General features: G+C 52.1%; 59 protein-coding genes, 1 other RNA gene and 1 pseudogene (2 of these 61 cut by a window edge). 26 read left to right on the top strand and 35 right to left on the bottom strand.

Going from position 1 to position 56,824, the window contains the following annotated elements; genetic code table 11:
* From aroL to GW579_RS12040, 3 genes are all read right to left on the bottom strand, one after another.
* Positions 1-438, bottom strand: the 5' portion of a protein-coding gene (aroL, locus tag GW579_RS12050; protein WP_165059270.1) for a shikimate kinase AroL. 87 nt of this gene lie to the left of the window's left edge; 438 of the gene's 525 nt are visible here — the first part of the coding sequence; the start codon lies at positions 436-438; its stop codon lies beyond the left edge, outside the window.
* Positions 439-714: 276 nt separating this feature from the next.
* Positions 715-1,293 (bottom strand): class I SAM-dependent methyltransferase, encoded by a 579-nt coding sequence (locus GW579_RS12045; RefSeq protein ID WP_152327839.1) that lies wholly within the window; start codon positions 1,291-1,293, stop codon positions 715-717.
* Positions 1,294-1,543: 250 nt separating this feature from the next.
* The gene (locus GW579_RS12040) at positions 1,544-1,819 is read right to left on the bottom strand and encodes a YdgH/BhsA/McbA family protein (protein WP_152327838.1); all 276 of its coding nucleotides are present in this window, start codon (positions 1,817-1,819) and stop codon (positions 1,544-1,546) included.
* Positions 1,820-2,246: 427 nt separating this feature from the next.
* Between GW579_RS12040 and GW579_RS12035 the strand changes: the two genes are divergently transcribed.
* On the top strand, positions 2,247-3,161 hold the full coding sequence (locus GW579_RS12035) for a DUF808 domain-containing protein (protein WP_165059269.1): 915 nt from the start codon (positions 2,247-2,249) through the stop codon (positions 3,159-3,161).
* A 55-nt stretch (positions 3,162-3,216) separates the two neighbouring features.
* Here the strand turns inward: GW579_RS12035 and GW579_RS12030 are convergent, their stop codons facing one another.
* Entirely contained in the window at positions 3,217-3,984 is a 768-nt protein-coding gene (locus GW579_RS12030) for a class I SAM-dependent methyltransferase (protein ID WP_165059268.1), read from the bottom strand.
* A gap of 140 nt (positions 3,985-4,124) precedes the next feature.
* Between GW579_RS12030 and GW579_RS12025 the strand changes: the two genes are divergently transcribed.
* From GW579_RS12025 to sseA, 3 genes are all read left to right on the top strand, one after another.
* Positions 4,125-4,916, top strand: coding sequence for a helix-turn-helix transcriptional regulator (locus GW579_RS12025; protein WP_165059267.1), 792 nt, complete (start codon positions 4,125-4,127; stop codon positions 4,914-4,916).
* A gap of 132 nt (positions 4,917-5,048) precedes the next feature.
* Positions 5,049-5,597: a GNAT family N-acetyltransferase gene (locus GW579_RS12020; protein ID WP_165059266.1), complete on the top strand. Its 549-nt coding sequence runs from the start codon at positions 5,049-5,051 to the stop codon at positions 5,595-5,597.
* Between the two features lie 34 nt (positions 5,598-5,631).
* On the top strand, positions 5,632-6,477 hold the full coding sequence (gene sseA, locus GW579_RS12015; RefSeq protein ID WP_165059265.1) for a 3-mercaptopyruvate sulfurtransferase: 846 nt from the start codon (positions 5,632-5,634) through the stop codon (positions 6,475-6,477).
* Positions 6,478-6,526: 49 nt separating this feature from the next.
* Here the strand turns inward: sseA and GW579_RS12010 are convergent, their stop codons facing one another.
* The 6 genes from GW579_RS12010 to purL form a co-directional block, all read right to left on the bottom strand.
* Positions 6,527-7,324, bottom strand: a complete 798-nt coding sequence (locus GW579_RS12010) for a phosphate/phosphite/phosphonate ABC transporter substrate-binding protein (protein ID WP_193333207.1) — start codon at positions 7,322-7,324, stop codon at positions 6,527-6,529.
* A 15-nt stretch (positions 7,325-7,339) separates the two neighbouring features.
* Positions 7,340-8,347 (bottom strand): fatty acid desaturase, encoded by a 1,008-nt coding sequence (locus GW579_RS12005; RefSeq protein WP_165059264.1) that lies wholly within the window; start codon positions 8,345-8,347, stop codon positions 7,340-7,342.
* 103 nt (positions 8,348-8,450) lie between these two features.
* Positions 8,451-9,752, bottom strand: a complete 1,302-nt coding sequence (gene agp / locus GW579_RS12000; RefSeq protein ID WP_165059263.1) for a bifunctional glucose-1-phosphatase/inositol phosphatase — start codon at positions 9,750-9,752, stop codon at positions 8,451-8,453.
* 174 nt (positions 9,753-9,926) lie between these two features.
* Positions 9,927-10,499 carry a lipid IV(A) palmitoyltransferase PagP gene (gene pagP, locus GW579_RS11995; RefSeq protein WP_165059262.1) on the bottom strand — a complete coding sequence of 191 codons (573 nt, stop codon included), beginning with the start codon at positions 10,497-10,499 and terminating at the stop codon, positions 9,927-9,929.
* Between the two features lie 236 nt (positions 10,500-10,735).
* Entirely contained in the window at positions 10,736-11,290 is a 555-nt protein-coding gene (pagP, locus tag GW579_RS11990; protein ID WP_374101263.1) for a lipid IV(A) palmitoyltransferase PagP, read from the bottom strand.
* A 345-nt stretch (positions 11,291-11,635) separates the two neighbouring features.
* Positions 11,636-15,529: a phosphoribosylformylglycinamidine synthase gene (gene purL / locus GW579_RS11985; RefSeq protein WP_338105845.1), complete on the bottom strand. Its 3,894-nt coding sequence runs from the start codon at positions 15,527-15,529 to the stop codon at positions 11,636-11,638.
* 275 nt (positions 15,530-15,804) lie between these two features.
* Here purL and mltF point away from each other — a divergent pair, with 275 nt between their 5' ends.
* Positions 15,805-17,265 carry a membrane-bound lytic murein transglycosylase MltF gene (mltF, locus tag GW579_RS11980; RefSeq protein WP_165059259.1) on the top strand — a complete coding sequence of 487 codons (1,461 nt, stop codon included), beginning with the start codon at positions 15,805-15,807 and terminating at the stop codon, positions 17,263-17,265.
* A 21-nt stretch (positions 17,266-17,286) separates the two neighbouring features.
* Here mltF and tadA read toward each other — a convergent pair whose 3' ends face one another.
* The 4 genes from tadA to murQ all read right to left on the bottom strand — a co-directional run bounded on the left by tadA (position 17,287) and on the right by murQ (position 20,882).
* The gene (gene tadA, locus GW579_RS11975; RefSeq protein WP_165059258.1) at positions 17,287-17,799 is read right to left on the bottom strand and encodes a tRNA adenosine(34) deaminase TadA; all 513 of its coding nucleotides are present in this window, start codon (positions 17,797-17,799) and stop codon (positions 17,287-17,289) included.
* Positions 17,800-17,950: 151 nt separating this feature from the next.
* Positions 17,951-18,589, bottom strand: coding sequence for a phosphatidylglycerophosphatase C (yfhb, locus tag GW579_RS11970; protein ID WP_152327824.1), 639 nt, complete (start codon positions 18,587-18,589; stop codon positions 17,951-17,953).
* Between the two features lie 4 nt (positions 18,590-18,593).
* Complete coding sequence (locus tag GW579_RS11965) at positions 18,594-19,955, bottom strand: PTS transporter subunit EIIC (protein ID WP_152328027.1); 1,362 nt, start codon at positions 19,953-19,955, stop codon at positions 18,594-18,596.
* Positions 19,956-19,976: 21 nt separating this feature from the next.
* Positions 19,977-20,882: an N-acetylmuramic acid 6-phosphate etherase gene (gene murQ, locus GW579_RS11960; RefSeq protein ID WP_165059257.1), complete on the bottom strand. Its 906-nt coding sequence runs from the start codon at positions 20,880-20,882 to the stop codon at positions 19,977-19,979.
* Positions 20,883-21,024: 142 nt separating this feature from the next.
* On the opposite strand from murQ, the gene GW579_RS11955 reads away from it, so the two are divergent.
* Complete coding sequence (locus tag GW579_RS11955) at positions 21,025-21,873, top strand: MurR/RpiR family transcriptional regulator (protein WP_152327822.1); 849 nt, start codon at positions 21,025-21,027, stop codon at positions 21,871-21,873.
* Positions 21,874-21,904: 31 nt separating this feature from the next.
* A complete protein-coding gene (locus tag GW579_RS11950; protein WP_476705503.1) occupies positions 21,905-22,228 on the top strand; it encodes a YfhL family 4Fe-4S dicluster ferredoxin in 324 nt (107 codons plus the stop codon).
* A 21-nt stretch (positions 22,229-22,249) separates the two neighbouring features.
* Here GW579_RS11950 and acpS read toward each other — a convergent pair whose 3' ends face one another.
* From acpS to lepA, 7 genes are all read right to left on the bottom strand, one after another.
* On the bottom strand, positions 22,250-22,630 hold the full coding sequence (gene acpS / locus GW579_RS11945; protein ID WP_152327820.1) for a holo-ACP synthase: 381 nt from the start codon (positions 22,628-22,630) through the stop codon (positions 22,250-22,252).
* Positions 22,630-23,361, bottom strand: a complete 732-nt coding sequence (gene pdxJ / locus GW579_RS11940) for a pyridoxine 5'-phosphate synthase (protein ID WP_165059255.1) — start codon at positions 23,359-23,361, stop codon at positions 22,630-22,632. Before pdxJ ends, acpS begins: the two co-directional genes overlap by 1 nt.
* A gap of 101 nt (positions 23,362-23,462) precedes the next feature.
* Complete coding sequence (gene recO, locus GW579_RS11935) at positions 23,463-24,197, bottom strand: DNA repair protein RecO (protein ID WP_152327818.1); 735 nt, start codon at positions 24,195-24,197, stop codon at positions 23,463-23,465.
* 11 nt (positions 24,198-24,208) lie between these two features.
* Positions 24,209-25,114, bottom strand: a complete 906-nt coding sequence (era, locus tag GW579_RS11930; protein WP_152327817.1) for a GTPase Era — start codon at positions 25,112-25,114, stop codon at positions 24,209-24,211.
* Complete coding sequence (rnc, locus tag GW579_RS11925) at positions 25,111-25,791, bottom strand: ribonuclease III (RefSeq protein ID WP_013576719.1); 681 nt, start codon at positions 25,789-25,791, stop codon at positions 25,111-25,113. Before rnc ends, era begins: the two co-directional genes overlap by 4 nt.
* Positions 25,792-26,079: 288 nt before the next feature.
* Positions 26,080-27,057: a signal peptidase I gene (lepB, locus tag GW579_RS11920; RefSeq protein ID WP_165059253.1), complete on the bottom strand. Its 978-nt coding sequence runs from the start codon at positions 27,055-27,057 to the stop codon at positions 26,080-26,082.
* A 28-nt stretch (positions 27,058-27,085) separates the two neighbouring features.
* A complete protein-coding gene (gene lepA, locus GW579_RS11915) occupies positions 27,086-28,885 on the bottom strand; it encodes a translation elongation factor 4 (protein ID WP_165059251.1) in 1,800 nt (599 codons plus the stop codon).
* 422 nt (positions 28,886-29,307) lie between these two features.
* On the opposite strand from lepA, the gene GW579_RS11910 reads away from it, so the two are divergent.
* Positions 29,308-30,126: a hypothetical protein gene (locus tag GW579_RS11910; RefSeq protein WP_165059249.1), complete on the top strand. Its 819-nt coding sequence runs from the start codon at positions 29,308-29,310 to the stop codon at positions 30,124-30,126.
* A 58-nt stretch (positions 30,127-30,184) separates the two neighbouring features.
* Here the strand turns inward: GW579_RS11910 and rseC are convergent, their stop codons facing one another.
* From rseC to rpoE, 4 genes are read right to left on the bottom strand one after another with little or no spacing between them, the layout of a single operon-like run.
* On the bottom strand, positions 30,185-30,649 hold the full coding sequence (gene rseC, locus GW579_RS11905) for a SoxR-reducing system protein RseC (protein ID WP_152327813.1): 465 nt from the start codon (positions 30,647-30,649) through the stop codon (positions 30,185-30,187).
* A gap of 27 nt (positions 30,650-30,676) precedes the next feature.
* Positions 30,677-31,627 carry a sigma-E factor regulatory protein RseB gene (gene rseB, locus GW579_RS11900; RefSeq protein WP_165059247.1) on the bottom strand — a complete coding sequence of 317 codons (951 nt, stop codon included), beginning with the start codon at positions 31,625-31,627 and terminating at the stop codon, positions 30,677-30,679.
* On the bottom strand, positions 31,627-32,274 hold the full coding sequence (gene rseA, locus GW579_RS11895; protein WP_152327811.1) for an anti-sigma-E factor RseA: 648 nt from the start codon (positions 32,272-32,274) through the stop codon (positions 31,627-31,629). The genes rseB and rseA overlap by 1 nt, the downstream gene beginning before the upstream one ends.
* Positions 32,275-32,304: 30 nt before the next feature.
* Entirely contained in the window at positions 32,305-32,880 is a 576-nt protein-coding gene (rpoE, locus tag GW579_RS11890) for an RNA polymerase sigma factor RpoE (protein WP_101075416.1), read from the bottom strand.
* A 214-nt stretch (positions 32,881-33,094) separates the two neighbouring features.
* Here rpoE and nadB point away from each other — a divergent pair, with 214 nt between their 5' ends.
* A complete protein-coding gene (nadB, locus tag GW579_RS11885) occupies positions 33,095-34,696 on the top strand; it encodes an L-aspartate oxidase (protein WP_206738866.1) in 1,602 nt (533 codons plus the stop codon).
* A 46-nt stretch (positions 34,697-34,742) separates the two neighbouring features.
* On the opposite strand, the gene trmN is transcribed toward nadB, so the two are convergent.
* Positions 34,743-35,489, bottom strand: a complete 747-nt coding sequence (trmN, locus tag GW579_RS11880) for a tRNA(1)(Val) (adenine(37)-N(6))-methyltransferase TrmN (RefSeq protein WP_165059243.1) — start codon at positions 35,487-35,489, stop codon at positions 34,743-34,745.
* A gap of 156 nt (positions 35,490-35,645) precedes the next feature.
* Here trmN and srmB point away from each other — a divergent pair, with 156 nt between their 5' ends.
* Entirely contained in the window at positions 35,646-36,974 is a 1,329-nt protein-coding gene (gene srmB, locus GW579_RS11875; RefSeq protein WP_095924878.1) for an ATP-dependent RNA helicase SrmB, read from the top strand.
* Positions 36,975-37,061: 87 nt separating this feature from the next.
* On the opposite strand, the gene grcA is transcribed toward srmB, so the two are convergent.
* The gene (grcA, locus tag GW579_RS11870) at positions 37,062-37,445 is read right to left on the bottom strand and encodes an autonomous glycyl radical cofactor GrcA (protein WP_112288177.1); all 384 of its coding nucleotides are present in this window, start codon (positions 37,443-37,445) and stop codon (positions 37,062-37,064) included.
* Positions 37,446-37,782: 337 nt separating this feature from the next.
* Here grcA and ung point away from each other — a divergent pair, with 337 nt between their 5' ends.
* Entirely contained in the window at positions 37,783-38,469 is a 687-nt protein-coding gene (gene ung / locus GW579_RS11865) for a uracil-DNA glycosylase (protein WP_165059241.1), read from the top strand.
* 56 nt (positions 38,470-38,525) lie between these two features.
* Here the strand turns inward: ung and grpE are convergent, their stop codons facing one another.
* The gene (gene grpE, locus GW579_RS11860) at positions 38,526-39,113 is read right to left on the bottom strand and encodes a nucleotide exchange factor GrpE (protein WP_165059240.1); all 588 of its coding nucleotides are present in this window, start codon (positions 39,111-39,113) and stop codon (positions 38,526-38,528) included.
* Between the two features lie 137 nt (positions 39,114-39,250).
* Between grpE and nadK the strand changes: the two genes are divergently transcribed.
* The 3 genes from nadK (at position 39,251) to bamE (ending at position 42,344) form a co-directional block, all read left to right on the top strand.
* Positions 39,251-40,129, top strand: a complete 879-nt coding sequence (gene nadK / locus GW579_RS11855; RefSeq protein ID WP_165059238.1) for an NAD(+) kinase — start codon at positions 39,251-39,253, stop codon at positions 40,127-40,129.
* 96 nt (positions 40,130-40,225) lie between these two features.
* Positions 40,226-41,887 carry a DNA repair protein RecN gene (recN, locus tag GW579_RS11850; RefSeq protein WP_165059236.1) on the top strand — a complete coding sequence of 554 codons (1,662 nt, stop codon included), beginning with the start codon at positions 40,226-40,228 and terminating at the stop codon, positions 41,885-41,887.
* Between the two features lie 112 nt (positions 41,888-41,999).
* Positions 42,000-42,344, top strand: coding sequence for an outer membrane protein assembly factor BamE (bamE, locus tag GW579_RS11845; protein WP_165059234.1), 345 nt, complete (start codon positions 42,000-42,002; stop codon positions 42,342-42,344).
* A gap of 77 nt (positions 42,345-42,421) precedes the next feature.
* Here bamE and GW579_RS11840 read toward each other — a convergent pair whose 3' ends face one another.
* Positions 42,422-42,706, bottom strand: a complete 285-nt coding sequence (locus GW579_RS11840) for an RnfH family protein (RefSeq protein ID WP_165059232.1) — start codon at positions 42,704-42,706, stop codon at positions 42,422-42,424.
* Positions 42,699-43,133 carry a type II toxin-antitoxin system RatA family toxin gene (locus GW579_RS11835; RefSeq protein WP_152327803.1) on the bottom strand — a complete coding sequence of 145 codons (435 nt, stop codon included), beginning with the start codon at positions 43,131-43,133 and terminating at the stop codon, positions 42,699-42,701. The genes GW579_RS11840 and GW579_RS11835 overlap by 8 nt, the downstream gene beginning before the upstream one ends.
* 156 nt (positions 43,134-43,289) lie before the next feature.
* On the opposite strand from GW579_RS11835, the gene smpB reads away from it, so the two are divergent.
* From smpB to GW579_RS11820, 4 genes and pseudogenes are all read left to right on the top strand, one after another.
* On the top strand, positions 43,290-43,772 hold the full coding sequence (gene smpB, locus GW579_RS11830) for an SsrA-binding protein SmpB (RefSeq protein ID WP_101075405.1): 483 nt from the start codon (positions 43,290-43,292) through the stop codon (positions 43,770-43,772).
* 49 nt (positions 43,773-43,821) lie between these two features.
* Positions 43,822-44,185, top strand: a transfer-messenger RNA (tmRNA) gene (ssrA, locus tag GW579_RS11825).
* A gap of 185 nt (positions 44,186-44,370) precedes the next feature.
* Positions 44,371-44,524: pseudogene (locus tag GW579_RS23820) on the top strand (integrase arm-type DNA-binding domain-containing protein); the annotation flags it as partial.
* Positions 44,525-44,863: 339 nt separating this feature from the next.
* The gene (locus GW579_RS11820; protein WP_165059231.1) at positions 44,864-45,643 is read left to right on the top strand and encodes an ABC transporter substrate-binding protein; all 780 of its coding nucleotides are present in this window, start codon (positions 44,864-44,866) and stop codon (positions 45,641-45,643) included.
* Between the two features lie 191 nt (positions 45,644-45,834).
* Here GW579_RS11820 and GW579_RS11815 read toward each other — a convergent pair whose 3' ends face one another.
* Positions 45,835-46,617, bottom strand: a complete 783-nt coding sequence (locus GW579_RS11815; protein WP_165059229.1) for a DeoR/GlpR family DNA-binding transcription regulator — start codon at positions 46,615-46,617, stop codon at positions 45,835-45,837.
* Positions 46,618-46,883: 266 nt separating this feature from the next.
* On the opposite strand from GW579_RS11815, the gene gatZ reads away from it, so the two are divergent.
* The 7 genes from gatZ to GW579_RS11780 all read left to right on the top strand — a co-directional run bounded on the left by gatZ (position 46,884) and on the right by GW579_RS11780 (position 53,201).
* Positions 46,884-48,179 (top strand): tagatose-bisphosphate aldolase subunit GatZ, encoded by a 1,296-nt coding sequence (gene gatZ, locus GW579_RS11810; RefSeq protein WP_165059227.1) that lies wholly within the window; start codon positions 46,884-46,886, stop codon positions 48,177-48,179.
* Entirely contained in the window at positions 48,172-48,654 is a 483-nt protein-coding gene (gatA, locus tag GW579_RS11805) for a PTS galactitol transporter subunit IIA (protein ID WP_165059225.1), read from the top strand. The genes gatZ and gatA overlap by 8 nt, the downstream gene beginning before the upstream one ends.
* A 74-nt stretch (positions 48,655-48,728) precedes the next feature.
* Entirely contained in the window at positions 48,729-49,013 is a 285-nt protein-coding gene (gene gatB, locus GW579_RS11800; protein WP_152327799.1) for a PTS galactitol transporter subunit IIB, read from the top strand.
* 3 nt (positions 49,014-49,016) lie between these two features.
* The gene (locus GW579_RS11795) at positions 49,017-50,384 is read left to right on the top strand and encodes a galactitol-specific PTS transporter subunit IIC (protein ID WP_165059223.1); all 1,368 of its coding nucleotides are present in this window, start codon (positions 49,017-49,019) and stop codon (positions 50,382-50,384) included.
* A gap of 44 nt (positions 50,385-50,428) precedes the next feature.
* The gene (gene gatD, locus GW579_RS11790; RefSeq protein WP_165059717.1) at positions 50,429-51,478 is read left to right on the top strand and encodes a galactitol-1-phosphate 5-dehydrogenase; all 1,050 of its coding nucleotides are present in this window, start codon (positions 50,429-50,431) and stop codon (positions 51,476-51,478) included.
* Positions 51,479-51,482: 4 nt separating this feature from the next.
* The gene (locus tag GW579_RS11785) at positions 51,483-52,337 is read left to right on the top strand and encodes a tagatose bisphosphate family class II aldolase (protein WP_165059221.1); all 855 of its coding nucleotides are present in this window, start codon (positions 51,483-51,485) and stop codon (positions 52,335-52,337) included.
* Between the two features lie 159 nt (positions 52,338-52,496).
* Positions 52,497-53,201 carry a GNAT family N-acetyltransferase gene (locus GW579_RS11780; RefSeq protein ID WP_165059220.1) on the top strand — a complete coding sequence of 235 codons (705 nt, stop codon included), beginning with the start codon at positions 52,497-52,499 and terminating at the stop codon, positions 53,199-53,201.
* 52 nt (positions 53,202-53,253) lie between these two features.
* Here GW579_RS11780 and GW579_RS11775 read toward each other — a convergent pair whose 3' ends face one another.
* The 3 genes from GW579_RS11775 to GW579_RS11765 form a co-directional block, all read right to left on the bottom strand.
* A complete protein-coding gene (locus GW579_RS11775; protein ID WP_206738864.1) occupies positions 53,254-53,802 on the bottom strand; it encodes a GNAT family N-acetyltransferase in 549 nt (182 codons plus the stop codon).
* Between the two features lie 37 nt (positions 53,803-53,839).
* Positions 53,840-54,937 carry a bifunctional DNA-binding transcriptional regulator/O6-methylguanine-DNA methyltransferase Ada gene (gene ada / locus GW579_RS11770; protein WP_165059218.1) on the bottom strand — a complete coding sequence of 366 codons (1,098 nt, stop codon included), beginning with the start codon at positions 54,935-54,937 and terminating at the stop codon, positions 53,840-53,842.
* 97 nt (positions 54,938-55,034) lie between these two features.
* The gene (locus tag GW579_RS11765; protein ID WP_152327794.1) at positions 55,035-55,556 is read right to left on the bottom strand and encodes a GNAT family N-acetyltransferase; all 522 of its coding nucleotides are present in this window, start codon (positions 55,554-55,556) and stop codon (positions 55,035-55,037) included.
* Between the two features lie 85 nt (positions 55,557-55,641).
* Here GW579_RS11765 and GW579_RS11760 point away from each other — a divergent pair, with 85 nt between their 5' ends.
* A complete protein-coding gene (locus GW579_RS11760; RefSeq protein WP_165059216.1) occupies positions 55,642-56,196 on the top strand; it encodes a helix-turn-helix domain-containing protein in 555 nt (184 codons plus the stop codon).
* Here the strand turns inward: GW579_RS11760 and GW579_RS11755 are convergent.
* Positions 56,180-56,824 carry the 3' portion of a M28 family peptidase gene (locus GW579_RS11755; RefSeq protein WP_165059214.1) on the bottom strand. The gene runs 1,041 nt beyond the window's last position, so the window shows 645 of its 1,686 coding nt (coding positions 1,042-1,686); its start codon lies off the right edge, out of view — the gene reads right to left on this strand; it ends in the stop codon at positions 56,180-56,182. The two genes, GW579_RS11760 and GW579_RS11755, sit on opposite strands and share 17 nt — an antisense overlap.

The raw sequence follows: 56,824 nt of genomic DNA, 5'->3' as shown, positions 1-56,824 counted from the left end.
GGCTTCCTGATACAGCGCTTCGCGTTCGTTCAGCACCTGCATCATTTCTTCGGTGATAGGCCTGCCGGTCAGTGTCGGACGCTGATCTTCCTGCGGAGCATCTTCCAGACGATTTGCCAGCGTCGTTGCTGGTGAACGCAGATAAATAACCGTTCCGGCTTCCCGCATAAAATCACGGTTTTCCTGCGCCAGCACCGCGCCGCCCCCGGTCGCGATCACAGTCAGCGGTGAGCAGACAGCTTTCAGGGCTTCGGTTTCACGGCGACGGAACCCCTCCCAGCCTTCACGGTCGACAATATCTGCCACGCTGAGGCCTGAGGTGCGTAACAGGTATAGATCGGTATCGACAAATTTGTAGCCCAGCGCTTTTGCAAGCTCACTGCCAACTGTCGTTTTACCCGCGCCACGCGCGCCTACCATGAAAATGGGTTGTGTCATTACCGCTATCCTTTATTCCCCGAAAGTCCCGTATCTCACCTGATGAAAATCCATCATCAATATGAAGTCTTTGTCGCAAAAAGTGGTCTGGTGTACTGGTTTGCGCTGTACTCGCGAGATAGTACAACAAAAAAGCCTCACTGGCAGATTTTTGTCACCTGCCGGTGAAGCTTCTGTAGCGTTTTATTTACGCCATTCAGGGCATCATACTGAAAAATCCTTGTAGCGCAATGCCCTGCAAACCTCTCAGACAGCAAGAATGTCTAAGTGGCTGTATCAGCGGGGTTTACAGATATACACAATGGCCGGTGGAAAATTCTTCACCACGCGGATTTTTTTCCAGGTGAAATAGCGCGACAGCAGTTTCTCAGACATCTGGCTGTACTGAAACAGAACCAGCACGCCGTCTTTGCTTTTCAGCTGCTGCTGCGTTTTTTGCAAAATCTTCATGCTGGTTCGCACCGGCATCGACAACAGCGGCAGGCACGAAAACACTGCGTCATAATCCGTGCTCATGTGCTCGGCAGAATGCGCCATCACCTGCAAACGCCGGTCTTCCATCTGATTAAGCTTTCGGACAAACGCGGGCTGAATTTCAAACGCTTCCAGCTTCGCATCAGCGCGCATCCGGCTGAGGATCCGCCGGGTCAGTACGCCATCTGCGGCACCCAGCTCTGCGATATCCAGCGACGTCGTCCAGTCAATCTGGCTCAGCATCGCATGGCACAACCATGGCGAGGACGGCATCAGCGTCCCCATCGTCCGTGGTGAGGTAATAAAATTCTGCAGATAAAAAAACTGGTTCTGAAGCGAAAGACCGGTGTTCTTAATTGTCATTCTCGCGGTATTCAACATATTAACTCCTCCTGAGGAATCAGACCCCCATTAAGCCAAAAAATTCTTAAGAAATGATTAATAAGGGGAATAAACATCAGAAAGTTTTAACTCAGAAAAATCACATGGGATGATTCTCAAAAAGGTCAAAAATAACAGAGGTGGCACAAATAATAAAAAGGCCAATGTCAGGTGACATTGGCCTTCTCACACTTATTAGCTAAATAACGTCTTAATAAAAATTTTTCGTTATCAGCAGATAATTTTAATCTTATTTATACAGCTCAACGTTCGCACGGGTCAGGCTGGAATCACCGGGAGTACCGGCACCGACTACGCGGTAATGTGTCGCGCCTTTATCGCTGGCAATCTGTTCCAGCTGGTCATGCAGGCTGCCAGGGACTGTGCTTGGTGCACTCACTGAAACCATACCCAGTGACTGGTAGTTACCACTTTGCGCCTGCATTTCAGAGATAGGCGTTGCGGCAAGTGCTGAGAATGAAGCGACGGTAATTACAGCTGCAGTAAACATAGGTAAGAGTTTCATAATACGCACCTTTCTTTTGTTAGTTTCGTTAATTAATGGAGCGGAAGTAATCCGTTGAATTAATTATCGGCGAATCAATGAAAGGGGACGTAATGCAACGTAAAGAAGTTTAACCATTGTGGTAAAAATAAGGAGAGAATGAAAGTAAACATTTCCTGCCAGATAACTGGCCGAAATTCAAAGATATTTAATGGAGAAAGTATGGAGAGTTTTCAAAGTTATTTATAACCCGCACAACATTCGCACAAATCGACGAGAGAGTGCAATCGCTGTTATGATTATTTTTTAGGGTTTTACCTGTCGCCGTGATCACCTGCACAGCCGTGGCGACAGAAGAACGGTTTTCGCGTGTGCGAAAACTGATTTTAACAACAAAATTCCCTGCATCTTCTCTGCGGAATGATGACCGGGACATAAGGGAGTGTTTATGGCGGGTGGCAGCCTTCTGGCCTTGATCGACGATATTGCATCCATACTTGATGATGTAGCCGCAATGAGTAAGGTCGCGGCAAAAAAAACAGCCAGTGTGTTGGGAGACGATCTGGCACTGAACGCGCAACAAGTTTCCGGTGTTAAAGCCGACCGGGAATTGCCGATTGTCTGGGCGGTGGCAAAAGGTTCGATGGTCAATAAGGCCATTCTGGTACCGCTGGCGCTGCTGATCAGCGCGTTCATTCCATGGGCAATTACGCCGCTGCTGATGATTGGCGGTGCGTACTTATGTTACGAAGGCTTCGAGAAAATCGCGCACAAACTGATGCCCGGCGATCATCATGAAGAGAAACCGGCGACACCGCAGGTAAAAGATGAGGCCGATGCCAAAAAACGGGAGAAAGAAAAGGTAAAAGGTGCCGTACGTACCGATTTCATTCTTTCTGCTGAAATTATCGTGATTTCGCTGGGTATCGTCTCATCCGCGCCGTTTATCAATCAGGTCACCGTTATGGTGCTGATTGCCGTCGCCATGACCATCGGCGTTTACGGGCTGGTCGGCGCGATAGTCAAAATTGACGACGCGGGTTTGTATCTCAGTAAGCTGTCGGGCGAGAGCAGTGTGATGAATGGCGTACGCGCGTTCGGCCGCGTCATCGTGAACGCCGCCCCGTGGCTGATGAAAACCCTTTCTGTCGTTGGCACAATCGCGATGTTCCTGGTGGGCGGCAGTATTATCAGTCACGGTTTGCCGTTTATGCACAGCCTGATTGAACCACTGACCCACGGCCACGAAAGCTGGATCAACACGCTGATTACCGGCGCAACGGATTTAGTGGTCGGCCTTATCGTCGGTGCCGCCGTTCTGGCACTGGTAATGCTCGGGAAGAAGATGTTCGGGAAGAAATAGCGCAGCATAGCTTCCGCCCTCCTCTCACAGGAGGGCGAAACCCCTTTCAGGCACTTTACCCCTTAGAAGCCACCAGCATCATAATGTCGCTGGTAAACGAACCGTCGGGCTGGATCTCAAAGTGGCGGGCAACGTCGTCTGACATCTTTTTTTGCAACTCGCGGATGGCGACGGAGAAATGCTCCGGCGTGCGCATGCGGGCAATCCAGCTGGTGAATTCCAGCACCAGACGGTCGGTGGTGACTTCGCCGGCAATCAGACCGGCTCCGGACGCCATTTCCAGCCATTCGCCCGGAGAATAGTTGCGGACGTGAGAGGTATCGCGCAAAACCTCGACCGTTTGCAGATAGATATCCAGCAGCGGATGCCCCGGCGACACCACGTCCATCATGATAAATTTGCCGCCCGGTTTCAGCACACGCGCCACTTCACGCAGCGCCAGCCCGACATCGTGCCAGTGGTGCGCGGAATACCGGCTGATGATGATATCTGCACTGGCGCTGGCGAACGGCAGTGATTCTGCCACCCCCTGCTGAGTGGTGATATTTTCCAGTTGCTTATCTTTCGCCGCCTGCGCCACCACTTCCAGCATTTGCACCGACAAATCATAGGCAATCACATTTTTTACGGCACGCGCCGCAACAAAACTGGCGTGCCCTGCGCCGCAGCCCAGATCAATGACCTGCGCATCCGGGAATGGCGCCAGTAAAACGGCCAGACGTTGTAAATCTGCGCCCTGCGAGTGAACGGCGCTCGTCAGGTAATTTTGCGCCTGCGAACCAAATTGCTTATCGACCGCCTGACTGTGGGTATTTGTTGTCATTTTCATTGCTCCTGTTTGCCTTATTATTTTCGTCGAAACGCCGGTTTCAGATGACCTCAAAATCACTATAGGCATTGTTCTATACGGGTACAATATGAGCATTTATACTGGTATGAGTTACTTCCAGCCTGAGAAAAAATATGATTGATAACATAGAGTCGCTCAGCGGCCCGGGAGCTTTAGGCGCCTTTTTACGCACGCATCGCGAACGCGTCACGCCGGAAATGGTGGGCCTTCCCGGTTCTGCACGGCGCAGAACCAGCGGGCTGCGGCGCGAGGAGCTGGCACAAATCAGCGGCATCAGCGCCACGTGGTATACCTGGATTGAACAGGGGCGCGATGTGTCTGTTTCTGCCGCCACGCTTGACAGGCTGGCGAAATCCCTGCAAATGGAACCGGCCGCCCGCGAATATTTGTTCAGTCTTGCGTCGGTGAAAGATCCGCTTGCCGTGCCCCTGTCCGGCGCACCGGATGACAGCCTGAAAAATTGCGTCAATCAGATCACAGGCCCCGGTTATCTGCTCGACAGTTGCTGGAATGTGCTGGCGTGGAATCCCCCCGCAGGTGCGTTATTCAGCGGCTGGCTGGGAAAAGTTGAACGGCCTAATCTGCTGGATTTTATGTTTCTGCATCCGCTTTCCCGGCAGCTGGTACCCGACTGGGCAGAACGCGCTAAACGCGTGGTGGCAGAATTTCGTGCTGAGACCAGTCATTACGCTCATTCCGACGCCGTGCGTCAGAAAGTGATCAGCCTGCGCGGGCAAAGCAGCGAATTTAATCAGTGGTGGACGCAGCAGGAAGTGCTGGCGCGCGAAGGCGGCGCGCGGCGTTTTAACCACCCGCTCAGTGGCGAAACGCGGTACCGGCAGCAAACGTTTTTCCCGGCGGGTTATGCCGATTGCAAACTGGTGATGCTGGTGCCGGAAAGCTGAATTGCGCTGACGGACAGCCTGCTGTTTTTTCTCACTTATTTGATCTCTACGCTAATTGACATCCAGCGGCCGGATATGTGAGGCTGATTTGATTGGTTTCATAGATGATTTCCGGCTTCCAGGACACCGCAGATGATGACACGCCAGATTTATCAGGACGAAAAAATCGAGATCCGCGCCGCAACCGAACTGGAAGCGATCACGCATTTTGCTGCCGTTCAGGCTTCCGTCGCCGAGATTGGCGAGTGGGAATCCTGGTGTACAGATAAATATTCGCTGGAAGACAGCAGGAAATATCTCACCGACAGCGAGCACAAACGTCATCGCGGCACAGAATTCAATTTCTGTCTGTTTGAACGCGCCACCGGCAATCTGATTGGCAGCGTGGGCATCAACCGCATCAGTCAGGATTATAAGTTTTCTAATCTCGGCTACTGGATCCGCACCGGTTATACCGGTCAGGGTCTGGCCACGCTGGCGGTCAGGGCCACGGCGCAGTTCGCGTTTAAAGAGCTCGAACTGACGCGACTGGAAATCGTCGCGATGGACGGCAATGACCGCAGCCGCCGCGTCGCGGAAAAAGCGGGCGCGACGTCCGAAGGTTTACACCGCAACCGGCTTTATTATCATGGTCAGCCGCGCGACGCCTGGATGTATTCCCTGATCCCTGGCGATCTCTGAGGCTGGCTCCACAAAAAAGATAAGGCAACAGAACATGACTTTCTCTACCCATACCGTTTCTACCGACTGGCTGGCGAAGAATCTGAATTCACCGGACGTGGTCATTATCGATTGCCGTAAATCGAAACCGGGTATTACTCCGCCGATTGATTTTCATGGCAAATATCTCGAGGCGCACATTCCCGGCGCCATTTATGTCGAGGTCGACAGTATTTCCGACTGCACCACCGGCCTGCCGCACATGATGCCAACAGCAGAAGAATTCTCCGCGTCGATGAGCCGCCTTGGCGTGGCCGATACGCAAACCATCGTGCTTTACGATGAAGGGGATTTGTTCTCCGCCCCGCGTGTCTGGTGGATGCTGACCAGTTTCGGCGCGAAAAGCGTGCGCGTGCTCGATGGCGGGCTGAATGCCTGGATTGCCGAAGGTAAACCAACTCAGAGCGGCGAACACACCCGCGTGCCGTCGACGTTCAATGCCAGACTGGTGCGCCCGGTCGTCGCCAGCGCGCAGCAGGTGAAAGATGCCATCGGTAAAGTGCAGATTATCGATGCACGCTCGCAGGCGCGTTTCAAAGCCGAAGCACCGGAACCGCGTCCGGGACTGCACGGCGGGCATATTCCACAGAGCCTCAGCGTACCGTTTACCGAACTGACGCAGGAAGGTCGCATGAAATCGCCGCAGGAGCTGAAAGCAACATTTGAACGGTTGGGGGTGGATCTGAATAAACCGGTGATCACCAGCTGCGGTTCCGGCGTTACCGCCGCGGCGCTGGCTTTCGGGCTTGACGCGCTGGGCGTGAAAGATGTGCTGTTGTATGACGGTTCATGGGCCGAATGGGGCGATGTGAACGAAGATTTCCCGATAGAAACGCACTGATTATCCGCGGGATCTGACAGACAAAACCGGACGCTGAAGCCCGGTTTTTTTAGCTGACAGATTCCGGCATCAGCTCACGCACGCCAAACTCCTCAGCAATTCTTTTCATCTGCCTGATCACTTCATACGCCGGTCGCGGCACCTCGGTAAACGCTTCAATCAGCAACGGTTTACTCACCGGTTCGCGGGAAACTTCATGCAATGCCTGTCTCAGCATCGCCAGATGTTCAGGGGACGTCTGCGCGGAGGTGATCAGCGGAAGCCCCGGCACGGCAGCCGTTTGCCCGACGACAACCAGCCCGCTGACCCGTTCAGGATCGGTGCGACGCAGCAGTTCGAGAGTCACGCAGTCAATCGCCGCAATGTCGGCTTTATGCTGCTGCACGTACAGAAGTGATTCGAGATGGCTGCCGGTTGCCAGCGCCTCAGAGAAGTATTTTCCGTTTTCGGCCAGCGGCGCAACCAGTGCGCGCAGGCTGTTGTAGCCTGACTGCGAATCTGTGCTGTTGAAAGCCAGCCTGCGATGGCGAAAGCTGGTCAGATGTAAGCCGCTGTGTTCTTCACGCGCCAGCAGAAAGCTGCGGTAGCGAAAACCATCACAACCGGGCGCACGGTAACTGAATGTGCCAACCAGCTGCACCTGCGGCAGGCTTTCCACCAGCGGGAAACCGCAGGTCTGGCTCAGCAACAAATCTTTATTCTGCCAGTGCGCCAGCAAATTCGTCGGCCAGCTCAGTGAAACCGGCAGCGGTTTCATGCCCAGCCGCTTGAGTTTACCCAGTAAAGCGACGGTGAAAATTTCCACGTCCAGCGGAGAAATGGCGTACATCGGTAAAGACATCAGCATGATCTGGCAGCTCCGTCAGGGGGTGTCCTGCTGATAATCATAGTCGCTGTGACCGTTTTCTGCTGCCGGATCCCCCGCAGCAAACGGATGCATTTCCACCGCGACCGGCGCGCGCGTATGCTGCCGGAACCACTCGCGGTAGCCTTTTACGACAAACCCTTCGCTGCGCCGGATATACGCATCGCGGTCAGCAAAATATATCTGCCTCAGCGCAAACCACGGCACGCCCGGCAAATCATGATGTACCAGATGATAGTTGAGATTCAGAAATAACAGGCGCCAGACAAAACCGGCTTCGTTGAGCGTGGAACGTGTTTCGGGCGAGTGTTCAGCGCGATGCTCATAGAACGAGCGCACTTTCGTCAGGCTCAGGGCCGGATAGCTGATTGCCAGCACAAACCAGCCCGGAGATACCCCCTGGCGCGCCATCCAGACCAGCAACAGCGCCAGCAAAATCCCATGAACCAGCCACATCGCGACGGTACGCCATTCACCGCGAAAGACGGCCAGCAGTGCGCCAGTCAGCGTGCTGAAAATATCCATCAGCGGGCCGAGTATCATCCGGCCAGGCAAGGTATTGCGCAGACGGACAACGGCCATCATCGCAGGCGTCAGGCTTTCCCAGCTTCTGCGGCTGAAATAATAGGCTTCGGGATCGTCACCGGGGATCGTCAGATGTTCATTTTTGTGATGCTGCAAATGCGTGTCGCGGTAAAGCCCGTAGGGATACCAGACCGCCAGCGGCAAGGTGCCGAGCAGCTGGTTCAGCCAGGCTTTACGTGTGGGATGGCCGTGAATAAGTTCGTGTTGCAGCGACATATACCAGGCGGTAAACCAGATGAGCAAAGGCGTGCCGAGCCACGGACCGAGGCTGTTCCAGAAGAACACCACGGAAAACCAGCCGCCGTAAATGGCGAAAATCAGGCACCACGTCGGTATTTCCAGCCGCCACCAAAGGCTGCGGGAACGCGCTTTAATTTCGCCCCGTTGGTGCGGGCTAAGATAGAAAGAAGAGGACGCCATAATGTGCCGGAGTAAGAAAACGTCGGCACATTATCGGATGACAGTTTGCTGCCGCTAACTAACTTAAAACACTATCTATTGCCAGTTAGCGGTTAAAGCCGGCTCAGCCCTGCAAATCTTTCCGTACGGCCTGAGTGAACTGTTCCATCGGGCAGAAGCCCTGCTTATCCACTTTGCAGCCTTCGATTTGCAACGTGACGCGCTCAGGAGGATTTTTCAGGCTCAGGGCTACGTTGTTACGGATCTGACGTGCTGTCGGATAAACATATTCGATCTTCATCAGATCTTTATCCGCTTTCTTGTCATGCCAGCGCTGGAAGACCACCGTACCGCTGATTGGCGTACGTTCAAATTGTCCCGGCAGGGTGTAATCCTGCGTTTTCAGTGCCGCAAGCAATGAAGCGATGTTCGAATCATGCCCGACCAGCAGAGCCAGTTTTGCCTGCTGTGCAGCTTTCTCATCCGCGGTCGAGGCCTGTTTCGGATCAAGCGCGCCGGAGATGAACGTCAGTAAAGGCTTCGCGGCATTGGCAGCAATCGCCGGAGAGCCGAACAGCGTTTCGTGATACAGATTTTTGATGGTTTCCAGTTTGGTCCACTGATCATCTGTGCTGATTTTCCCCCACGCTACATCCTTCAGCGGGAAACCTTCGTAATACTGGAGCATGAATGCATCTGCCGCACCGGTTGCCATACGCAACGGCCCGGTAATTCCCGGTTCTTTACCCTGCGTCAGCACTACATCCGAAGGCTGAGACGCCAGATCGCATTGCTGTTTCTCTTTGCAGATTTTGCTGTTTTTATAATCGAGAATATTTTCGAGCAACGCATAGTTCGGCTTCAGACGCTGATTCAGGCCCGGCAAACCGCCCTCGCCCGCGTGCTGGCTGATGGAATTCAGCGCACTGGTTTTAAAACTGTCATTCACTTCGGCGGTAATGATCGGGTTGAATACCGGATCCATTTTGCCAATTTCTACACGGTTGATGACCGGCACATCACAGCCTGGAAATGCGCCGGTGGTGATATGTTTCGCGGTATCAATTGTACGCGGCAGGCTGTTGGCATAGGCGAAAACCTGCTGAGTTTCCGGGCAACCCGCAGCAGGCAGAAGCTTATCTTTCGCCAGCCATGCGCGAAGGTAATGCCCCATATGCTCGGAGATTTGGCCGCCTTTCGGGGTCAGTAACCCCCCTTCTGTTTTCCAGACCGGCCAGGTGTGCGTGGTAGATTCCGCCAGGACATCACCATAATTCACCAGCGGTGCACGGATGCCGTGACGGCTGAGAACCAGCACCTGTTGCAGTTCCAGGTTATCGGATTGTGCGGCCTGAGCGGCGGGCAGTGAGAGTGGTAACAAGCAGGCAAGTGCGGTTAAAGCGAGATAACGCGACGTTGTTTTCACGAGTGTTCCTCTTTATGAATATTCCCTGAAATAAAAAAAGTACCGCACTCATTCTGCGTTCAACAGATTGATAAGTGCGGTGAATTTTCAGCATAGGTGAATATTGAGAAAAAGAGGGAGATCGTGCTCACAACCCCGGCCTGCACTGTCACAAAAGTGTAACAATGCAGAGCATCAGAACTGATACCTCAGCCAGGCGAAGAACACGTTGCCGTTGTTGTAGGTTCCCGGAATATACGTGGCCTGGAAAGTCAGCTTGTTATAACCGATGGAGGCCAGCGGTAAAACGATAGGAATAGGAATATATTTATAGTCATCACGCGCCGTCACGGCGGCCGTATAACCCAGACCTAAACGGAAATCTTTATCCTGCGCAGGTGTCCATATTTTCTCCCAGCCATAACCGCCGATCGGCTCCCATTTATTGTGCGAGTCTTTAAACGCCATAAAATAAATGCCGTTCCAGTTTCCTTTATCATCATAACGGGAAATACCGTAACCGCCGCCCCATGGTCGTTCGTTATATTTGTCAGTTTTCTCTTTATCGTAGGTCAGCCGGTTATGCCAGGTAATAACCGGCAGATACAAATCCTGAGAATCAGAGTCATTCCAGGTGGTGGAGACCTTGTCTTTAAAATCGGACCAGACATTGGCTGCCAGCGATTTGTATTGCACGGTATCCGGATCGCTGACCGGATGTATTCCACTGTTGTTGGCCCACAGGTTTGGGCTAAAAATTACAGACATTAATAAACCGACATCCCTGAGATTTTTCTTATTTACCATATTCAACGTCACTCCTTATCGAAGCAATATCATAAACAAAGCATAAGAAAACAGGTTAAACAGGGTTGTAACAAAAAACGTTTAGACACTTAATTCCCTGAAAATTAAGGGGTGGAGACTTAAATTATCAGAATAGTCTGTAATACTTCTGACTGTTTTAAATTTAATAAAGGTATTTATTAAGTAAAGAAATTCAGTTAAAACTGAAAGCGGAACCAGCCAAACAGAACATTGCCTTTTGTATTCGTCCCCGGCACGTAGGTCGCCTGGAATGTCACCCGCGAATATCCGGCAGACACCAGCGGTAACACCATAGGGAAAGGCACGTAATCATAGTTGTCACGTGCAGAGATGGCGGCAATGTATCCGGCTCCCAGGCGAAATTCCTGATCGCTGAAAGGCTGCCATATCTTTTCATATCCATATCCGGCAACGGGTTCCCAATGATTAAAGGAATCTTTAAACGCCATGGCATAAAGCGCGTGCCAGTTTCCTTTATCGTCATAACGTGAAACGCCGTAACCGCCTCCCCACGGATGTTCATTATATCCGTCAATTTGTTTTTTACTGTGCGTGTGACGATTATGGCGGGTTAATACCGGAATAAAGAGATCTTGCTGTTGAGGTTTATTCCAGGTTTCAGCGATATTATTTTTAAATGAAGACCACAGCCCGTCATTATTTTCTTGTGAAGACATTTCCTGCTGCTGATAATTAGCAACATTTTCCTGCGCCTGTCCATTAATGGACATTAATAATGTACACGTCAAAAGTGAATAAGAGAGTATTGAGCGAGAATTCGCGGAGATTATATTTTCCATTGGCGTAAATGCCCTGTTGAGTTGACCAGGGCATTATATGGCGTTTAACACATATAAATATTTAATAATATATTCAGTAAATATAAACTACAGAGATCCAGATATGCTATTTCATTGTAAAACAGCCGGTTACAAATTTACCCAGCGGCCCTTTTTGACATATCTTCTTACACTCACGAAATTAATATCATGATTAGTTTATTTTTTGATATTCGTACATAAAAAAATCCGCAGGCTTTCGCACTACGGATTTTTATTACTGAAGCTTTTTAATGATTAGCCCAGCTGTTTACGCGCGTTGCGGAACATGCGCATCCACGGGCTGTCTTCACCCCACTCTTCCGGGTGCCATGAGTTGCTGACGGTGCGGAAGACACGCTCAGGGTGCGGCATCATGACGGTGACGCGGCCTGAGAGGTTAGTGACTGCGGTGATACCGTTCGGAGAACCGTTAGGGTTGGCCGGATAGTTTTCAGTCGCCTGACCGTTGTTGTCGACAAAACGCAGCGCCACCAGATTGCTGTGTTCGATCTGTGCCAGATGCGCAGCATCACGCACTTCCACATGGCCTTCGCCATGGGAAACGGCGATTGGCATACGTGAACCGGCCATGCCCTGCATGAACATTGACGGGCTGGCGGTCACTTCTACCAGGCTGAAACGCGCTTCAAAGCGATCAGACAGGTTGCGCACAAAGCGCGGCCAGTGTTCAGCGCCGGGGATCAGTTCTTTCAGATTCGACATCATCTGGCAACCGTTACACACGCCCAGCGCCAGAGTCTGCGGACGGTGGAAGAATTCAGCGAACTCTTCACGCACGCGGTCGTTGAACAGGACAGACTTCGCCCAGCCTTCACCCGCGCCCAGCACGTCACCGTAAGAGAAACCGCCGCACGCCACCAGCGTATGGAAGTCCTGCAAATCACGACGACCGGCCAGCAAATCGCTCATATGCACGTCAACCGCATCGAAACCGGCGCGATGGAAAGCCGCCGCCATTTCAACGTGGGAGTTAACGCCCTGCTCACGCAGCACGGCCACTTTCGGACGCGCACCTTTCGCAATATAAGGCGCAGCCACGTCTTCGTCCGGCGCAAAGTTCAGTTTCACGTTCAGGCCAGGATCAAGATCGCTGGTTTTGGCCTGATGTTCCTGATCGGCACATTCGGGGTTATCGCGCAGGCGCTGCATCTGCCAGGTGGTTTCTGCCCACCAGGTACGCAACGTGGTGCGGCTTTCGCTGTACACCGGCTTATCGTCCTGCGTGATGATGAAGCGGTCACCGGTTTCAACAGTACCGAGGTAATGCGTGCAGTCTGCCAGACCGAAAAGTGCCAGCGTATGTTCGACGGCTTCACGGTCAGAAGCGCGAACCTGAATCACTGCACCCAGCTCTTCGTTAAACAGCGCCGCCAGAGAATCGTTGCCCAGAGCGGCGATATCCGCCGTCAGGCCGCAGTGACCGGCAAAGGCCATTTCCGCCAGCGTGACCAGCAAACCACCGTCGGAACGGTCATGGTAGGCCAGCAGTTTCTGTTCAGAAACCAGCGCCTGCATGGCGTTGAAGAAGCCACCTAGCTGTTCAGCACTGCGCACATCAGCTGGCGTGTTGCCGAGCTGACGATAAACCTGCGCCAGCGCCGTCGCGCCCAGTGCGTTGTGACCGGCACCCAGATCCACCAGCAGCAATGCGGTGTCGCCTTTATCGGTGCGCAGTTGCGGCGTCACGGTATGACGCACGTCTTCGACGCGGGCAAATGCCGTGATGACCAGAGACAACGGTGACGTCATCTCGCGTTGTTCGTTGCCTTCCTGCCAGCGGGTTTTCATCGACATGGAGTCTTTGCCCACCGGAATGGTGATACCCAGTGCCGGGCAAAGCTCTTCGCCCACCGCTTTCACCGCGGCATACAAACCGGCATCTTCGCCCGGGTGACCGGCCGCAGACATCCAGTTAGCAGAAAGCTTAACGCGTTTCAGGCTGCCGATTTCGACCGCGGCCAGGTTCGTCAGTGCTTCACCGACGGCCATGCGGCCGGAAGCGGCAAAGTCCAGCAAGGCGATTGGCGCACGTTCGCCCAGAGACATCGCTTCACCGTGATAGCTGTCGAGGCTGGCGGTAGTGACCGCGCAGTCAGCCACCGGGATCTGCCACGGTCCCACCATCTGATCGCGTGCAACCATACCGGTCACGGTGCGGTCGCCGATGGTGATCAGGAAGGTTTTCTCCGCCACAGCAGGCAGATGCAGCACGCGGTTTACCGCTTCGGCAATCTGAATATTTTCACCGTTGAGATCATCTCCCTTCGCTTTGAGCGTGGTGACGTCACGGGTCATTTTCGGGGTTTTCCCCAGCAGTACGTCCAGCGGCATATCAATCGGCTGGTTATCGAAATGGCTGTCTTCAAGAGACAGATGCATTTCTTCTGTGGCTTCACCGATCACCGCGTACGGTGCGCGCTCGCGTTTACAGATCGCATCGAACTGCGCCAGCTGAGCCGGTGCAACCGCCATGACGTAACGTTCCTGCGATTCGTTACACCAGACTTCCAGCGGGCTCATGCCCGGTTCGTCGTTCAGGATGTCACGCAGCTGGAAGCGGCCGCCGCGGTTGCCGTCGCTGACCAGTTCCGGCATCGCGTTGGATAAACCGCCAGCGCCCACGTCATGGATAAACAGAATCGGGTTGGCTTCACCGAGCTGCCAGCAGCGGTCGATCACTTCCTGGCAACGGCGTTCCATTTCCGGGTTGTCGCGCTGTACGGAAGCAAAATCCAGATCCGCGTCAGACTGGCCGGAGGCCATTGAAGAAGCCGCACCGCCGCCCAGACCGATATTCATCGCCGGGCCGCCGAGCACAATCAGTTTCGCGCCAACGGTGATTTCACCTTTCTGCACGTGATCAGCACGGATGTTGCCGATACCGCCCGCCAGCATGATCGGTTTGTGATAACCGCGCAGCTCAGGGCCATTGTGGCTGTTGACGTTTTCTTCGTAAGTACGGAAGTATCCCAGCAGCGCCGGACGACCAAATTCGTTGTTGAAGGCTGCGCCGCCCAGCGGGCCATCAGTCATAATATCCAGCGCGGTAACGATACGATCCGGCTTACCGAAATCTTCTTCCCACGGCTGTTCGAAGCCCGGAATACGCAGGTTAGAAACGGAGAAACCGACCAGACCGGCTTTCGGTTTTGCACCGCGACCGGTTGCGCCTTCGTCACGGATTTCGCCGCCGGAACCTGTCGCCGCACCCGGCCACGGAGAGATCGCCGTCGGGTGGTTATGGGTTTCAACCTTCATCAGGATGTGCGCCTGCTCCTGATGGAAATCGTACAGACCGTCTTTCGCATCGGCGTAGAAACGGCCGACCTGCGAACCTTCCATCACGGCAGCGTTATCTTTGTACGCAGAAAGCACGTGATCAGGCGTCTGTTCGAAGGTGTTTTTGATCATCTTGAACAGGGATTTCGGCTGCGTTTCGCCGTCGATAATCCAGTCAGCGTTGAAGATTTTATGGCGACAATGCTCTGAGTTTGCCTGTGCGAACATATACAGTTCGATGTCATTCGGGTTGCGCCCCAACGACGTAAAGGCCTCCATCAGGTAATCAATTTCGTCCTGCGCCAGCGCCAGACCCAGTTTGGTATTGGCGGTTTCCAGCGAGATACGGCCTTCGCCGAGAATATCGACATGCTGAACCGGTGCAGGCTGTTGCTGCGCGAACAGCGCGCTGGCGTCTTCGAGTTTGCCAAAGACGGTTTCCATCATGCGATCATGCAGCAATGCGCCCAGCTGCGACCATTGTGCTTCGGTCAGTTCAGGAGCCTGAACATAAAACGCCAGACCGCGCTCAAGGCGAAGAACCTGAGATAAACCGCAGTTGTGTGCAATATCAGTCGCCTTGGAAGACCACGGAGAAATGGTGCCAGGACGCGGGGTAACCAGCAGTAAACGACCTGTTGGCGCATGTTCAGCGAGAGAAGGACCGTATTTCAGGAGGCGTTGCAGCTTGGTTTGTTCGTCCGAATTCAGCGGCGCGCTGACATCGGCAAAGTGTACATATTCGGCGTAGATATCATTGACCGGAAGGCGTGCTTCCTGACAGCGGGATAATAATTTGTTAATGCGAAAAGCCGACAAAGCGGGCGAACCACGCAGTATTTCCATAATCACAGATCTCTCGTCTTCGAAGACACTGACCACAGTGCTTCATTGGGCGCAACAGGGGGAAAACGCGGGCTATTATAAAGAAAGCTTGCGGCATACGAAACCGTTTGCGTCGGGAATATTGATATTCACTCATAACCTTATAAATATTGCGGTTAATATGAATAATGTTGCAGACTGCCGTTTTGTTGAGCAAAATGCGTCAGCACTGGGGATATAACCATAGAAACTGCACAGCACATCGTAAAAAAACAAGAGCGCCGCAGCGAGATAACTATTTGACGCGACTAAAAATTAACTATGTTCTGATGGGGATTGCCGCCCTGTTGCTGGCGCTGGCCTTATGGCCTGCCGTCCCGTGGCACAGAGGCGAAGGCGACCAGTTGGATCAGATAAAATCCCGTGGAGAATTGCGCGTAAGCACGCTCAATTCTCCACTGACTTTTATGGACTCCCCGGAAGGAAATCTCGGCTTCGATTACGAACTGGCTAAACGCTTCGCAGATTATCTGGGCGTAAAGCTGGTGGTGAATCAGCACACCACGATCGAGTCCATGTTCGACGATCTGGACAACAACAAAACCGACATGCTGGCTTCCGGGCTGGTGTATAACAATGCGCGCCTGAAAAACTACCGTGCCGGGCCGGAATACTATTCCGTTTCTCAGCAACTGGTTTACCGGCAGGGAGCCGCGCGCCCGAAAAGTTTTGCGGATGTAAAAGGTACGCTGGTGGTTTCCGCCGGCAGTGCGCACATCCTGACGCTGGAAGCTGCCGCCAAAAAATACCCCAATCTGACGTGGACCACGACGGACAAACTTTCGCCGCGCGATCTGTTACAACAGGTTGAGAACGGCAAACTGGATTACACGCTGGGAGATTCCGTCACCATCGCACTGATGCAGCGCGTTTATCCGCGTCTGGCCGTGGCTTTTGATGCCACGGAAGATGAGCCGGTGACCTGGTATTACCGCAAGGAACCGGATGACGACAGCCTTTCTGCGGCGATGCTGGACTTTTTCAGCCAGATTTCCGAAGACGGTACGCTGGAGAAACTTGAGGAGAAATACCTCGGGCACGTCGGCGATTTTGATTATGTCGATACGCGAACTTTCCTGAACGCCATCGACAGTACGCTGCCGGTTTTGCAACCGCTGTTTGAAAAATACGCGGATAAAATTGACTGGCGGCTGCTGGCGGCGATTGCCTATCAGGAATCCCATTGGGATCCGCAGGCAAAATCTCCGACCGGCGTGCGCGGCGTGATGATGCTGACTCGCACCACAGCGGATGGCCTGAATGTCGATGACCGGACCGATGCCGAGCAAAGTATTCGCGGAGGCGCTCTGTATCTGTCGCACCTGATGGATAAGATGCCGGAATCGATTCCCGAAGATGAACGGATCTGGTTTGCGCTGGCAGCATACAACATGGGTTACAGCCACATGCTCGACGCCCGTAAGCTGACGGCGCAGCAAAAAGCCAATCCGGACAGCTGGGCCGATGTGAAGCAGCGTCTGCCGATGCTCAACCAGAAGCGCTATTTCAGCCGCACAACGTATGGCTACGCGCGCGGCACGCAGGCGTACAATTATGTGGAAAACATCCGCCGCTATCAGCTCAGTCTGGTCGGGTATCTGATGGAGAAAGAGAAGAAACAGGCGCAGAAAGCGGCGTTGCAGGCTCAGCTGGGCCAGGGTTATCCGGTCGTGGACGCAAAAGAAGCCCTGGCGCCGTAGCATTTATAGCAACGAGCGGGCTTATTCTTCAGAGGTATTACCGGCTTGCGCAGCGCGCTCTGCCAGCCGCAGCGCCTTTTTCTGGCTGCGGCGTAAACGAAAGAACGCGCTCAGCTGTTCGGAACATTCTTCCGCTAAGACGCCCGGCAGAATTTCCACTCGATGATTCATGCCCGGATGGCGCAAAACGTCCAGCAGGGAACCGGCGGCACCGGTTTTGGCATCCGCTGCGCCATACACCACGCGACGGATACGGCTGTGGATCATCGCCCCTGCGCACATAACGCAAGGCTCAAGCGTGACGTACAGCGTGGCGTCCAGCAGACGGTAATTTTGTACAGCACTTCCGCCGAGGCGCAGCGCCATAATTTCCGCATGCGCAGTCGGATCATGATGCCCGATAGACCGGTTCCAGCCTTCGCCAATCACCTGATTATCCAAAACCAGCACAGCGCCCACCGGCACTTCGCCTTCATCCTGCGCTTTCAGCGCCAGATTCATGGCATACCGCATCCAGTATTCGTGTTCTTTCATTTCTGCAAACCCGTTACATAACTCTGCGTCCGACACTTCAACCTCAATCTCTTTTTAGCGGCCAGCAGTATACCTGCGTCATCCCAATGCAAACAGGCCGGAAACCGGCCTGTTTTAGTATGATAGTTAAGACGAAGGTCCGGCGGCGGAATTATTCCAGTTGCTGGAGTTCGCCCTGCTTGCTGACGCGAAAGCGGTGCTCGCAGAAAAACAGCAGCGGGTTGTCCTGTTTGCTGTCGCTGTAGCCACTGTAAAGTTTCAGCGGAGAACCGATGCGGCGTTCAAGCTGAACCACTTTCTCCTCACCCAGGCACCGCAGAGGCAGCACCCAGCCGCCTTTACCGCGCGCAATGCGGCTGCCCACCAGACGCACTTTTGGCAGAAACAGCGACGCGTTATACACCTGCTGAACCAGATTTTCCGGCGATCCGGTGATCAGCCACACTTCGGTATCATCACTGTCGAGGTATTCACGCAGCCGCCGCTGTACAACCGGGAACTCCACCACTTTGTGGCGAAACGCGGTGACAAACTGCAATTCCAGCGCTTTAAGCCGGGCTTCGCTGTGACCAAAAGTGATCGACCAAAGCAGCAAACTCATCGGCCAGCGCGCGGCCCGCCCGTGCATCAGCAATCCAATCGCCACCAGCGGCAAGACCGGGATCACCAGAATCAGGTTCTGCGGCATCCGCCGGAGCAAAAACCGCAAAAAACTCCCGAACATGTCCTGCTGGTGCAGTGTTCCATCAAGATCAAAAAACACGACCCGTCGATCAGGCTTCGTACTCAATCCGTTACTCCTCGGGATCGTTGAACCCCATCAGCCAGGTAAAAATAAAACCAGCCAATACCGTAATGACTAAACCGGCGAGATACAACATGACTTTGCCGGAAATAATGGTCAGCGCCAGCGGCAATCCGGAAATACCAAAAGTGATCACCGTCGCGACTTTCCAGTAACAGATTAGCGCACCGCCGACCGCGCCGCCTAAACAGGCACCGATAAAAGGCCGCCCCAGCGGTAATGTCACCCCGAAAATCAGCGGTTCGCCGATACCTAAAATACCGACCGGCAGCGCGCCTTTAATCACTTTTTTCAGCCGCGCATTGCGGGTTTTCATGTATACCGCCATCGCCGCCCCAACCTGCCCGACGCCTGCCATCGCCAGAATAGGCAGTAACGGGTTAGAACCGTGCGCCTGAATCAGTTCAACATGGATCGGCACAAGCCCCTGATGTAACCCCGACAAGACCAGCGGCAGGAAAGCGCCCGCCAGCACTGCGCCAACCAGCAAACCGCCTTTATCTATCGCGATATTAACGCCGTGCGCGATGCCGTCAGAAATGAAACCGCCGATCGGTTGCAGGATGACGATAGCGAGCGTGGCAGTAATCAGCGTGGTAATCAGCGGATTCAGGATCAGCTCCACCGATTCCGGCAGTAAATTACGCAGCCGTTTTTCAAGCCAGCACATCAGGGCTACCACTAAAAGCACGGCGATTACCCCGCCGCGTCCCGGCTGCAACGTTTCGCCAAACAGCGTAATTTGCGCCAGCGCCGGGCTGGAGAGAATGCCGGCCATTACGCCGCCCATCGCCTGTGAACCGCCGAACACGCGGGCCGCATTCACGCCCACGAGAATATTCATGATGGCGAAAACCGCGCCGCCAAAAATCGCTAACAGCCCGAGAATATTCGGGAAATCCGTGGCAATGGAACCGGCAATATCTGGCCGCTTGAGCAGGTTGATAATGCCCATGATCAGCCCCGACGCGATAAAGGCCGGTATCAGCGGAATAAAGACATCAGCCAGTTTGCGCAGCGCCCCGCTCATCGGCGCGGAGTATTTGGCTTTCGCGCTGGCTTTGTTACGCGCGATATCATTCTGAACCGGCGCATCGGTGGTTCTGAGCAATGTGCGCATGGCATCCACGACTTTCGCCGCCGCACCCGGCCCGACGATAAACTGATGCTGATCGCCCTGCTTAAGGTAGCCTTTAATGCCTTCCAGTGTTTTCAGGCGGGTCAGATCCAGACGCGCGTCGTCATGCACTTCCACACGTACGCGGGTCATGCAGTTTTCCAGTTTACTGATATTTCCTTCGCCGCCGACACCCTGCAAAATCTGTGAAGCCAAGAGATTCGTTTTATCCATCGCCATGCTTTTCTCTCCGTATTATTCCGCCAGAGCAGCGCGCAGGAATCCATTATGGTGACTCAGGCGTGCCTTCGCTTCGGACGCATCAATACCTGCCAGCAGCATCAGGATAGCCGGTTTAACGTCGAAATCGGTTTGCGATAATGCCTGTTCAGCGTCTGCGCGCGAGGCTCCGGTGGCTTCCACCACAATGCGGCAGGCGCGGTCGACGAGCTTCACGTTGGTGGCTTTTACATCGACCATCAGGTTCTGGTAAACCTTGCCGGTTTTGACCATCGCACCGGTCGAAATCATATTCAGCACCAGTTTTTGCGCCGTGCCGGATTTCAGACGGGTCGAACCGGTCAGAGCTTCCGGGCCAACCACCGGTGAAATTTCGATGTTTGCCTCGCGGGCAATCGGGGAATCCGGGTTACAGGAAATGGCGACCGTCGCGCATCCCAGGTCCGTTGCGTAGCGCAGTGCGCCAATCACGTAAGGCGTGCGGCCGCTGGCAGCAAGCCCGACGACGGTATCTTTGTCCGTAAGGTTGAGGTTTTTTAAATCTTCAACGCCCAGCGTTTCGCTGTCTTCCGCACCTTCCACGGCTTTCAGCATCGCGCCAGGGCCGCCGGCAATCAGCCCGACGACCATCCCGTGCGGCACGCCAAAAGTCGGCGGACATTCAGATGCATCGAGAACGCCGAGGCGGCCACTGGTTCCGGCACCGAGATAAATCAACCGGCCACCGGCTTTAAAAGAGGCCGCCGCGCTGTCTACCGCTTTCGCAATTTCCGGTAAAACTTTCTGAATCGCTTCCGGCACTTTACGATCCTGCTGGTTGAAGCAGATCACCAGCTCAAGCGTGGACATCTCATCCAGATTCATGGTTTCCGGGTTACGTGTTTCTGAAACAAGGGTTCCCAGGTTAGCGTTATGGCTCATGATGTTCTCCTGAATATTTAATTCAAATTAGTTACGTGATATTTGAATATTTTATTCATCATTGCGAGGAATATTTGCTATTTTAGATAACATAATCCGTAAAACGTGATGTCAGTATTCAGAGAGGCTGGGAAAAACCACCATGAGCTGCATGATCCGCATCCGCCAGCTTTACCCGACACTGGCACAAAATGACCGAAAACTGGCTGACTTTTTACTGGCGCAGCCGGAACAGGCGCGCCATCTGAGTTCACAAAAACTGGCTGAAATGGCCGGTGTCAGCCAGTCCGGCGTGGTGAAATTCGCTCAGAAGCTGGGCTACAAAGGCTTCCCCGCGCTGAAACTGGCCATGAGTGAATCGCTGGCATCCCCCAATAACAGTGAGCCGGTTACCGTCCATAATCAGATTCTGAGTACGGACAGCCTGCACGTTGTCGGGGAAAAGCTGCTGGCCGAAAAGCAGTCTGCGCTGCGTGCTACGCTGGATATCAACAGCGAGCCGCGTCTGCAAATAGCCCTTTCAATGCTGACAGATGCCAGAAAAATTGTGCTGACGGGCATCGGCGCGTCAGGGCTGGTCGCGAGAGATCTGGCGTATAAATTGCTGAAAATCGGCGTCACAGCCATCGCGGAATCCGATACGCACGTGCTGATTGCCACCGTTCAGGCACTGTCAAAAGACGATTTATTGCTGGCGATTTCTTCCAGCGGTGAGCGCAGTGAAATCAATCTGGCGGCACGGGTGGCGAAAGAGAGCGGCGCAAAAGTGCTGGCACTGACCGGCTTCTCGCCAAATTCATTGCAGCAGCAGGCTGACCATTGCCTGTATACGGTCGCCGAATTACCGGCAACGCGCGGCGCGGCTCTTTCGGCTACCACCGCGCAATCTTCCCTGACAGATTTACTGTTTGTTGCACTGGTTCAGCAGGATACAGAGCATGCGCCGGAACGGATCCGCCACAGCGAAGAGCTGGTAAAAAAGCTGGTTTGATCAGGATCATTTGAGATGTGGAAAGGCGCGGGTGCGGATCCTACGCCAGCGCAATTCTGCTATACTGCGCGCCCTGATTATTGACGATACGAGAAAGACTATGGCCCTGCTGATCACACACAAATGCATAAATTGCGATATGTGCGAACCGGAGTGCCCGAATCAGGCGATCTCGATGGGCAATGAGATCTATGAAATCGACAGCGATCGCTGTACGGAATGTATCGGTCATTACGATAAACCGACCTGTCAGAGTGTCTGCCCGATCGACAATACGATCATCATCAATCCAGCACATAAAGAAACTAACGAAGAGCTGTGGGATAAATTCGTGGTACTGCATCACAACGTATAATTCACGGCGTGATGCACTGAATTAATTTTCGATAATTACGGTTGCACAGGCATAACGGCGTTCATCAGCCAGCGTGACATGCACCGATTTCACGCCCATTTCTGCCGCCATTTCCGCTGCGCGCGCATGGAATACCAGCCCCGGTTTCCCGAGACTGTCATTGACCACTTCAAACTGCTCAAACGCCAGACCGTTGCGGATCCCGGTTCCCAGCGCTTTTGCTGCGGCTTCTTTGACGGCAAAACGCTTGGCCAGAAAGCGAACCGGCTGCTGATGTTGCTGGTAAACAGCCCATTCATTCGCGCACAGAATACGGCGCGCCAGCCGGTCACCACTGCGTTCAATCACAGCTTCGATACGGGTTATTTCAACGATATCCGTACCTAAACCTAAAATGCTCATTAACGGCGTGCTTCCCGCATCAGGTTTTTCATTTCGCGCACGGCACCAGACAACCCGTCAATCACCGCCTGACCGATAATCGCGTGGCCGATATTCAGCTCATGCATTTCCGGCAGCGCCGCAATCGGCTGCACGTTATGGTAAGTCAGACCGTGGCCCGCATTAACCTTCAGGCCTTTGCCTGCGGCGTACGCTGCACCTTGTTTGATGCGTTCCAGTTCAGCCAGACGCTCAAGATCAGTTTGGGCTTCAGCGTAAGCACCGGTGTGAATTTCAATATAAGGCGCACCGACGGCAACTGCGGCGTCAATCTGACGCAAATCCGGGTCGATAAACAGGGAAACCAGAATGCCCGCTTCGCTGAGACGGGAAACGGCGACTGTCATTTTGTCGAGCTGACCAGCCACGTCCAGCCCGCCTTCGGTGGTCACTTCTTCGCGTTTTTCCGGCACCAGGCAGCAGAAATGCGGCAGAATTTCACAGGCGATCCCGACCATTTCATCGGTCACGGCCATTTCCAGATTCATACGGGTCTGGATAGTCTGGCGCAAAAGACGCACATCACGGTCGGTGATATGGCGGCGATCTTCTCGCAGGTGAACAGTAATGCCGTCCGCCCCCGCCTGCTCGGCGATAAACGCAGCCTGGACAGGATCAGGATAAGCCGTACCACGCGCATTACGCAGTGTCGCGATGTGATCAATGTTAACGCCCAACAGCAACTCAGCCATAACAGCTCCAGATTTTTGAATGGATTGATTTAAGAATGGAACAAAAACGTTTTACGCAGTTTACACCTTAGCGGATGTCGGGGTGTAGAGCGGAGTCTGAATTAACCGACAGAATTGTCAGAAGATGAGACGGGCTTTTTAACCTGAAACTGGCGGAACAGCTCACGGCTTTTCAGCGGTTTCCCGCCGAGATACGGCTTCAGCGCCATGCGCGTGAAACGTTTGGCAGCGCGCAAGGTAACGACGTCAAATTCACGGCTGGCGAGGGCTTTTAAATCCCTGCCGGTGAAACTGGAATTGTCGATAACCAGGCTGGCGATAAACCCTTTCTCTTCGCGGTAACGGTAAGTCATGGTGTCACTGACTTCTTCGCCGCTGCCAGCGCAATGCAGAAAATCCACGCCGTAGCCCAGATGGTACAATAGGGATAATTCGAACTGGCGCAGGGCATATTCCGGCGAGCCTGTGGCACCGGCCAGATTTTGCAGGCAATTCAGATAATCGAAGAATAAGGCGGAATAGTTCGCTTCCTGCTCGAGTACGCGGGAAACCAGTTCATTAACGTACAGGCCGCTATAAAGCATCAAACCAGAAAGGGGAAGTGCCAGAGAAACCGGCTCGGCGTTGCGCAGGGTTTTGACTTCTCCGCGACCGCTCCAGCGAACCAGTAAAGGCGTAAAAGGCTGCAGGCAGCCTTTCAGATTGGACCGGCGGCCACGCGCACCTTTAGCCAGTATGCGTACCCGCCCTTGTCCCTCAGTGAAGAGATCCAGCATCAGGCTGGTTTCACTGTAAGGTCGCCCATGCAAAACAAATGCGCGTTGCCAGCCTTCCATAGGCGCGGACCTTATAAGTCGTCTACATAACCCAGGCTGCGCAATGCACGTTCGTCATCTGCCCAGCCGGATTTGACCTTAACCCACAACTCAAGATGGACTTTCGCTTCGAACATGTTTTCCATGTCCTGGCGGGCTTCGATGCCAATCGTCTTGATTTTAGAGCCTTTGTTACCGATAACCATTTTCTTCTGGCCTTCACGTTCTACCAAAATCAGGCCATTGATATCGTAACCACCACGCTCGTTAGTGACGAAACGTTCGATTTCAACGGTGACTGAATACGGCAGCTCTTCGCCCAGGAAACGCATCAGTTTTTCACGGATGATTTCAGAGGCCATAAAGCGCTGTGAACGGTCGGTAATGTAGTCTTCCGGGAAGTGATGAATCGCTTCCGGCAGACGTTTGCGAACCAGAGCGGCGATGGTGTCTACGTTGGTCCCTTTCTCAGCAGAGATAGGCACGATATCGACGAAGTTCATTTGCTCGCTAAGGAACTGCAAATGCGGCAGTAATTTAGATTTGTCGGTGACGTTATCAATCTTGTTGATAGCCAGCAGAACCGGCGATTTCAAATCACGCAGTTTGTTGACGACCATTTCATCATCAGCAGTCCAGTTTGTGCCTTCAACCACGAAGATCACCAGTTCAACATCACCAATTGAGCTGCTTGCAGCACGGTTCATCAGGCGGTTGATTGCACGTTTTTCTTCGATGTGCAGCCCCGGGGTATCCACGTAAATAGCCTGATATGGCCCTTCGGTATGGATGCCCATGATGCGGTGACGCGTGGTTTGTGGTTTGCGTGAAGTAATGGAGATTTTTTGCCCCAATAATTCATTAAGCAATGTAGATTTGCCGACGTTAGGACGGCCTACGATTGCAACGAAACCACAGTAACTTTTTTCTTCGCTCATTCAAGCTCCAGCTGTATCAGCGCTTGTTCCGCTGCCGCCTGCTCGGCTTTTCGGCGACTTGAACCGGTTCCTACAACCGGCTGGTTCAAGCCACTGACCTGGCAGTGGATGGTAAACTCCTGATCGTGCGCTTCACCGCGAACCTGCACAACCAGATAAGAAGGCAACGGCAGATGGCGACCTTGCAAAAACTCCTGTAAACGGGTTTTTGGGTCTTTCTGCTTATCACCGGGACTGATTTCGTCTAAACGACTACGGTACCAATCGAGAATCAGCTTTTCGACGGTCTGGATATCACTGTCCAGGAACACGCCGCCAATGAGTGCCTCCACCGTATCCGCGAGAATTGACTCACGGCGGAAACCACCACTTTTCAATTCGCCCGGCCCTAAACGCAGGCATTCGCCGAGATCGAATTCACGTGCCATTTCAGCTAACGTATTTCCGCGTACCAGCGTGGCACGCATACGACTCATATCGCCCTCGTCTACGCGAGGAAAGCGATGGTACAAAGCGTTAGCAATTACATAACTAAGAATTGAGTCACCCAGGAACTCTAAACGCTCATTGTGCTTACTGCTGGCGCTGCGGTGAGTCAGTGCCTGCAATAAAAGCTCCTGCTGTTGAAAAGTGTAGCCCAGCTTCCGCTGAAGCCTGTTTATTACAATGGGATTCATGAGTTACCAATAGATCAAGAATGCGTCAAAAACTTCAGCATACGGAACAGGCCTGCTTCGCCCTAAGCCAATCCAAAGCTGTTTCGTTTGCAGTGGCTCCCTCTGTTCTTTTGTGTTTTTGTTCTTTTCAAAGAAAAACTAAAAATCAGGGGGCCAACTTTTATCGCCCGAAAGGATATTCTACAACGGGTGAAAATATAATGCTGCGCTAATATAGCCGCCAAAACAGAAGTTGCAGGAGCCATAGCTTCCTGCAACTTGAATTATCGGGCTGCTGACGCCAGCAGATTAATGAATCCCACCAATACGGCTTAAACGAACACCGGTCGGCCATTCACCTTCCTGCTTTTTAAAGCTCATCCAGATTGCAGAGGCTCTGCCCACTAAATTCTGCTCTGGCACGAAGCCCCAATAACGGCTATCGGCACTGTTATCACGGTTGTCGCCCATCATGAAATAATGGCCGGCCGGAACAACCCAGGTTCCCAGAGGCTGACCCGGTTGCTGATAATACGCACCCAGTTGGTCACGCGCGCCAGGCACGGTCAGAATACGGTGAGTCACATTGCCCAGCGTTTCATTGCGTTGCACCAGACGAACGCCGTCCTGCGGAACGTTGCCGGTCGGCGGAGTCTCAAAGAAACCGCTGCTTGCTTCGCCTCCAGAAGACTGGCCGAAAGTCTGTACAAAATCACTGGCTGTGCCCGTGTCGTAAGTCACCGCAAGCGCCGTATTGCAACTCTGTCCATTTTCACAGGCAGGCTGAACGGTCACCTGCTTGCTGAAGGGATCATAGGTTACGCGATCGCCCGGCAGCCCCACTAAACGTTTAATATAGTCAACGCTCGGATCACGTGGGTATTTAAATACCACCACATCGCCACGTTTTGGTTCGCCAGTCGGAATAAGCTTGGTCTGAGTGATCGGATCTTTCAGACCATAGGCGTATTTTTCCACCACAATGAAATCGCCAATCAACAGCGTTGGCATCATTGAACCGGACGGGATCTGGAAGGGTTCATAAATAAATGAACGCACCACGAACACGACTAACAGTACCGGGAATACAGAAGCACAGGTTTCCACCCAGCCTGGCTGCTTCGCGACCTTGCTCAGCGTGACGTCGTCAACTGCACCGCCAGTTTCGGCCTTAATTTTAGCAATTTTCGCCCGACGTGCGGGTGCCAGCTTGAAACGATCAAGGCACCAGATAATCCCTGATACCAGCGTTGCAATCGCCAGAATCAGGGCAAACATGTTAGCCATGCATACTCCCTACAACTCAATTAAGGATTTATTTGCTGTCTTTGCCTACGTGAAGAATGGCCAGGAACGCTTCCTGTGGTAACTCAACGTTACCCACTTGCTTCATGCGTTTCTTACCATCTTTCTGTTTCTGCAACAGTTTTTTCTTACGGCTGACGTCACCACCATAACACTTGGCGAGAACGTTTTTACGTAATTGCTTAACCGTCGAACGGGCAATGATGTGAGCACCAATCGCCGCCTGGATTGCAATGTCGAACTGCTGACGCGGGATTAATTCCTGCATCTTCTCAACCAGCTGGCGTCCACGGAACTGTGAGTTGCCACGGTGAGTGATCAGCGCCAGCGCATCCACACGGTCGCCATTGATTAGAACATCAACACGCACCATGTCAGAAGTCTGGAAACGTTTGAAATTGTAATCAAGAGACGCATAACCGCGCGAAGTGGACTTCAGACGGTCAAAGAAATCGAGCACGACTTCCGCCATTGGAATTTCGTAAGTCAGCGCAACCTGATTGCCGTGATAAACCATATTGGTCTGCACGCCACGTTTCTCAATACATAACGTGATCACGCTGCCCAGATATTCCTGCGGCATCAGCATGTGACATTCGGCGATAGGCTCACGTAATTCGAGAATGTTGTTCAGCGCAGGCAATTTAGAGGGGCTGTCGACATAAACGGTTTCGTTACCGGTGGTCAGGACTTCATACACTACCGTCGGTGCGGTGGTGATCAGATCCAAATCGTATTCACGTTCCAGACGTTCCTGAATGATTTCCATGTGCAGTAAGCCCAGGAAACCACAGCGGAAGCCGAAGCCCAGCGCGGTAGAACTTTCTGGTTCATAGAACAGGGAGGCGTCGTTCAGGCTGAGTTTACCCAGCGCGTCACGGAAGTTTTCATAATCGTCAGAGCTGACCGGGAACAGGCCGGCATAAACCTGAGGTTTCACTTTCTTGAAACCAGGCAACGCTTTGTCCGCAGGCTGACGCGCTAATGTCAGGGTATCGCCTACCGGCGCGCCCAGGATGTCTTTGATCGCGCAAACCAACCAGCCAACTTCGCCGCAGTTCAGAATGTCTTTATCAACACGTTTAGGCGTGAAAATACCCAGACGATCGGCGTTATACACCAGTCCGGTACTCATGACTTTAATTTTGTCGCCTTTTCTCATGGTGCCGTTTTTGATACGCACCAGAGAAACCACGCCAAGGTAGTTATCGAACCAGGAGTCGATGATCAATGCCTGGAGCGGCGCTTCCGGATCACCTTCCGGCGGCGGAATATCACGAACCAGACGTTCCAGCACTTCTGGCACGCCAACACCGGTTTTCGCCGAGCAACGTACCGCGTCGGTCGCATCGATACCCACGATGTCTTCGATTTCCTGTGCAGCGCGATCGGGATCAGCGGCTGGCAAATCGATTTTGTTAAGAACCGGAACCACTTCCAGATCCATTTCCATCGCGGTGTAACAGTTTGCCAGGGTCTGCGCTTCGACGCCCTGACCGGCATCGACCACCAACAACGCACCTTCACAGGCGGCCAGAGAACGGGAAACTTCATAAGAGAAGTCAACGTGCCCCGGGGTGTCGATAAAGTTCAGATGATAAACCTGACCGTCTTTCGCTTTGTAATCGAGGGTAACGCTTTGCGCTTTAATGGTGATGCCGCGTTCACGTTCCAGATCCATTGAATCGAGAACCTGCGCTTCCATTTCACGATCGGACAAGCCACCGCAAATTTGAATAATACGGTCTGACAGCGTCGACTTACCGTGGTCAATGTGGGCAATAATGGAGAAATTTCGTATATGCTTCATTATAAAAGTTTTTCTGCCTTGGTATTTCTGAATCATTCGCCATGAACATACAGCGACGGTTTGTAGGTTGGCTGTCTTTCGCCTAAGTCGCAGCATTCTACATGCCAGCACTGGGAAAACCTAGTCTCGGCACACCCTAACTCCAGATTATGCGAGCTTTCCCATCAGGAAGAGGTCAACTTTTCATTTATTTTCATTTGTCACCTTTTTGCGCCTGCCAGCAACGTCCATTAATCCGAGTCGGGAAAATACAAACGCCTTCTGTTTATTTTAGGAAAATGCCCATATACAAAAACAGACACCGCGACTTAATATATTGTTATAAAAAGAAATAACTCTCCCCCAACCTACTTAGGTTTTAATTACTGTCTTCTTTAAACAACTTTTTTATTTTATTTCAATCCGGTCACAAGGTTAGCGATATGATCAATGAAGGGCGGCTGCTCAGTCAGCATGGCTTTGCCAAAGCCAACTCGTGGATCACTCTGGTCCTGTCAGTTCTGTTACTGATCGGCGGCGCGGTGCAAATTGCATTCCTGCTGGCTTTCGGGCATACCGCAGCCGGGCTGCACAGCGTTGTGCTGTCTGCTTTGCTCAGCATTGCGCTGGGGATTGTCCTCATCATGCTAAGACGCTTCATCCGTCCACATCAAATCTATCAGCTGCATGAAAACGGTATTTTAGTTATAAGCCAGACGGATAAAAAGAATCGTTTTATTCCGTTCGAAAGGATTATAGATATATATCGTTTCAGAACCGGTAAATATACACGTCGCATTTTAAACACGATGATATTTCGTGGAGAAAATAGCAAAACCTGGCATCGGATCACGCCAAACATTGCTCATTCCGAGCGGTTAATTGAAGTTATTAAAAACGAACAACTGATGTTTCGTGGTCCGTGGGCATTAAATACATTGGCTCAGGGTGGCGATATTCTTTTTACCCGTCTGCTCAATTCCCGCTGCGGATTTAAACGGTTTATCAGCTCTAACCTTCTGGCAACGCACGAAAAACGAATCAGGTTGAGCGCGCTGATGCTGACCACGGATGAAGGGAAAACGGTGCCGGTTGAAGACATTCAGTTTATCAGCGGTGGCAGCAACAGCCCGCTGATTCGATTGCTGGATAAACACGGCAGGATCCTGTTTTCCGTGCACTATACCTCGCTCTCAAGCGCAGATCTTTTCATCGCGCTGATTGAGCATATGATTCAGAACCGGATACCTGTCAGAAACTAAAAATGCCACTGAATCAAAAGAAACAGTGGCATTTATACGCATCACGAATGGAGAGGTTTTAGCTGTCAGCAGAGTAGCGGAATGCATTCGGTGGTAACCCGACCTGCAAGACCACCGGCTGATAACCAGCTTTGCCGTCGACTTTTGCCGCCAGCGCTTTTGCAATCAGGAAGCCCAATCCACCGCCGAGCACAGCACCAATCACTGCGTACATATCTTCTTTCAGCAGGGCCTGTAGCAACCCGCCGCCAGCAATGACACCAAACAATGGCGTCATATAAACCAAAAATGCCGAACGAAGAAGGCTTCCCTCGGGGATCCCAAGTTCGACTTTCTGACCCGGTTCCAGACGTTCATTGATGCTGACCTGAAGATTATGCTCGGTTTGTGGCCCTAACTCATTCAATACGCGGGCACCACAACCTGAGCGTGAATGGCAGCTACTGCAACCCGCTTGCGTTTCACAACGCAGCGTTGCAATACCATTTTGCCACGAGATAACTGTGGCCCATTCTTTCATCATGTGATCACCCGTTTTTTTAGCCAAAAGTCATTTTGTAGAGAAGACGATACTGTCAGCAATACGTTTGGCAGTTGAAGGTGGCAATTCTCCGACAACAGTAATTTCATTGCCGTTGCGAATTTCTGTCTGCACCGTTCTGCGCCCCTGCCTGATTAACTGCTCAGAGGGCCCGCTGGTCGTAGAGCTGATATTGACGGAGAAACTGAATAATCCATCAGTATACAGACGTGATTCTATCGTGACGGGCATATTTGGCAAGTTTCTGCGACTGCTTGCCACTTCCGTGACACCCGCCGGAAGCCATTTCACCTGCCAGCTAAATTTCGCCTGCTCGGAAGCAGGTAAAGAAAGCACAGGCGGTAAACTTGCTTTTTCCAAATCAGCCAGCATGCCAATGGCTTGCTTTCCATCATCAAAACTGATGACACGGAACTGCTCCAGTGTTTCACCGTCTCTGTCTAACAGATCAACACGCATAGGCAATTTCGTCTGCTCGTCCACCCAGATGACATAGCTGAAACGCGTACCATCCCGCGAAACAACGCGGATCACCTGACTCAGGCGATCGGCAGCACGGGCGCGGCCTACGGCAATAAAGTCGTAGTATTTTGAAAGCAGGGAGAAATCACTGAAAACGATGGAAGGAAGGGAATCAACGATATGATCGCCATCCAGAGTGAAAGGCTGTAACCCGGTCTCAAAGTAACTGATGTCTTTTCCACGCTGGACAATTTCACGACGCGGCCCATCCATCAGAACCAGCTGAGCGAGTAAGACTTCCTTCGAGACAGCATGACGATAGCGAAAGGAGTCAATCCCCTGCTTCGTGATGTTGATAAAACCCATTTCATAATTCAGCGACTGGCTGGCTTTACCCATTTCTTGTAATAACGCCTCGGAAGTCGGTTCTGCCGAGGCGATACTTGAAGAAAGCAGGCTGCCCGTCGCTAAACAAACGGCAAACCAAAATTGCTTCATTACTGCGTTTGCGTTCCTAAAGACTGAGTTCCTGGGACCTGAACAGCAGCTTGCTGCGGCGTGATCGGTTCGAGCTGAAGCTGCTCAGAGTGCAAGCGGCGCTGCAGTTCGTAATCCTGCAACATAGCATTGATGCGTTTACGTTGCTCCTGCACATTTTGTTGCCCGCTGGTGGTATTGCCTTCATTTGGCACGCCGAAGCTCACCGGAGAAGCTTTACCCATCATAGGCAACGTATTGAACGCAGGAGTTTCCGGAGAAGCACCCGTTGCGTCAGGCTGATTGTAGTGCTGCACACCCACAATCACGGCCAGAGACACACACGCGGCCACACCAATCTGGGTCAGCTGGCTCGCCCAAGGACGAACTTTGTGCCAGAAAGGCATTTTCTGCCAGGTATGAGGCTGAGGCTGCGATTCTGTAGCAGAACCCGGCACCAGTTTAACCGGCTCGTTTGCCAGCGCTGCGGCCACACGGTCTGCGATATCCAGATGCACCACATTCCCAATATCACCGCGTAAGGTATCGCGGATCAAATGATAACTCTGCCAGCTTTGCTGAAGCTTATTATCCGTTGATAAAGAACTTAACAGTTCTGAATCAATCGCTTCACCATCCATCAGAGCGGAAAGCTTTTCTTTCTGCATGCCTAAGTACCCTTCCTGTGTCCGTCATCTCTAACGCTGGATGAGCGGTTGAACTTTGTTATCAATTGCTTCCCGGGCACGGAATATACGGGATCTGACCGTACCCACCGGACAATCCATGATGGCAGCTATTTCTTCATAGCTCAGCCCATCTAACTCCCTCAAGGTAATCGCCATGCGAAGATCTTCAGGAAGCGCTTCAATAGTACGGAAAACTATCTGTCGTAACTCTTCAGACAACATCAAGTTCTCTGGGTTCGAAATTTCTTTCAGGGCACCACCACTTTCGAAGTTTTCGGCTTCATTTGCGTCGACGTCACTTGAAGGCGGACGTCGTCCCTGAGCGACCAGATAATTTTTCGCTGTGTTGACTGCAATACGGTACAACCAGGTATAAAAAGCACTGTCGCCGCGGAAAGATTCCAGCGCGCGATACGCTTTAATAAAAGATTCCTGAACCACGTCAGGCACATCGCCCTGTGGCACATAGCGGGATACAAGGCTCGCTACCTTATGCTGGTAACGAACAACCAGTAAATTGAACGATTTTTGATCACCCTTCTGGACCCGCTCAACCAGAACTTGATCGGCTAACTGCTCGCTCATCCGAGGTAAAATCTCCCCAAAACCATCTCCGCGCTTAAAGTCGTACTGCCAGCTTTCATCATTATATTCCTGAGCAAGTACTGCTTGGAGTTCACATGAAACATAAAGTTCCACATCGCCATTGTTTTTTCTATTGAAGTCTCATGCCCGTGGCTTTTTCACGGAGGTTTAGGCTAACATGAATTTCCCTCTTCTTCTGCAAACATCATACGTTATGCAACCTTCATCTGAATTTGTTAGCGATGTATTGATAATCGGAAGTGGCGCTGCGGGCCTTTCTCTGGCTTTGCGACTTGCAGACCACTGTCACGTCACTGTTCTCAGTAAGGGCCCGCTCAACGAAGGCTCAACGTTTTACGCACAGGGCGGGATCGCCGCCGTTTTCGACGAAACAGACAGCATTGCCTCACACGTTGATGACACATTAGTTGCCGGCGCAGGTTTGTGCGATAAAGAAGCGGTGGAATTTATCGCCAGCAACGCACGTCATTGTGTCCAGTGGTTGATCGACCAGGGCGTGCTGTTTGATACCGAAACTAACGCGAGTTCAGAAGAGCGTTATCATCTGACGCGCGAGGGCGGTCACAGCCACCGTAGGATCCTGCATGCTGCTGATGCTACAGGTAAAGAAGTAGAGACTACGCTGGTTGGGAAAGCAAGGGCGCACGCCAATATTTGCGTTAAAGAACGCTATAATGCGGTTGATTTAATTACTTCAAGCAAACTCGGATTACCGGGCACACAACGCGTCGTCGGTGCTTATGTCTGGAACCGTGATAAAGAGCACGTGGAAACACTGCGGGCCAAAGCGGTTGTGCTGGCCACTGGCGGTGCAGCGAAGGTCTATCAGTACACCACGAATCCGGATATCTCTTCCGGTGATGGCGTGGCGATGGCGTGGCGTGCAGGCTGTCGTGTGGCCAATCTGGAATTTAATCAGTTTCATCCGACCTGCCTGTATCACCCGCAGGCGCGTAACTTCCTGCTGACTGAAGCTTTGCGTGGCGAAGGTGCTCTGCTCAAACGCCCTGACGGCTCACGATTTATGCCTGATTTCGATGCACGTGGCGAACTGGCACCGCGTGATGTAGTGGCGCGGGCAATCGACCATGAAATGAAGCGTCTTGGCGCGGACTGCATGTATCTTGATATCAGCCATCGTCCGCCGGAATTCATCAAGCATCATTTCCCGATGATTGATGAAAAGCTGCAAACACTGGGCATCGACCTGACCAAACAGCCAATTCCGATTGTACCTGCTGCGCATTACACCTGCGGCGGTGTCATGGTGGATCAGCACGGGCGTACCGATCTCGACGGTTTGTATGCGATTGGCGAAGTCAGCTACACCGGTCTGCATGGCGCAAACCGCCTGGCGTCTAACTCACTGCTGGAATGTGTGGTGTATGGCTGGTCTGCGGCGGAGGACATCATTAAGCGCCTGCCTCACGCAAAACTGGCGAAAAACATTCCGCAATGGGATGAAAGCCGGGTGGACAATTCCGATGAGCAGGTGGTTATCCAGCATAACTGGCATGAACTGCGCCTGTTTATGTGGGACTACGTGGGAATTGTGCGCACGACCAAACGCCTTGAGCGTGCCCTGCGTCGCATCATGACGCTGCAACAGGAAATTGACGAGTATTACGCCAACTTCCGTATTTCTAATAATCTGCTGGAATTGAGAAATCTGGTACTGGTGGCTGAACTCATCGTCCGCAGCGCACTGGAACGTAAAGAAAGCCGCGGGCTGCACTTCACGCTAGATTATCCCGATTTAGAGGAAAACCCTCAGCCGACAATCTTGCAGCCTTAGTCGCTAAAAAGTGCGAAGGAACGCACTTTAAAAGATACAAAATCCGTCAGTAATTCAGATAAAAATCCGCAATCAGCGCGCAGAACGCTTCGCTGTAAATACCTTCAGATTCCCGTAAATCCAGTTCCACTTCCTCTCTCTCAACGGGCTGCTGCGATAACGTCAGTAACAGGCGGTTAAGGGGTTTTCCCGGACGATCGCGCACGGCCATCCGCCATGCGCTGAACCAGCCCTGCTGATGCGCCAGCGTTTCAAATGCCAGGCCAATGTCATAAGGCAGCACAACACTGAATAATCCTTGCGGCGTAATCAGCTTTCCGGCGCATTCAAGCAGCGATGCGTGTGTGAGGGTTTCGGTATAACGGGCCGCATTTCGCGCTTCATCCCTGCAGGCTACCGCCGATTCAAAATAAGGCGGATTGCTGACAATCAGATCATACTCAGCCGGATGCTGCCGTGCATAATCATTAATATCCTGCGCGAATACAGACAGTCGTTGTGTCCAGATAGATTCGCCAAAATTTTCCGCAGCTTGTTCAGCAGCGGCAGGTTCGAGTTCAACGGCATCAATAGCGGTTTGAGGGTCACTACGCTGAGCCAGCATTATGGCAATAAGGCCGCTGCCGCAGCCGATATCCAGAATGCGTTTAGCCCCGCTGACGGGAGCCGTCGCGCCCAGCAGAACACCATCGGTACCAACTTTCATCGCGCAGCGGTCATGCGCGACGAAAAACTGTTTAAAGGTAAACCCGTTGCGCCGCAAAGGCCGGGCCGAACTGACTTCTTTTGCCACTCATTTCACCGTAATTACGCCGGCCATCAGGCCTCTGAACGAAAACTGTCGTAGCATAGGGTAAAGAGATGTGGAGGAAAAGGCACGTAAACCGCTTAAATAGGTGAAGATCGCGTCTAACACGTCTATAATCGGCGCCCCAAGTAGAGGTAGACCATGACTGTAACCACTTTTTCCGAACTCGAACTCGATGAACGCCTGATTGACGCCTTAGGCGACAAAGGCTATAGCCGCCCGACTGTCATACAGGCAGAGGCAATTCCGCCAGCAATGGACGGACGCGATGTGTTGGGTTCGGCTCCTACCGGCACCGGCAAAACCGCGGCATTCCTGTTGCCAGCCTTGCAGCATTTGCTGGATTTCCCGCGTAAGAAATCTGGTCCTCCCCGTATTCTGATCCTCACGCCAACCCGTGAACTTGCCATGCAGGTTGCTGAACAGGCGCGTGAGCTGGCAAAACATACCGATCTGGATATCGCGACGATCACCGGCGGTGTGGCATATATGAACCACGCCGAAGTATTCAGCGAAAACCAGGATATCGTCGTTGCGACGACCGGCCGTTTGCTGCAATACATCAAAGAAGAAAACTTTGACTGCCGTGCAATTGAAACGCTGATCCTAGACGAAGCCGACCGCATGCTGGACATGGGTTTTGCTCAGGATATCGAAACGATTTCTGCCGAAGCACGCTGGCGTAAACAGACGTTGCTGTTCTCCGCAACGCTGGAAGGGGAAGCCATCCGTGAATTCGCAGAACGCATTCTGACTGAACCGGTAGAAATTGAAGCCGATCCGTCACGCCGCGAGCGCAAAAAAATCCTGCAATGGTATTACCGTGCTGACGATCTGGCGCATAAAACCCAGATGCTCATCCATTTGCTGAAACAGGAAGACGTCACTAAATCAGTGATCTTCGTGCGTAAGCGTGAGCGTGTGCATGAGCTGGTTGCCTGGCTGCGTGAGGCAGGGATTAACTCCTGCTACCTGGAAGGCGAAATGGTACAGGTTAAACGTACCGAAGCCGTGAAACGTATGGTCGAAGATCGCGTTAACGTGCTGGTTGCCACCGATATTGCTGCCCGCGGTCTGGATATTAACGACATCAGCCACGTCTTCAACTTTGACCTGCCGCTGACCGCTGATATCTATTTGCACCGTATCGGCCGTACCGGTCGTGCTGGCCGCAAAGGCACCGCGATCTCCTTTGTGGAAGCGCATGACCATCTGCTGCTCGGTAAAATCGGTCGTTACCTGAACGAACCGCTGAAAGCACGCGTGCTCGAAGGCTTCCGTCCTAAGACCAAAGCACCTAGCGAAAAAGTCACCGGTAAACCCTCGAAGAAAGTGCTGGCGAAACGCAAAGAGAAGCAGAAAGCGGATCAGGAAAAATCAAAGGTGAAAGTGAAAGTTCGCCATCGTGACAGCAAAAACGTTGGTAAGCGCCGCGTTAAACCTGACGCTGCGAAAGACGCATCCAAATAAAGCCTGATTTGATGCAAAGAAAAACCGCCCCGAAAGGCGGTTTTTTTATATCCGTCAATCACAGGAACCTGAAAGGCTCAGCAGCCATTACAGGCTTTCAGTGAAGGTACGGGTAATGACGTCACGCTGCTGTTCAGCAGTCAGTGAGTTGAAACGTACCGCATAGCCAGACACACGAATAGTCAGCTGTGGGTATTTTTCAGGATGTTTCACTGCATCTTCCAGAGTTTCACGGCGCAGTACGTTAACATTCAGGTGCTGACCGCCTTCCACGCGCACGGTTGGCTGAACTTCCATTGGCACTTCACGGTATTCGAATTTGCCAAGATCGCTGACAGCTACGATCTGGTCTTCCGCAAAACCCGCTTTAGCACATACACAACGCGCTTCAGCTTTTTCATCGTCGAGCAGCCAGAAAGAGTTTTTCAGCGCTTCGTTGTCAGTTTTAGTAATTTGGATCCCGGTGATCATATGTTGCCTCCAAGTTGGCTACGATACTGTTAAATGATTGATGTCAGGCCGGACCACAACCTGTTTTCCTGTTGTCAGATATAACAGCAGAGCACCCCGCATTCTTTGATAAATATCAATCTTTTCCGTGTGGGTATTTCCTACCCTCAGCATATTTATGTTTTATATCAATTTTTCCAAGGTGGCCGGTTAAATTATTTTTGTAAATTATCAACAAATTTTGCATAGAACGTTAAGTTGCAGATAAACATCGGTAAAAGCTCACGCGGGTTTCACTCAGCAGGATGAGCAGGTAAGCTACTGCCAGTTTAAAATTACCCTCAAAAGGAGAGCGTCAATGTCCACTACTCTCACCTGGCATGACGTGATTGGTCAGGAAAAAGAACAGCCCTATTTCGTTGATACCTTGAAGTTTGTCGCAGCTGAACGCGCAGCGGGCAAAACTATATATCCGCCACAGCAGGATGTGTTTAACGCCTTCCGCTCCACTGAGCTGGCAGACGTCAAGGTGGTGATCCTGGGTCAGGATCCTTACCACGGTCCCAATCAGGCTCATGGTTTATCTTTTTCCGTACGCCCCGGGATCCCTGCTCCGCCTTCTTTAGTGAACATGTACAAAGAACTGGCCACTGATATTCCCGGCTTCGAACGACCGTCTCACGGCTATCTGCAAAGCTGGGCCGATCAGGGCGTGCTGCTGCTGAACACGGTGTTGACCGTTGAAGGCGGTCAGGCGCATTCCCATGCCAAACTGGGCTGGGAAACCTTCACCGACAAAGTCATAGCCGCGCTGAACGAAAACCGTGAAGGGATTGTGTTCTTGCTTTGGGGCTCTCATGCACAAAAGAAAGGCAACATTATTGACCGCAACCGCCACCATGTTTTGAAAGCACCGCACCCTTCTCCGCTTTCGGCACATCGCGGTTTTCTGGGATGTAAGCACTTCTCGCAGGCGAATGCTTTACTGGAACAACAAGGTCTGGCACCGATTGATTGGGTACCAGCATTACCCGAACAGGCATAAAAAAGAGGCACCCGCGAAGGTGCCTCTTTCGTCATATCAGTCTGTGAAAAACAGAATCAGGCTTTGGCTTTAGAAACCGCAACCATTGCAGGGCGTAACAAACGGCCGTTCAGGGTGTAACCCTTCTGCATCACCATCATCACGTGATTAGGTTCCAGCTCTTCTGATTCCATCATCGTCATCGCCTGATGCAGTTCCGGATTGAAAGGCACGTGGATATCGCTCACCACTTCCATACCGAATTTGCGCACAGCATCCAGCAGAGATTTCAGGGTCAGCTCGACACCTTCAATCAAACCTGCCAGCTCTGAATTGGATTTATCAGCCAGATCCAGAGCACGTTCCAGATTATCGATAACTGGCAACAGCTCACCGGAGAATTTCTCCAGAGCGAATTTATGCGCTTTCTCGATATCTTGCTCAGTACGGCGACGGATGTTTTCCACTTCCGCTTTTGCACGCAGCAGGCTGTCACGCTCACGCTGCTGGAGTTCTTTCAGTTCTGCTTCCAGTTCTGCAATACGTTCATCGCGCGGGTCAACGACATCTGCCGCCTGAGTTTCCGCTTCCGCATGCAGCTCTTGTTCCTGATTCAGTTCTTCAGAGACTTGCTCGTCAGGTGTCTTATGTTCTTTACTACTCATGAATCTCTCCGCGTTTTAGCATTAATCTTGCTAGTTGGCTTATTATGGGGATCAAAACCGGGGTTTCAAGGTTTGGTTTTGAATGAAACCGGTCATAATGCAGGTGTCATCACACCCTGCTGAGGATAACCACAGCGATGAATAAAAAATTTGAGTGCATTGGGATCGTCGGGCACCCACGCCATCCTTCGGCACTTGCCACCCATGAAATGCTTTACCATTGGTTAATCTCAAAAGGTTATCAGGTCGTCGTTGAACGGCAGGTGGCACAGGATTTAGCCCTGGAAGGCGCACAAACCGGCAGCCTGGCGGAGATTGGCAAACTGGCCGATCTTGCCGTTGTAGTTGGCGGTGACGGTAATATGCTGGGCGCCGCGCGCGTTCTGGCACGCTATGACATCAAAGTCATCGGCATTAACCGCGGTAATCTCGGTTTTCTGACCGATCTTGATCCGGATAACGCCCTTCAGCAACTCGATGATGTTCTGCAGGGCGAATACATCAGCGAACAGCGTTTCCTGCTGGAGGCCATGGTACGCTGCAAAGACCAGCAATGTCGCGTGAGCACGGCCATTAATGAAGTCGTTCTCCATCCGGGGAAAGTCGCGCACATGATTGAATTTGAAGTCTATATTGACGAAAAATTCGCCTTCTCTCAACGCTCCGACGGTTTGATTATTTCGACCCCGACCGGTTCTACCGCCTATTCTCTTTCAGGTGGCGGCCCTATCCTTACACCGACGCTTGAAGCTATCGCGCTGGTGCCAATGTTCCCGCACACGCTTTCCGCGCGCCCGCTGGTCATCAATAGCAGCAGCACCATTTGTCTGCGTTTTTCACATATGAGCAATGATCTGGAAATCAGCTGTGACAGCCAGATCGCCCTTCCCATCCAGCCGGGTGAAGAAGTGGTGATCCGCCGAAGTGAATTCCATCTCAACTTAATCCATCCAAAGGATTACAGCTATTTCAATACATTAAGTACCAAACTTGGATGGTCAAAAAAACTCTTCTGATTTGATAAAAATAGTTCGCCAGCCCCTTTACTGTATATAAAACCAGTTTATACTGTATGTAATTACAGGTCTGTTGTTATGTACAGGAAGGTGATCATGCTGGCGCAATTAACTATCAGTAACTTTGCCATTGTCCGTGAATTAGAAATCGATTTTCATGCCGGTATGACGGCAATCACCGGCGAAACCGGTGCAGGTAAATCCATTGCTATTGACGCACTGGGCCTTTGCCTGGGCAACCGCGCCGATGGCAGCATGGTTCGCCTTGGCGCAAGCCGTGCAGATATTTGCGCTCGTTTCACCCTTGCCGATACACCTTCCGCAAAACACTGGCTGGCCGATAATCAGCTGGATGAAGGGCATGATTGCCTGCTGCGCCGCACGATCAGCAGCGATGGTCGCTCACGTGGCTTTATCAACGGAACGCCTGTGCCGTTGTCCCAACTGCGCGAACTGGGCCAGCATCTTATTCAGATTCACGGCCAGCACGCCCATCAGCTTCTGCTCAAACCTGAGCATCAGAAAGACCTGCTCGATGCATATTCAGACCAGCCTTTGTTACTGGCAGAAATGCGAACCGCTTACCAGAACTGGCACCACAGCTGCCGCCAGCTGGCACAATATCAGCAGCAGATGAATGAGCGTGAATCACGCCGCCAGCTCCTGCAATACCAGTTAAAAGAGCTCAATGAGTTTTCCCCTCAGCCGGGTGAATACGAGCAAATTGATGAAGAATATAAGCGTCTGGCAAACAGCGGACAGCTGTTGTCTCTCAGCCAGAGTGCTCTGTATTTGCTGGCCGATGGTGAAGAACAGAATATTGTCAGCATGCTCTACACCGCCCGTAATCAGTTAACTGAACTGGCTGAACTCGACAGCAAAATGAACGAGCTGATCATTATGCTGGATGAGGCCTCGATTCAGGTTAGCGAAGCCAGCGACGAACTGCGTCATTACAGCGAACGTCTGGATATGGATCCAAACCGCTTGTACGAACTGGAACAGCGCCTGTCCCGCCAGATGAACCTCGCACGTAAGCATCATGTCAGCGCTGAAGAGCTGCCAGAATTGCATCGTCAGTTACTGGAAGAACAAAAGGCACTGGATGAGCAGGAAACGAATCAGGCCGAGCTTAGCGAAGCGGTACAACGTCATTATCAGAAGGCCGTGACCATTGCCGAACAACTTCACGAAAAACGCCAGTATTTTGCTGATGAATTAACTCAACTGATCACGCAAAGTATGCAGGCACTGTCCATGCCGCACGGTAAATTTAAAATTCAGGTTCAGTTCGAACCTGAACATCTAAGCATCGAAGGTGCGGATCGCCTGGAATTCCAGGTTACGACTAACCCGGGCCAGCCTCTTCAGGCGCTGGCTAAAGTGGCATCCGGCGGTGAGCTGTCGCGTATCGCTTTGGCGATTCAGGTCATTACTGCACAAAAAATGGAAACTCCGGCACTGATCTTTGATGAAGTGGACGTCGGTATCAGCGGACCAACTGCCGCAATTGTCGGCCGCCTGTTACGCCAATTGGGTGAATCGACACAAGTAATGTGCGTAACTCATCTACCTCAGGTTGCAGGATGTGGTCATCAGCATTATTTTGTCAGCAAGGAAACCGACGGCGAAGTGACAGAAACCCAAATGAATCGTCTTGATAAGAAGGCGCGTTTGCAGGAACTGGCACGCTTGCTGGGCGGAAGTGAAGTCACCCGAAACACGTTAGCCAATGCAAAAGAGTTGCTCGCAGCGTAAAAAGCTCAACTTTTTTACATTTAAGCGGTCATACAGGTGCCCCGCAAAGGTTTCAAACTGATGAAAGGTCTATTATCATCGGCATCTTATGCCCTAAAGGAATGTAATGACTATGCGCTGTAAAACGCTAACTGCCGCCGCTGTAGCTCTTCTAATGCTTACTGCGGGCTGTTCCACTCTGGAAAAGGTGGTTTATCGGCCTGACATCAATCAGGGGAACTACTTATCTCCTGCTGATGTACAAAAAATTCATACCGGCATGACTAAGCAACAAGTTGCTTATGTTCTTGGCACGCCGATGTTGCACGACCCGTTTGGCAGTGATGTTTGGTATTACGTGTTCCGTCAGGAGCCAGGTCATGAAGGTATAACTCAGCAAACATTAACGCTGACCTTTAACCAGGGTGGCGAGTTGACCAACATCGATAACAAACCGAAGTTGAGCGATCAGCAATAAATCGCCCGGGTGTGATGGTCGTTGGTAGCTACCAAAAATCATCTTTCAGGGTAAAAAAATAAGGCGCCTCAGGCGCCTTATTTTTTTGAACGTTCGGCACGAATACGCCGCAGCTCTTTCGGATCCGCAATCAGCGGCCGGTAAATTTCAATCCGATCACCGTCGCTCACCGTGTCCACCAATTTTACGGGCCGGCTGTAAATCCCCAGCTTGTTCTTCTTTAAATCAATGTCCTGACGCAGTTCAAGCAAGCCAGAAGCAATAACCGCCTGTTCAACATTGCTGCCTTCTTCCAGTTTGACGGTTCTCAGGTACTGACGTTCTGGCAACGCATAGACCACTTCAACGCGGATTTCAGGCACTGTAGACCTCTTTTGCACGTAAAGTGAACGCCTGAACCATGCTTCCTGCCAGCTCTTTGAAGATTTTACCGAACGCGAGCTCAATCAGCTTATTCGTAAATTCGAAATCCAGACTGAGCTGAACTTTGCAGGCTTCAGGGCTCAGTTCGATGAAATCCCATCCGCCGGTTAGCTTCCGGAAAGGGCCATCAACCAGCTGCATATCAATACGTTTATTGCTTATCAGCGTATTTTTCGTGGTAAACGTTTTACTGATGCCTGCTTTAGAAACATCGACAGCGGCTGTCATCGACGTGTCACTGTTTTCTAAAATCCGACTGCCGGTACAACCGGGCAGAAATTGCGGGTAAGCATCGACATCATTAACCAGGGTGTACATCTGTTCCACGCTGAACGGCACAAGCGCAGAACGACTTATCTGTGGCATATCATTTTCCAGGAGTCATAAAACGTACAGATAATACCATTTATCTGCGCGGTAATAAAAACTACGAAGCATAGCGCGCCACAAACAGGAAAAACATCTGACTCTGACCGCGTGGGGATTTCATTCGGCATCGCTTACAGTATAATAAGTGTCACTATGACAAAGAAAAAAGCACATAAACCCGGTTCCGCGACTATCGCGATGAACAAACGCGCTCGCCATGAATACTTCATCGAAGATGAGATCGAGGCGGGGCTTGCTTTGCAGGGATGGGAAGTCAAATCGATGCGCGCTGGAAAAGCAAACATCACTGACAGCTATGTCACATTCCGCGACGGTGAAGCCTTTTTATTCGGCGCAACCATTCAACCTCTCAACGTGGCGTCAAGTCATGTGGTTTGTGATCCGACCCGCACAAGAAAATTACTGCTGAACAAACGTGAGTTAGAAACGCTGTTCGGTAAAGTGACACGCGATGGTTACACCGTCGTCGCGCTTTCTATGTACTGGAAAAATGCCTGGTCGAAAGTGAAAATCGGCCTGGCAAAAGGTAAGAAAGAGCACGACAAGCGCGATGACATTAAAGATCGTGAATGGAAAGTAGACAAAGCACGTATCATGAAGAACTCAAACCGCTAAGTCTCTGGCTTAACATACAGTTTTTCTGATATACTGCTAAATAGTACTTGGGGCTGATTCTGGATTCGACGGGATTTGCGAAGCCCAAGGAGCATGCCGAGGGGCGGTTGGCCTCGTAAAAAGCCGCAAAAAAATAGTCGCAAACGACGAAAACTACGCCCTAGCAGCTTAATACCCTGCTTAGAGCCCTCTCTCCCTAGCCTCCGCTCTTAGGACGGGGATCAAGAGAGGTCAAACCCAAAAGAGATCGCGTGGACACCTTGCCTGGGGTGAAAGCGTTAAACCCAATCAGGATAGTTTGTTAGTGGCGTGTCCATCCGCAGCTAACCGGCGAATGTAAAGATTGGACTAAGCATGTAGTGCCGACGGTGTAGTAATTTCGGACGGGGGTTCAAATCCCCCCAGCTCCACCAAATAATGATCCGGTTATTACCAGATAAGTCCGGAGAAGTCCTGAAAGCCCGCATCCCTTCTAGGTTTGCGGGCTTTTTTGTGTCTGTAGAAGTCCGAGATGATCCGCCTGAAACCGGCGTCTATTGGTATACGAATTGGTATACGCTAAGATATATACCAATAAACGTATACCAATTAGGGAAGATCCTTGCATGACGGTGACGGACTCTTTCTCCTGGTCAAAACCACCGGCAAGAAAATTTGGCGTTTCCTCTATCAGGTTCCTAACACATCAAAACGCACCATTGATCTGCCTTGGCGCTTATTCTGCACGTTCACTGGCTGATGCCCGAGAAGTGCACAAAAGGTTTCGGTTATTACCAGATACGCAAAGAAAGCCGCACCCCGCAAGGGTTTGCGGCTTTTTTATTGCAACATCTCCATTGAGTCATCGCAGTCTATCCTTTTGTTTTTCATCTATAACACGATATTTATCTCATCCATTTCTGCGGATAGTCGTTTTCCATAGCGGCCGGTTATCTTATTGCGGCCATCTTCGACTATTGCCCGTTTTGCGCAGATGTTTGGCGCTTGACCCTGACTTATTGAATCGTCATATTCGAAATATGAAAGCATCACTTTTACCCTCGCCTTTAGCTGCGGGGGTTTGTTTTTTTGGCACCATCAGGAGATTACTTGTGAAGAAAAAAATACTGCTGTGCCTTCTGGCGCTGGCGGCTACCAGCGGTTTTGCACAGGCTGAAACAACATTGCGTTTCGGCGTAGATCCGTCGTTTCCCCCTTTTGAATCCAAAGCACCGGACGGTAAGCTGATCGGTTTTGATATCGATCTGGGCAACGCAATCTGTCAGCAGGCTCAGGTTAAATGTGAGTGGGTTGAAACCGCGTATGACGGAATAATTCCTGCCCTAAATGCTAAAAAATTTGATGCCGTACTTTCCGCCATGTCTATGACGCCAAAACGCAAAACACAGGTCACTTTCTCCGACATGCTTTATCACGTTCCCAGTGTGCTGATTGCGAAAAAAGGTAGTGGCCTGCAACCGACGGCGGAATCGCTGCAAGGCAAAACCGTCGGCGTCGCTCAGGGAACTACGCAGGAAGCGTATGCGCAAGGCGAATGGCAGAAGAAAGGCGTGAACGTCGTATCCTATCAGAATCAGGATTTCGTGAATCAGGACCTGGCCTCTGGCCGTATCGACGTGACATTGACTAACGCGGCGGCAGCCGAAACCGGCTTTCTGAAAACGCCTGAAGGCAAAGATTATGCCTTTGCTGGCAAGCCGTTAAACGACACCCGTTATCTGGGCGAAGGAACGGCTATCGGGCTGCGTAAAGATGATCAGGCGCACCTGACACTTATCAATAATGCGCTGGCAGAAATCCATAAAAACGGGACTTACCAGACGTTGGAAAAGAAATACTTCACGTTTGAGGTCTACACCAAAAAGCCGTAATTCCTTTCATCAGGCCGCATGTGGCTAACCATGCGGCTCAATATTTGCGGGATGGATTCCAATACCACCTGCCAGAAACTGCAATGCAGAAGATTGTTTTCGTGAACCTCCGCAATCCTCAAACCTTTCCGTTTCACTGATCCGGCTATCAGCCTAAAGTCAGCCTCACCGATAAACGTTATCCGAAAAGGTTACACCAACATGAGATCCGCCGACGTCTGCCTAAGTGCCAGCAAAGCTTCATCACGGATATCCGTGTCCGTAATGATTGTGTCGATTTTTTCCATCGGCAACACCAGGTTATATCCGCGACGGCCAAACTTAGTCGAATCAGTGACAACGACAACCCGCTGAGCAGCGGCAGCCATAATGCCGCTGATGCTGTAGCCCTCATTAAATGTGGTGATGCCTGTTGCGGCGTCCAGACCGTCCGCGCCCACAAACATCAGATTGGCGACGATTCCCTGCAAGGCATATTCCGTAATGTTTCCATGCAAAGAGCGTGTTTTATGCCGCAACGTTCCACCACAGACCACCAGCGTGATATCGGGGTTTTCAGATAAAACAAACGCAGCTGGCAGATTGTTCGTGATAACGGTGATGTCGCCTGATTTTACCAGCTCTTCCGCCAGCAACATGGTTGTGCTGCCACTGTCGAGAATGACGGTATCTCCGGGTTTTACCAATCCTGCCGCAGCCTGAGCTATACGTTTTTTAGGATCACTGGCCTGCAAATAACGTTCTTCAAGCACCATTTCATCTTGCGGCAATCCCGTCAGATCGGCCATCGAAGCGTCGCGTTTCGCCGCGCCGCCATGAAAACGCGTCAGAGCGCCCTTTTGTTCCAGTAGACCCAAGTCAGAACGGATTGTTACTTCAGAAACGTCGAAAGAACTCGAAAGCTCGGCGACCATGACGGTGCCGTTTTGATTCACTAAATCAATGATTTTGTTACGTCTATCATAAGTATTCATGATTAAGGATCCGAAAGACTGTATTGCGGACAGTGTAAACAAAAGGCGTCATTAAGAGGAGAAAAAAATACCGACATTGTGAAACGTGATATCACCTTGCCCGCCAGGCTTTGATTGCTTTCATATTACGGCACGCTCCGGAAGACGAAAGAAAACGAATGCAACAATCTTACGAAATATTTCGATCGCTGTCACGAATTCTGTAAAACGCTATTGTTTGGCTTTCGAAATGATATGAGTATCTTCGAAAACAAACGGAGGCCAAAATGAAAGATATTATCGAAAAACATAAGCAAGGCGAAAGTACCGGGATTTGTTCTGTCTGCTCTGCACATCCATTGGTGATCGAGGCCGCCTTGCGGGAAGATCTCCGCACCGATCGTAAAGTGTTGATCGAAGCCACCTCTAATCAGGTGAACCAGTTTGGTGGCTATACAGGAATGCTGCCGATCGATTTTCGCGATTTCGTTCTCGCGATTGCGGAAAAAGTCGGATTCCCGGTGCAGCGACTCATTCTGGGAGGGGACCACCTGGGGCCAAACTGCTGGCAAAATGAGGATGCTGAAAGTGCAATGTCTAAGGCAGAGGTGCTGATAGCGCAATATGTTGAAGCAGGTTTCAGCAAGATCCATCTGGACGCCTCAATGTCATGCAAAGACGATCCGGTTCCGCTTGATCCTTTCGTTGTCGCTCAGCGTGCAGCGCGTTTATGTCAGGTGGCCGAACGTGTTGCAACCCCCCTGCAAAAATGCTCGTTGACCTACGTCATTGGCACCGAAGTTCCGGTCCCTGGCGGAGAAGCTTCTGCTATTCAGCACGTTCATGTGACCGAGTCGAAAGACGCGCAAGCTACGCTCGAAATGCATCATCAGGCTTTCAGGGAAATGGGGCTTGAGGCGGCAATTGAGCGGATCATCGCCGTTGTTGTGCAGCCAGGTGTAGAGTTTGATCATAGCCGTGTGATCCACTATCAGCCGAAACTCGCTGAAGGATTATCGGCTTATATAACAACGACTCCACTGGTTTATGAAGCACATTCAACCGATTACCAAACCCGAGAATCCTATCGTCATCTGGTTAAGGATCACTTTGCCATTCTTAAAGTCGGGCCTGCGTTAACCTTTGCCCTTCGTGAAGCCGTTTTTGCTCTGGCGAATATCGAACAGGTGCTGATCGCCCCCGAATCACGCAGCCAGATACTGACCGTGATCGACGGTGTCATGCTGGACGAACCGGTTTACTGGAAAAAATACTACAACCCGACATTCAGCCTTTCGCTGATCGACCTGCATTTCAGCCTTTCAGATCGCATTCGTTATTACTGGCCCAATGCCCGCATCAACCGGGCTATGGAAGCGCTGCTCGCCAATTTAAAATCAGTAGAAATCCCGCTGGGCCTGTTGAGCCAATATCTTCCTGCGCAATTTGAACGGGTGATGGCGAATAAACTGACCAGCGATCCTCACGAACTGATTATCGATAAAATTCAGGACGTTCTGCGCGCCTACCATTACGGCTGTTCCCTGCAGCCCGTCAGCGCGGAGGCCCGCTGCAATGCTTAACTGCGAAATCTTCGTCAAAACAAATATTGCCTTTACAGATCATCGCGAAGCGCTGGCCCACATCGGAGAAAGCATGGTCAAAGCCGGTGTGGTTGAAAGCACCTACCCGCGGGCGCTTCTGAATCGCGAGGCTGAATTCCCGACGGGCATTCAGCTTGAAGAGCATGCAGTCGCTATTCCGCACTGCGAAGCCAGCCATGCCCGGAGTCCGGCTATCTACCTGATTCGCCCGAATGCTCCCGTTGAATTCTTTCAGGCTGATGATGAAGGCACCGTTTCTGCGTCTCTGATAGTGGCGCTTATCGTCACACATCCGTCAGAACAGCTGAGCTTGTTACGTCAACTTTTCAGTCAACTACAGAAGCCGGAATTTTTAGAAAAACTGCTTACTGCGCCAGAAAATCAGCTGGCATCCCTCTTTGAGCAACAGGTTTTCTTACCGGCTGAAGAGAAAATTTCTCCCGTTTATATCTGAAGCCGTTAGCAACAGAAGCATCTCCTCTACACCTTACTTAAAAACATTAAAACAAAGCATCAAGGAGCCTTACCGTGAAGCGAAAAATCATTGTCGCCTGTGGCGGAGCCGTTGCCACTTCCACTCTGGCAGCAGAGGAAATCAAAGAGTTATGCGCGGCACACAATATTGAAGTGGATCTCGTCCAGTGCCGCGTCACTGAGATCGAAACCTACATGGACGGTGCGCATCTGATTTGCACCACGGCCAGAGTTGACCGCAAGTTCGGCACAATTCCGCTGGTACATGGGATGCCGTTCATTTCTGGCGTCGGCATGGATGCGTTGCGTGAGCAAATACTGACCCTGTTGCAGGAGTAAGCCATGTTTACCGAAATAATGCGCTACATCCTCGACCTCGGGCCGACAGTCATGTTGCCCGGTGTCATCATCATTTTCTCCCTGATATTGGGCATGAAACTGGGGGACTCATTTAAATCAGCCATTCACATTGGCATCGGCTTCGTCGGGATCGGTCTGGTCATTGGCCTTATGCTCGATTCCATCGGACCTGCGGCAAAAGCGATGGCCGAGCATTTTGAAATCAACCTGCAAGTGGTGGATATTGGCTGGCCGGGTTCATCACCGATGACCTGGGCTTCCCAGATTGCGCTGGTTGCCATTCCGATTGCTATCGGGGTGAATATCGTGATGCTGCTGACCCGCATGACACGCGTCGTCAACGTCGATATCTGGAACATCTGGCACATGACATTCACCGGCGCCATGCTGCATCTGGCAACCGGATCATACTGGCTGGGGATCATGGGCGTCGTGGTTCACGCGGCGTTCATCTACAAACTGGGCGACTGGTTTGCGAAAGATACCCGCGATTTCTTCAACCTTGAAGGCATCGCAATCCCGCACGGCTCCTCGGCTTATCTTGGCCCGATTGCCGTGCTGGTCGATACCCTTATTGAGAAAATCCCGGGTCTGAACAAAATCCACTTCAGCGCCGACGATGTTCAGAAACGCTTTGGCCCGTTCGGAGAACCCGTCACCGTGGGTTTTGTGATGGGTCTGATTATTGGTTATCTCGCCGGATATGACATCAAAGGCGTATTGCAGCTGGCCGTCAAAACGGCTGCCGTCATGCTGCTGATGCCGCGGGTGATTAAACCGATCATGGATGGGTTAACACCTATTGCCCGCCATGCCCGTACACGACTGCAAGCCCGTTTCGGTGGACAGGAATTCCTGATTGGTCTGGATCCTGCGCTTCTGCTCGGCCATACCGCCGTCGTATCCGCCAGCCTGATCTTTATTCCATTAACGATTTTGATTGCGGTGCTGGTACCGGGAAATCAGGTTCTGCCGTTTGGGGATCTGGCAACTATCGGTTTCTTTGTGGCGATTGCTGTTGCCGTGCATCAGGGGAACCTGTTCCGCACGCTGATTTCGGGCTGCATCATCATGAGTATTACCCTCTGGATTGCGACGCAGACCATCGACTTGCACACTCAGCTCGCGGCAAATGCCGGTGCTCTCACGGCCGGTGGCCGGGTGGCATCCATGGATCAGGGCGGTTCTCCGATTACCTATCTTCTGATCCAACTTTGTACGCTGAAAAACATCGCGGGGCTCAGCATCATCGGCATCATTTACGCCGTGGGTGTATTCCTCACATGGCGACGCGCCCGTAATTTTACCCGGGCTGAAAAACTGGCAGCGGCTGCACTGGCCAGCGCTTAACCCTCATCCAGGCGGAGAGTTACCTCCGCCTTAAGGAAACAATGATGCAATCTGTAGTTGTACATCAGGGCGGAACAATTACCGTCGAGGAAAAAGCAAATCCTGTATTAAGCGCGCCCGATGATGTGTTAGTTCGCGTTGCGTATTCCGGCCTGTGCGGCTCTGATATTCCGCGTATTTTCGCCAACTCTTCGCATTATTATCCGATCACGCTCGGCCATGAATTCAGTGGTTACGTGGTCAGTACAGGTGGCGAAGTTCATGATTTACAGGAAGGTGATGCTGTGGCGTGCGTTCCTCTTCTCCCCTGCTTCCAGTGTGAAGAATGCAAGAAAGAAGCCTACTCACAATGTAAGCACTACCAGTTTATCGGCTCCCGCCGCGATGGCGGCCATGCGGAATATGTGGTCGCGCCGAGAAAAAATCTCTTCCGGCTGCCGGAAAACGCTTCTCTGTTGCAGGGCGCATTTCTGGAACCGATCACCGTAGGTTTACACGCACTGAAACTGGCCGGTGGTTGTGAAGGCAAAGAAGTCGTCGTGATTGGTGCGGGGACGATCGGTCAGTTGATCATTCAGGCCGCAAGCGCCCTGGGTGCGCGTTCCGTGACCGCCATAGACATCAACCCTCAGCGGCTGGCGCTTGCTCTGGAAACCGGTGCAAGCCATAGCTTCAACAGCGCCATGCTGAACGCTGACGAAATCCGCCAGCAAAGTCAGGAGCGTCGTTTTAATCAGCTGATTATCGAAACCGCTGGTACGCCGCAAACCGTCGCGCTGGCTCTCGACATTGCGGGCCCGAAAGCGCAGGTCGCGCTGGTCGGTACGCTGCATAAAGATCTGACCCTGAATGTGACAACCTTCAGCCATATCTTGCGTAAAGAGCTGACGTTACTCGGCAGCTGGATGAATTATTCCGCGCCCTGGCCCGGCAGTGAATGGCAGCTGGCAACGCAGCTTTTCGCGGAACAGAAAATAAATCTGACACCACTCATTGGCTGTCTTGGTGACCCGGAGGAATTTGCCAAGGAAGTTACCGCCCTGAAAGGAAAACCTATGGCGGGCAAAATCCTGCTGGATTTAACAAGGAGCTAAATTCATGTATCTGATCTCAAACAGAGAAATGCTGCTGGCGGCGCAGCGCGAAGGTTATGCGGTTCCGGCATTCAATATCCACAATATGGAAACGGTACAGGTTGTGGCCGAAACGGCGGCCGCGATGAGCTCTCCGGTGATACTCGCCGGAACGCCCGGCACATTCAGTTATGCGGGAACCCGGTACCTGATTTCGATATGTCAGGAAGCGGCACGGAAAAACCGTATTCCGCTGGCACTGCATCTTGATCATCATGAGGAACTGGAAGACATCGGGACGAAAGTCCGCTCGGGGATCCGATCCGTCATGATCGACGCCTCACATTTTCCGCTGGCAGAAAACATTGAAAAGGTGCGCGATGCGGTGCGTTTATGCCATGCCTTTGACGCGAGCGTAGAGGCCGAACTCGGGCGGCTTGGCGGGCAGGAGGACGATCTGGTCGTTGAGGAAGGCGACAGCTTCTTTACTGATCCGGTTGTCGCCAGGCACTTTGTGGAATCCACCCGCATCGATTCGCTGGCGGTCGCCATTGGTTCAGCACACGGCTTATATCTGGGCACGCCCAAACTGGATTTCCGCCGTCTGGAGCAAATTCGTCAACGGGTCGATATTCCCCTGGTGTTGCACGGCGCGTCCGGGATCCCGGATGACATGATCCATGAGGCGATTGCGCTGGGGATCTGCAAAGTCAATGTGGCGACAGAGTTGAAAATTGCCTTTGCCGATGCAGTGAAAGACTATTTTACAGCGCATCCTGACGCGAACGATCCGCGCAAATATATCGTTCCCGGAAAGCTGGCTATGCAAAAAGTAGTGGAGGAAAAGATAAAAGTCTGTGGCAGCGCTGGCCGTTTATAACGGGGAATAGGTTTATAACCAGCATGAGGTTTACCGCCTTAATGAATTTAAAGCGGAGGTTTTTTCTCCGCTTTTCAACTCTTTGGCATCTCACCGGTTGCAGCCCAATCACCATTCTGATTTTATGGAAAGCTCTCTGATAGTGAAATGGAAAAGATAATGACAACCCTCAACCACTTTGGCCAGCCCGTGGGCGACGCCCTTCCCGACTGGCAGCCTCGTGAACGTCCGTCACGCGTTCAGCTTAACGGCACCTGGTGTCGCCTTGAGCCACTGAGTTGCGAACTCCACAGCCAGGATCTGTTTAACGCCTGGCACAGCATTGATAACGGCAGTGACTGGACCTATCTTTCTGTTGACCGTCCGGCAACGCAGGCTGAATGCGATCTGTTTATTTCGCAGCAGGTCAAAAGTGAAGATCCGTTGTTTTTCGCCGTTGTGGATAACGCTACAGGCCGTGCCGTTGGCAGCGTATCGCTGATGCGCATCGACCCGGTGAACGGTGTTGCGGAAATTGGTTGGGTAAACTGGTCACCGCTGATGAAACGCACGCGTTTCGGCACGGAAGCGATTTATCTGCTGCAACGTTATCTGTTCGATACGCTGAAATACCGCCGCTGCGAATGGAAATGCCACAGCCTGAATGAACCCTCTAAACAGGCAGCATTACGCTTTGGTTTTCAGTACGAAGGTACATTCCGTCAGGCTATCGTCCTGCGAAGCCACAACCGTGATACCTGCTGGTATTCAGTCATCGACAGCGAATGGCCAGAATCTAAAACGGCATTTGACCGCTGGCTGAGCGCCGATAACTTCTCTGCTGAAGGTCAGCAGAAGCAGCGTCTGGAAGAACTGCGTAAATAAAAACATAGCCCGCGGAATTCACTGACGCGGGCACTTTCTTTGCTTAGCGAATTTACACGGCAGACAGCAACGTAATGTCCGGCCACGCATAAATGATATTTCGCGAACGCCAGATCGGCCCGGAGTCGGTATACCGCCCCGCTTCGCGGCCACCCAGCGCACTGTAAAAACGGATTGCCGGTTCGTTGCCTTCCACTACGCCCAGCCCGACGCTGCGATATCCCGCGGTAATAAGATGCTGAGCCGCTTTACTGATTAACCGTTTACCGAGGCCCTGACGTTTAAAATCGCCGGAAACATACAGGAATTTGATTTCGGCCATCTCGCCAAAATCAGGGTTAGATGACGCCGAGGCAAGGCAAAAACCGGCCAGTTTTCCGTTTACTTCTGCCAGAAAAATACCCTGCCCCACAGCGGGATGATCAAACTTATCCTGCCAGAAAGCTTTACGACGTTGCACATCCAGCGCAGCGAATGCCTCCGCCGGGGCCAGTTTGCAGTAGGTTTCACGCCAGATAGCGACGTGCAATCTGGCGAGTTCATCAATATCTTCTGGCGCAGCTTCGCGCAAAGAAAAAGCAGGCACGGCGTCCCTCGTCATCAAAAAATCCGGTGGCAGAAAAGTCAGCTGAGTATAGTCAGGCTTTTTCTTCCCGAGCTAACAATGAACGCTTTCTTTCCACGCCCCAGCGGTAGCCGGAAATATTCCCGTCTGTTTTCACGACGCGATGGCAGGGAATGGCAACGGCCAGCAGGTTCGCCGCACAGGCACCGGCAACGGCGCGAACGGATTTTGGCGAGCCAATTTTGCGGGCGATATCAGCGTAGCTGGCAGTCGTTCCGGCTGGAATATCGCGCAATGCCTGCCAGACGCGCTGCTGAAAAGCCGTACCGCGAATATCCAGTGGCAAATCCAACCCGATTTGCGGCTGTTCGACAAAGCCGACGATCACGGCAATACGCTGCTCAAAATCAGGATCGCTTCCCACTAGTTCAGCCTGCGGAAAACTGTTTTGCAATTCAGCGATCAACTTTTCCGGATCATCGCCCAGCAAAATGGCGCAAATTCCACGCTGGCTTTCAGCCACTAGAATCTCGCCCAGCGAAGAATGCCCGATGGCAAACCACACGCGAACATCACGGCCACCGGCACGGAATGACTGCGGCGTCATGCCCAGCACTGTGCCCGACGTTTCATAAAACCGGCCATCGGATGAATACCCGGCGGAGTGAACCGCTTCGGTCACTGTCGCCGCATCGGCCAGCTTTTCACGAACGCGGCGCGTGCGCTGCGCCTGCTGATATTCTTTTGGCGTCACACCGGTTTGGGCTTTGAAAATACGATGAAAATGGTAAGCGCTGATGCCGACTTCTGCCGACAGCTGGTTCAGCGTGAGCATTTCGGTTGACTGTTCAAGCAGCCGGCATGCCTGTGCCACGCGCTGAGCGTGAAACTGCGCCAGTGAAATAAGCCCCTGACGGCAGCGTTTGCACGGGCGGAAACCGGCCTGTTCGGCAGCTTCGGCATTGTCGTAGAATTCAATATTTTGCGGATTTGGCTGGCGTGATGGACAGGAAGGCGCGCAGTAAATACCGGTGGTTTTTACCGCATACACAAACTGGCCGTCGGCCTTCGCATCGCAACTGACAACCGCCTGCCAGCGCGGATCCTGCGCCTGATGACTTTCCGCACTTCCCGATAACGCTTCGTGACGAACTTGCTCTTTAGCTGACATGGTCTGCCTCACATTTCCCGACGGGATGATTCACAGCTTATGCTCTGAAATCACCGTGCGCCCTCCGGCGCTTGCTTTCTCATTCAACCCGCCGTTTTCAGCCTCCAAAGGGCGCTGAAGGCGTATCAAGGATCAACTGATAAAAGGCCAGATCCAGCCAGCGGTCAAATTTCCAGGCAGCCTGTTTAATCGTTCCGGTGTGGGTAAATCCGTTCTTCTCATGCAACGCAATGCTGCCACCGTTTGCCGCGTCGATCGCACCAATCAGTGTATGGACATCGCGCTCGCGTGCCGCGTCAATGAGTGCATTGAGCAACACTTTTCCCAGCCCTTTTCCACGATGACTTTTGTGAATATAAATAGAGTGTTCGACAGAATATTTATACGCTGGCCACGCGCGAAACGTGCCGTAACTGGCGAATCCCAGCAACGTCCCTTCTTCATCCTCGAGGCCGATAACCGGGAAATTATTGATCAGTTTAGTGGCAAACCATGAGGTCATACTGTCGATATGGCGCGGTTTATAATCATATAAAGCCGTTGAAGTGATAATGGCATCATTAAAAATATCCAAAATCGGCACCGCGTGCTGATGTTCATTACAGGCAATCAGTTTCATCAGATGTTCCCCTTCGCTTCCGTTATGGTTTAATTTCCACTATAGTGGATTAAATTCCACAAAAGTAAACAACGGAACGCCTGATATGTCAATCGACCAGTTGATCGCTACACGTCTGCAATCATTACGAAAAACTCAGGGGCTGAGCCTCGAACAGTTGGCAAACAATTCCGGGGTCAGTAAAGCGATGATTTCGAAAATTGAACGGCAGGACAGCAGCCCGAGCGCCAGCCTTCTGGGGCGTCTGGCGGCCAGCCTCGGCGTGTCGCTGGCACAGTTGCTTTCAGAAGAAAACCCGCAGCCCGCCCCGCTGCGCCCGCAGGCGAATCAGGAAGTCTGGCAGGATCCGGATATTGGTTATCTGCGCCGCCAGGTGACCGCGCATGAAAAAAATGGTGCGCCCGAACTGGTGGAAATTACCCTTCCAGCCGGAGCGCGCGTCAGCTATCCCGGCTGGCATCAGCAGGCTTACAAGCAGCGCCTGTGGATGGTAGAAGGCACGCTGGATATCCGTTACGGGGATGAAAACTACGCGATGGCCACCGGTGATGCCCTGACGTTTGGCGTCGATTTGCCTATCACATTCACTAATCCGGGTTCGCAGCCTTGTCGCTATCTGCTCGTTATGAGCGACAAATAGCGTCTGCGTTTTCAATCAGCGCCAGTGCGCGATCCCGCTGGCGCCAGAAGCGCGTGGTCATCATCAGCCACATCTCGGGCGACGTATTTTCTCGGGCTGACGCCAGCTCCTGAAAGCCGGGAAACGCGCCGCCGCGATAACTCAGATCATAGTGAAAATCATCAACCGAGCTGTAACGCAGGCGATGTAAATCCGCGATGACACGCTTTAACTGCGCCTGCCAGACGAGCGGATCCGCCATCCAGCGTGTCGTCAGTTTCTCCAGTTCAGGTTGCAATTCCCTGAGTTTTTCAGCCACCGGCGCGAGGTCGAATTCCGGTGAAATAACCGTGATCAGCTCCCTGAGGGAGTGCTGCAAACTGTCAAGATACGCCAGCGGATCCAGCGGTAGCACGGGCTGCGTCAGTAAAACTTCCAGCCAGTGCGCGTGAATTTGCGTATCGCGCCAGAGAATATTCAGGTCCACTTTGTCGTAAGTATCCGCTTCAGTGTGCCACCACCAGCCGCCACCGCTGCCCGGTGACTGCGTCGTTTTTTCCTGAGGCACTTCGCGGAAGGCAAAATGCAGCGGTAAACCGCAGCCCCAGAATGACTGGTCGCCGCCTTTTCCCAGCGCGGTAATGCGCAG

It is taken from the genome of Rahnella contaminans, from assembly GCF_011065485.1.
Classification (GTDB): domain Bacteria; phylum Pseudomonadota; class Gammaproteobacteria; order Enterobacterales; family Enterobacteriaceae; genus Rahnella; species Rahnella contaminans.
The sequence above is the reverse complement of the archived record's forward strand: the minus strand, read 5'-3'. Positions and strand labels throughout refer to the sequence as shown.

Bases quoted from the DNA above. Each gene is read 5' to 3' on its own strand.
- GW579_RS12045 (WP_152327839.1), bottom strand. From the start codon at position 1,293: ATGTTGAATACCGCGAGAATGACAATTAAGAACACCGGTCTTTCGCTT.
- GW579_RS12040 (WP_152327838.1), bottom strand. From the start codon at position 1,819: ATGAAACTCTTACCTATGTTTACTGCAGCTGTAATTACCGTCGCTTCA.
- GW579_RS12035 (WP_165059269.1), top strand. From the start codon at position 2,247: ATGGCGGGTGGCAGCCTTCTGGCCTTGATCGACGATATTGCATCCATA.
- GW579_RS12030 (WP_165059268.1), bottom strand. From the start codon at position 3,984: ATGACAACAAATACCCACAGTCAGGCGGTCGATAAGCAATTTGGTTCG.
- GW579_RS12025 (WP_165059267.1), top strand. From the start codon at position 4,125: ATGATTGATAACATAGAGTCGCTCAGCGGCCCGGGAGCTTTAGGCGCC.
- GW579_RS12020 (WP_165059266.1), top strand. From the start codon at position 5,049: ATGATGACACGCCAGATTTATCAGGACGAAAAAATCGAGATCCGCGCC.
- sseA (WP_165059265.1), top strand. From the start codon at position 5,632: ATGACTTTCTCTACCCATACCGTTTCTACCGACTGGCTGGCGAAGAAT.
- GW579_RS12010 (WP_193333207.1), bottom strand. From the start codon at position 7,324: ATGCTGATGTCTTTACCGATGTACGCCATTTCTCCGCTGGACGTGGAA.
- GW579_RS12005 (WP_165059264.1), bottom strand. From the start codon at position 8,347: ATGGCGTCCTCTTCTTTCTATCTTAGCCCGCACCAACGGGGCGAAATT.
- pagP (WP_165059262.1), bottom strand. From the start codon at position 10,499: ATGTCTGTAATTTTTAGCCCAAACCTGTGGGCCAACAACAGTGGAATA.
- pagP (WP_374101263.1), bottom strand. From the start codon at position 11,290: ATGTCCATTAATGGACAGGCGCAGGAAAATGTTGCTAATTATCAGCAG.
- tadA (WP_165059258.1), bottom strand. From the start codon at position 17,799: ATGAAAGAACACGAATACTGGATGCGGTATGCCATGAATCTGGCGCTG.
- GW579_RS11965 (WP_152328027.1), bottom strand. From the start codon at position 19,955: ATGGATAAAACGAATCTCTTGGCTTCACAGATTTTGCAGGGTGTCGGC.
- murQ (WP_165059257.1), bottom strand. From the start codon at position 20,882: ATGAGCCATAACGCTAACCTGGGAACCCTTGTTTCAGAAACACGTAAC.
- GW579_RS11955 (WP_152327822.1), top strand. From the start codon at position 21,025: ATGAGCTGCATGATCCGCATCCGCCAGCTTTACCCGACACTGGCACAA.
- acpS (WP_152327820.1), bottom strand. From the start codon at position 22,630: ATGAGCATTTTAGGTTTAGGTACGGATATCGTTGAAATAACCCGTATC.
- pdxJ (WP_165059255.1), bottom strand. From the start codon at position 23,361: ATGGCTGAGTTGCTGTTGGGCGTTAACATTGATCACATCGCGACACTG.
- recO (WP_152327818.1), bottom strand. From the start codon at position 24,197: ATGGAAGGCTGGCAACGCGCATTTGTTTTGCATGGGCGACCTTACAGT.
- era (WP_152327817.1), bottom strand. From the start codon at position 25,114: ATGAGCGAAGAAAAAAGTTACTGTGGTTTCGTTGCAATCGTAGGCCGT.
- rnc (WP_013576719.1), bottom strand. From the start codon at position 25,791: ATGAATCCCATTGTAATAAACAGGCTTCAGCGGAAGCTGGGCTACACT.
- lepB (WP_165059253.1), bottom strand. From the start codon at position 27,057: ATGGCTAACATGTTTGCCCTGATTCTGGCGATTGCAACGCTGGTATCA.
- lepA (WP_165059251.1), bottom strand. From the start codon at position 28,885: ATGAAGCATATACGAAATTTCTCCATTATTGCCCACATTGACCACGGT.
- GW579_RS11910 (WP_165059249.1), top strand. From the start codon at position 29,308: ATGATCAATGAAGGGCGGCTGCTCAGTCAGCATGGCTTTGCCAAAGCC.
- rseC (WP_152327813.1), bottom strand. From the start codon at position 30,649: ATGATGAAAGAATGGGCCACAGTTATCTCGTGGCAAAATGGTATTGCA.
- rseB (WP_165059247.1), bottom strand. From the start codon at position 31,627: ATGAAGCAATTTTGGTTTGCCGTTTGTTTAGCGACGGGCAGCCTGCTT.
- rseA (WP_152327811.1), bottom strand. From the start codon at position 32,274: ATGCAGAAAGAAAAGCTTTCCGCTCTGATGGATGGTGAAGCGATTGAT.
- rpoE (WP_101075416.1), bottom strand. From the start codon at position 32,880: ATGAGCGAGCAGTTAGCCGATCAAGTTCTGGTTGAGCGGGTCCAGAAG.
- nadB (WP_206738866.1), top strand. From the start codon at position 33,095: ATGCAACCTTCATCTGAATTTGTTAGCGATGTATTGATAATCGGAAGT.
- srmB (WP_095924878.1), top strand. From the start codon at position 35,646: ATGACTGTAACCACTTTTTCCGAACTCGAACTCGATGAACGCCTGATT.
- grcA (WP_112288177.1), bottom strand. From the start codon at position 37,445: ATGATCACCGGGATCCAAATTACTAAAACTGACAACGAAGCGCTGAAA.
- ung (WP_165059241.1), top strand. From the start codon at position 37,783: ATGTCCACTACTCTCACCTGGCATGACGTGATTGGTCAGGAAAAAGAA.
- grpE (WP_165059240.1), bottom strand. From the start codon at position 39,113: ATGAGTAGTAAAGAACATAAGACACCTGACGAGCAAGTCTCTGAAGAA.
- nadK (WP_165059238.1), top strand. From the start codon at position 39,251: ATGAATAAAAAATTTGAGTGCATTGGGATCGTCGGGCACCCACGCCAT.
- recN (WP_165059236.1), top strand. From the start codon at position 40,226: ATGCTGGCGCAATTAACTATCAGTAACTTTGCCATTGTCCGTGAATTA.
- bamE (WP_165059234.1), top strand. From the start codon at position 42,000: ATGCGCTGTAAAACGCTAACTGCCGCCGCTGTAGCTCTTCTAATGCTT.
- GW579_RS11835 (WP_152327803.1), bottom strand. From the start codon at position 43,133: ATGCCACAGATAAGTCGTTCTGCGCTTGTGCCGTTCAGCGTGGAACAG.
- smpB (WP_101075405.1), top strand. From the start codon at position 43,290: ATGACAAAGAAAAAAGCACATAAACCCGGTTCCGCGACTATCGCGATG.
- GW579_RS11815 (WP_165059229.1), bottom strand. From the start codon at position 46,617: ATGAATACTTATGATAGACGTAACAAAATCATTGATTTAGTGAATCAA.
- gatZ (WP_165059227.1), top strand. From the start codon at position 46,884: ATGAAAGATATTATCGAAAAACATAAGCAAGGCGAAAGTACCGGGATT.
- gatA (WP_165059225.1), top strand. From the start codon at position 48,172: ATGCTTAACTGCGAAATCTTCGTCAAAACAAATATTGCCTTTACAGAT.
- GW579_RS11795 (WP_165059223.1), top strand. From the start codon at position 49,017: ATGTTTACCGAAATAATGCGCTACATCCTCGACCTCGGGCCGACAGTC.
- gatD (WP_165059717.1), top strand. From the start codon at position 50,429: ATGCAATCTGTAGTTGTACATCAGGGCGGAACAATTACCGTCGAGGAA.
- GW579_RS11785 (WP_165059221.1), top strand. From the start codon at position 51,483: ATGTATCTGATCTCAAACAGAGAAATGCTGCTGGCGGCGCAGCGCGAA.
- GW579_RS11780 (WP_165059220.1), top strand. From the start codon at position 52,497: ATGACAACCCTCAACCACTTTGGCCAGCCCGTGGGCGACGCCCTTCCC.
- GW579_RS11775 (WP_206738864.1), bottom strand. From the start codon at position 53,802: ATGACGAGGGACGCCGTGCCTGCTTTTTCTTTGCGCGAAGCTGCGCCA.
- ada (WP_165059218.1), bottom strand. From the start codon at position 54,937: ATGTCAGCTAAAGAGCAAGTTCGTCACGAAGCGTTATCGGGAAGTGCG.
- GW579_RS11765 (WP_152327794.1), bottom strand. From the start codon at position 55,556: ATGAAACTGATTGCCTGTAATGAACATCAGCACGCGGTGCCGATTTTG.
- GW579_RS11760 (WP_165059216.1), top strand. From the start codon at position 55,642: ATGTCAATCGACCAGTTGATCGCTACACGTCTGCAATCATTACGAAAA.